Annotated in this window: 54 protein-coding genes and 5 pseudogenes (2 of these 59 cut by a window edge); 33 read left to right on the top strand and 26 right to left on the bottom strand. The window is 63.5% G+C overall.

Going from position 1 to position 56,306, the window contains the following annotated elements; genetic code table 11:
* The 3 genes in view from ACG873_RS04735 to ACG873_RS04745 are tightly spaced (at most 33 nt apart) and all read right to left on the bottom strand, a layout consistent with a single transcriptional unit that may run on beyond the window.
* A protein-coding gene (locus ACG873_RS04735) for an ATP-grasp domain-containing protein (RefSeq protein ID WP_394890679.1) crosses the window boundary here: on the bottom strand, nt 1-1,032 show its 5' portion. 99 nt of this gene lie to the left of the window's left edge; only the first 1,032 of its 1,131 coding nucleotides appear in the window; the start codon lies at nt 1,030-1,032; its stop codon lies off the left edge, out of view.
* Nucleotides 1,010-1,906, bottom strand: coding sequence for an NAD(P)-dependent methylenetetrahydromethanopterin dehydrogenase (locus ACG873_RS04740; RefSeq protein ID WP_394890680.1), 897 nt, complete (start codon nt 1,904-1,906; stop codon nt 1,010-1,012). Before ACG873_RS04740 ends, ACG873_RS04735 begins: the two co-directional genes overlap by 23 nt.
* Before the next feature lie 33 nt (nt 1,907-1,939).
* On the bottom strand, nt 1,940-2,908 hold the full coding sequence (locus ACG873_RS04745) for a beta-ribofuranosylaminobenzene 5'-phosphate synthase family protein (protein ID WP_394890681.1): 969 nt from the start codon (nt 2,906-2,908) through the stop codon (nt 1,940-1,942).
* Nucleotides 2,909-3,056: 148 nt separating this feature from the next.
* Here ACG873_RS04745 and ACG873_RS04750 point away from each other — a divergent pair, with 148 nt between their 5' ends.
* Entirely contained in the window at nt 3,057-3,437 is a 381-nt protein-coding gene (locus tag ACG873_RS04750) for a 4a-hydroxytetrahydrobiopterin dehydratase (RefSeq protein ID WP_394890682.1), read from the top strand.
* 13 nt (nt 3,438-3,450) lie between these two features.
* Here the strand turns inward: ACG873_RS04750 and ACG873_RS04755 are convergent.
* Nucleotides 3,451-4,208 (bottom strand): IS5 family transposase gene (locus tag ACG873_RS04755; protein ID WP_394886139.1). Its coding sequence is split into 2 segments (ribosomal slippage): nt 3,451-3,849 and nt 3,852-4,208, totalling 756 coding nucleotides; the frame shifts between segments, so codons are not numbered across the junction.
* 461 nt (nt 4,209-4,669) lie between these two features.
* A complete protein-coding gene (locus tag ACG873_RS04760) occupies nt 4,670-5,719 on the bottom strand; it encodes a LysR family transcriptional regulator (RefSeq protein WP_394890683.1) in 1,050 nt (349 codons plus the stop codon).
* 1,001 nt (nt 5,720-6,720) lie between these two features.
* On the opposite strand from ACG873_RS04760, the gene ACG873_RS04765 reads away from it, so the two are divergent.
* The 6 genes from ACG873_RS04765 to ACG873_RS04790 all read left to right on the top strand — a co-directional run bounded on the left by ACG873_RS04765 (nt 6,721) and on the right by ACG873_RS04790 (nt 15,195).
* Nucleotides 6,721-9,726 carry a calcium-binding protein gene (locus ACG873_RS04765; protein ID WP_394890684.1) on the top strand — a complete coding sequence of 1,002 codons (3,006 nt, stop codon included), beginning with the start codon at nt 6,721-6,723 and terminating at the stop codon, nt 9,724-9,726.
* A 417-nt stretch (nt 9,727-10,143) separates the two neighbouring features.
* Entirely contained in the window at nt 10,144-11,235 is a 1,092-nt protein-coding gene (locus tag ACG873_RS04770; protein ID WP_394890685.1) for a tungsten formylmethanofuran dehydrogenase, read from the top strand.
* Nucleotides 11,229-12,860, top strand: coding sequence for a formylmethanofuran dehydrogenase subunit A (locus ACG873_RS04775; RefSeq protein ID WP_394890686.1), 1,632 nt, complete (start codon nt 11,229-11,231; stop codon nt 12,858-12,860). Before ACG873_RS04770 ends, ACG873_RS04775 begins: the two co-directional genes overlap by 7 nt.
* The gene (fhcD, locus tag ACG873_RS04780; RefSeq protein WP_394890687.1) at nt 12,848-13,756 is read left to right on the top strand and encodes a formylmethanofuran--tetrahydromethanopterin N-formyltransferase; all 909 of its coding nucleotides are present in this window, start codon (nt 12,848-12,850) and stop codon (nt 13,754-13,756) included. The genes ACG873_RS04775 and fhcD overlap by 13 nt, the downstream gene beginning before the upstream one ends.
* Nucleotides 13,757-13,761: 5 nt before the next feature.
* Nucleotides 13,762-14,562, top strand: a complete 801-nt coding sequence (locus ACG873_RS04785; protein WP_394893348.1) for a formylmethanofuran dehydrogenase subunit C — start codon at nt 13,762-13,764, stop codon at nt 14,560-14,562.
* A 138-nt stretch (nt 14,563-14,700) separates the two neighbouring features.
* Nucleotides 14,701-15,195, top strand: a complete 495-nt coding sequence (locus ACG873_RS04790; RefSeq protein WP_394890688.1) for a hypothetical protein — start codon at nt 14,701-14,703, stop codon at nt 15,193-15,195.
* A 42-nt stretch (nt 15,196-15,237) separates the two neighbouring features.
* Here the strand turns inward: ACG873_RS04790 and ACG873_RS04795 are convergent, their stop codons facing one another.
* Entirely contained in the window at nt 15,238-15,813 is a 576-nt protein-coding gene (locus ACG873_RS04795; RefSeq protein ID WP_394890689.1) for a DUF1349 domain-containing protein, read from the bottom strand.
* Between the two features lie 147 nt (nt 15,814-15,960).
* On the opposite strand from ACG873_RS04795, the gene ACG873_RS04800 reads away from it, so the two are divergent.
* The 4 genes and pseudogenes from ACG873_RS04800 to ACG873_RS04815 all read left to right on the top strand — a co-directional run bounded on the left by ACG873_RS04800 (nt 15,961) and on the right by ACG873_RS04815 (nt 20,703).
* Nucleotides 15,961-17,289: an NAD(P)H-dependent oxidoreductase gene (locus ACG873_RS04800; protein ID WP_394890690.1), complete on the top strand. Its 1,329-nt coding sequence runs from the start codon at nt 15,961-15,963 to the stop codon at nt 17,287-17,289.
* Nucleotides 17,290-17,291: 2 nt separating this feature from the next.
* Nucleotides 17,292-18,328, top strand: a pseudogene (locus ACG873_RS04805) (thiamine pyrophosphate-dependent dehydrogenase E1 component subunit alpha).
* Complete coding sequence (locus tag ACG873_RS04810; RefSeq protein WP_394890691.1) at nt 18,329-19,327, top strand: alpha-ketoacid dehydrogenase subunit beta; 999 nt, start codon at nt 18,329-18,331, stop codon at nt 19,325-19,327.
* Nucleotides 19,328-19,329: 2 nt separating this feature from the next.
* Nucleotides 19,330-20,703, top strand: a complete 1,374-nt coding sequence (locus ACG873_RS04815; protein WP_394890692.1) for a pyruvate dehydrogenase complex dihydrolipoamide acetyltransferase — start codon at nt 19,330-19,332, stop codon at nt 20,701-20,703.
* A 218-nt stretch (nt 20,704-20,921) separates the two neighbouring features.
* On the opposite strand, the gene ACG873_RS04820 is transcribed toward ACG873_RS04815, so the two are convergent.
* Nucleotides 20,922-21,617 carry an HAD family hydrolase gene (locus ACG873_RS04820; RefSeq protein ID WP_394890693.1) on the bottom strand — a complete coding sequence of 232 codons (696 nt, stop codon included), beginning with the start codon at nt 21,615-21,617 and terminating at the stop codon, nt 20,922-20,924.
* Between the two features lie 96 nt (nt 21,618-21,713).
* Nucleotides 21,714-22,355 (bottom strand): hypothetical protein, encoded by a 642-nt coding sequence (locus ACG873_RS04825; protein WP_394890694.1) that lies wholly within the window; start codon nt 22,353-22,355, stop codon nt 21,714-21,716.
* Nucleotides 22,356-22,547: 192 nt separating this feature from the next.
* Between ACG873_RS04825 and ACG873_RS04830 the strand changes: the two genes are divergently transcribed.
* From ACG873_RS04830 to ptsP, 5 genes are all read left to right on the top strand, one after another.
* Nucleotides 22,548-22,985 (top strand): transcriptional regulator GutM, encoded by a 438-nt coding sequence (locus ACG873_RS04830; RefSeq protein WP_394890695.1) that lies wholly within the window; start codon nt 22,548-22,550, stop codon nt 22,983-22,985.
* Between the two features lie 56 nt (nt 22,986-23,041).
* Nucleotides 23,042-23,800, top strand: coding sequence for a PTS glucitol/sorbitol transporter subunit IIC (locus ACG873_RS04835; RefSeq protein WP_394890696.1), 759 nt, complete (start codon nt 23,042-23,044; stop codon nt 23,798-23,800).
* Nucleotides 23,801-23,821: 21 nt separating this feature from the next.
* On the top strand, nt 23,822-24,835 hold the full coding sequence (locus ACG873_RS04840; RefSeq protein ID WP_394893349.1) for a PTS glucitol/sorbitol transporter subunit IIB: 1,014 nt from the start codon (nt 23,822-23,824) through the stop codon (nt 24,833-24,835).
* A 76-nt stretch (nt 24,836-24,911) separates the two neighbouring features.
* Nucleotides 24,912-25,292 (top strand): PTS glucitol/sorbitol transporter subunit IIA, encoded by a 381-nt coding sequence (locus tag ACG873_RS04845; protein WP_394890697.1) that lies wholly within the window; start codon nt 24,912-24,914, stop codon nt 25,290-25,292.
* A 55-nt stretch (nt 25,293-25,347) separates the two neighbouring features.
* Entirely contained in the window at nt 25,348-27,339 is a 1,992-nt protein-coding gene (ptsP, locus tag ACG873_RS04850) for a phosphoenolpyruvate--protein phosphotransferase (RefSeq protein ID WP_394890698.1), read from the top strand.
* Here ptsP and ACG873_RS04855 read toward each other — a convergent pair.
* The gene (locus ACG873_RS04855) at nt 27,336-28,127 is read right to left on the bottom strand and encodes a hypothetical protein (protein ID WP_394890699.1); all 792 of its coding nucleotides are present in this window, start codon (nt 28,125-28,127) and stop codon (nt 27,336-27,338) included. The genes ptsP and ACG873_RS04855 overlap by 4 nt on opposite strands.
* A 143-nt stretch (nt 28,128-28,270) precedes the next feature.
* On the opposite strand from ACG873_RS04855, the gene ACG873_RS04860 reads away from it, so the two are divergent.
* The gene (locus ACG873_RS04860) at nt 28,271-29,302 is read left to right on the top strand and encodes a sugar-binding transcriptional regulator (RefSeq protein WP_394890700.1); all 1,032 of its coding nucleotides are present in this window, start codon (nt 28,271-28,273) and stop codon (nt 29,300-29,302) included.
* Between the two features lie 6 nt (nt 29,303-29,308).
* Here ACG873_RS04860 and ACG873_RS04865 read toward each other — a convergent pair whose 3' ends face one another.
* The gene (locus tag ACG873_RS04865) at nt 29,309-30,211 is read right to left on the bottom strand and encodes a LysR substrate-binding domain-containing protein (protein WP_394890701.1); all 903 of its coding nucleotides are present in this window, start codon (nt 30,209-30,211) and stop codon (nt 29,309-29,311) included.
* Nucleotides 30,212-30,310: 99 nt separating this feature from the next.
* Between ACG873_RS04865 and ACG873_RS04870 the strand changes: the two genes are divergently transcribed.
* From ACG873_RS04870 to sbmA, 3 genes are all read left to right on the top strand, one after another.
* Nucleotides 30,311-30,517 (top strand): hypothetical protein, encoded by a 207-nt coding sequence (locus ACG873_RS04870; RefSeq protein WP_394890702.1) that lies wholly within the window; start codon nt 30,311-30,313, stop codon nt 30,515-30,517.
* A gap of 118 nt (nt 30,518-30,635) precedes the next feature.
* Nucleotides 30,636-31,802, top strand: coding sequence for a YbfB/YjiJ family MFS transporter (locus ACG873_RS04875; RefSeq protein WP_394890703.1), 1,167 nt, complete (start codon nt 30,636-30,638; stop codon nt 31,800-31,802).
* 121 nt (nt 31,803-31,923) lie between these two features.
* Entirely contained in the window at nt 31,924-33,198 is a 1,275-nt protein-coding gene (gene sbmA, locus ACG873_RS04880; protein WP_394893350.1) for a peptide antibiotic transporter SbmA, read from the top strand.
* A gap of 13 nt (nt 33,199-33,211) precedes the next feature.
* Here the strand turns inward: sbmA and ACG873_RS04885 are convergent, their stop codons facing one another.
* A complete protein-coding gene (locus tag ACG873_RS04885) occupies nt 33,212-34,210 on the bottom strand; it encodes a polysaccharide deacetylase (protein ID WP_394890704.1) in 999 nt (332 codons plus the stop codon).
* A 143-nt stretch (nt 34,211-34,353) separates the two neighbouring features.
* Here ACG873_RS04885 and ACG873_RS04890 point away from each other — a divergent pair, with 143 nt between their 5' ends.
* The 9 genes from ACG873_RS04890 to ACG873_RS04930 all read left to right on the top strand — a co-directional run bounded on the left by ACG873_RS04890 (nt 34,354) and on the right by ACG873_RS04930 (nt 41,313).
* Nucleotides 34,354-34,923 (top strand): NnrU family protein, encoded by a 570-nt coding sequence (locus ACG873_RS04890; protein WP_394890705.1) that lies wholly within the window; start codon nt 34,354-34,356, stop codon nt 34,921-34,923.
* Between the two features lie 117 nt (nt 34,924-35,040).
* Nucleotides 35,041-35,706 (top strand): tetratricopeptide repeat protein, encoded by a 666-nt coding sequence (locus ACG873_RS04895; RefSeq protein ID WP_394890706.1) that lies wholly within the window; start codon nt 35,041-35,043, stop codon nt 35,704-35,706.
* A 6-nt stretch (nt 35,707-35,712) separates the two neighbouring features.
* The gene (gene der / locus ACG873_RS04900; RefSeq protein WP_394890707.1) at nt 35,713-37,146 is read left to right on the top strand and encodes a ribosome biogenesis GTPase Der; all 1,434 of its coding nucleotides are present in this window, start codon (nt 35,713-35,715) and stop codon (nt 37,144-37,146) included.
* 112 nt (nt 37,147-37,258) lie between these two features.
* Nucleotides 37,259-38,449, top strand: a complete 1,191-nt coding sequence (locus tag ACG873_RS04905; RefSeq protein WP_394890708.1) for a cell wall hydrolase — start codon at nt 37,259-37,261, stop codon at nt 38,447-38,449.
* A 232-nt stretch (nt 38,450-38,681) separates the two neighbouring features.
* Complete coding sequence (locus ACG873_RS04910; protein ID WP_394893352.1) at nt 38,682-39,092, top strand: AtpZ/AtpI family protein; 411 nt, start codon at nt 38,682-38,684, stop codon at nt 39,090-39,092.
* Nucleotides 39,093-39,132: 40 nt separating this feature from the next.
* Nucleotides 39,133-39,882, top strand: coding sequence for a F0F1 ATP synthase subunit A (locus ACG873_RS04915; RefSeq protein ID WP_394890709.1), 750 nt, complete (start codon nt 39,133-39,135; stop codon nt 39,880-39,882).
* A gap of 74 nt (nt 39,883-39,956) precedes the next feature.
* Entirely contained in the window at nt 39,957-40,181 is a 225-nt protein-coding gene (locus tag ACG873_RS04920; protein WP_165025109.1) for a F0F1 ATP synthase subunit C, read from the top strand.
* 67 nt (nt 40,182-40,248) lie between these two features.
* Nucleotides 40,249-40,824 (top strand): F0F1 ATP synthase subunit B, encoded by a 576-nt coding sequence (locus ACG873_RS04925; protein ID WP_394890710.1) that lies wholly within the window; start codon nt 40,249-40,251, stop codon nt 40,822-40,824.
* Nucleotides 40,825-40,833: 9 nt separating this feature from the next.
* On the top strand, nt 40,834-41,313 hold the full coding sequence (locus tag ACG873_RS04930; RefSeq protein ID WP_394890711.1) for a F0F1 ATP synthase subunit B: 480 nt from the start codon (nt 40,834-40,836) through the stop codon (nt 41,311-41,313).
* Nucleotides 41,314-41,363: 50 nt separating this feature from the next.
* Here the strand turns inward: ACG873_RS04930 and ACG873_RS04935 are convergent, their stop codons facing one another.
* Complete coding sequence (locus ACG873_RS04935) at nt 41,364-42,062, bottom strand: ribonuclease HII (protein WP_394890712.1); 699 nt, start codon at nt 42,060-42,062, stop codon at nt 41,364-41,366.
* Nucleotides 42,063-42,203: 141 nt separating this feature from the next.
* Nucleotides 42,204-43,358: a PA0069 family radical SAM protein gene (locus ACG873_RS04940; protein WP_394890713.1), complete on the bottom strand. Its 1,155-nt coding sequence runs from the start codon at nt 43,356-43,358 to the stop codon at nt 42,204-42,206.
* 149 nt (nt 43,359-43,507) lie between these two features.
* On the opposite strand from ACG873_RS04940, the gene ACG873_RS04945 reads away from it, so the two are divergent.
* Nucleotides 43,508-43,948, top strand: coding sequence for a VOC family protein (locus tag ACG873_RS04945; RefSeq protein WP_394890714.1), 441 nt, complete (start codon nt 43,508-43,510; stop codon nt 43,946-43,948).
* A gap of 190 nt (nt 43,949-44,138) precedes the next feature.
* On the opposite strand, the pseudogene ACG873_RS04950 reads toward ACG873_RS04945, so the two are convergent.
* Nucleotides 44,139-45,073 (bottom strand): annotated as a pseudogene (locus tag ACG873_RS04950) (glycosyltransferase).
* 382 nt (nt 45,074-45,455) lie between these two features.
* Between ACG873_RS04950 and ACG873_RS04955 the strand changes: the two are divergent.
* Nucleotides 45,456-45,962, top strand: a complete 507-nt coding sequence (locus ACG873_RS04955; protein WP_394893354.1) for a glycosyltransferase — start codon at nt 45,456-45,458, stop codon at nt 45,960-45,962.
* Between the two features lie 561 nt (nt 45,963-46,523).
* On the opposite strand, the pseudogene ACG873_RS04960 reads toward ACG873_RS04955, so the two are convergent.
* The 10 genes and pseudogenes from ACG873_RS04960 to ACG873_RS05005 form a co-directional block, all read right to left on the bottom strand.
* Nucleotides 46,524-46,619 (bottom strand): annotated as a pseudogene (locus ACG873_RS04960) (molybdenum cofactor biosynthesis protein B); the annotation flags it as partial.
* A 23-nt stretch (nt 46,620-46,642) separates the two neighbouring features.
* Nucleotides 46,643-47,524, bottom strand: a complete 882-nt coding sequence (locus tag ACG873_RS04965) for a hypothetical protein (RefSeq protein ID WP_394890715.1) — start codon at nt 47,522-47,524, stop codon at nt 46,643-46,645.
* A 49-nt stretch (nt 47,525-47,573) separates the two neighbouring features.
* A complete protein-coding gene (gene moaB, locus ACG873_RS04970; protein ID WP_394890716.1) occupies nt 47,574-48,119 on the bottom strand; it encodes a molybdenum cofactor biosynthesis protein B in 546 nt (181 codons plus the stop codon).
* Nucleotides 48,116-48,595: a hypothetical protein gene (locus ACG873_RS04975; protein ID WP_394893356.1), complete on the bottom strand. Its 480-nt coding sequence runs from the start codon at nt 48,593-48,595 to the stop codon at nt 48,116-48,118. Before ACG873_RS04975 ends, moaB begins: the two co-directional genes overlap by 4 nt.
* Nucleotides 48,587-49,201: pseudogene (locus ACG873_RS04980) on the bottom strand (4-(cytidine 5'-diphospho)-2-C-methyl-D-erythritol kinase); the annotation flags it as partial. The pseudogene ACG873_RS04980 and the gene ACG873_RS04975, both read right to left, overlap by 9 nt.
* Before the next feature lies 1 nt (nt 49,202).
* Complete coding sequence (locus ACG873_RS04985) at nt 49,203-49,388, bottom strand: hypothetical protein (protein ID WP_394890717.1); 186 nt, start codon at nt 49,386-49,388, stop codon at nt 49,203-49,205.
* Nucleotides 49,389-49,446: 58 nt separating this feature from the next.
* Entirely contained in the window at nt 49,447-50,316 is an 870-nt protein-coding gene (locus ACG873_RS04990) for a S49 family peptidase (RefSeq protein ID WP_394890718.1), read from the bottom strand.
* Between the two features lie 134 nt (nt 50,317-50,450).
* A complete protein-coding gene (locus tag ACG873_RS04995; protein ID WP_394890719.1) occupies nt 50,451-51,218 on the bottom strand; it encodes a tRNA1(Val) (adenine(37)-N6)-methyltransferase in 768 nt (255 codons plus the stop codon).
* 6 nt (nt 51,219-51,224) lie between these two features.
* Nucleotides 51,225-51,449, bottom strand: a complete 225-nt coding sequence (locus ACG873_RS05000) for a DUF2007 domain-containing protein (RefSeq protein WP_394890720.1) — start codon at nt 51,447-51,449, stop codon at nt 51,225-51,227.
* Nucleotides 51,450-51,498: 49 nt separating this feature from the next.
* Nucleotides 51,499-51,786 (bottom strand): DUF6958 family protein, encoded by a 288-nt coding sequence (locus ACG873_RS05005; protein ID WP_394890721.1) that lies wholly within the window; start codon nt 51,784-51,786, stop codon nt 51,499-51,501.
* Nucleotides 51,787-51,940: 154 nt separating this feature from the next.
* On the opposite strand from ACG873_RS05005, the pseudogene ACG873_RS05010 reads away from it, so the two are divergent.
* A pseudogene (locus tag ACG873_RS05010) lies at nt 51,941-52,958 on the top strand (polyprenyl synthetase family protein).
* 41 nt (nt 52,959-52,999) lie between these two features.
* Here ACG873_RS05010 and ACG873_RS05015 read toward each other — a convergent pair.
* Both ACG873_RS05015 and ACG873_RS05020 read right to left on the bottom strand, forming a co-directional pair.
* On the bottom strand, nt 53,000-53,848 hold the full coding sequence (locus tag ACG873_RS05015; RefSeq protein WP_394890722.1) for a sterol desaturase family protein: 849 nt from the start codon (nt 53,846-53,848) through the stop codon (nt 53,000-53,002).
* Nucleotides 53,849-53,943: 95 nt separating this feature from the next.
* Nucleotides 53,944-54,924, bottom strand: coding sequence for a helix-turn-helix domain-containing protein (locus ACG873_RS05020; protein ID WP_394890723.1), 981 nt, complete (start codon nt 54,922-54,924; stop codon nt 53,944-53,946).
* Between the two features lie 285 nt (nt 54,925-55,209).
* Here ACG873_RS05020 and ACG873_RS05025 point away from each other — a divergent pair, with 285 nt between their 5' ends.
* Nucleotides 55,210-56,306, top strand: the 5' portion of a protein-coding gene (locus ACG873_RS05025; RefSeq protein ID WP_394890724.1) for a tetratricopeptide repeat protein. It continues 901 nt past the right edge of the window; the window shows 1,097 of its 1,998 coding nt (coding positions 1-1,097); it begins with the start codon at nt 55,210-55,212; its stop codon lies off the right edge, out of view.

A 56,306-nucleotide genomic window follows, 5' to 3' on the forward strand; every position in this document is an offset into this window, starting at 1 on the left:
GCAGACGGGATCACCGGCAATCAGTATCGTGCCGGGCGATTGATGGTCGGCTGTCCAGTCGGGCCATTCGATCGCCGGGAATTGCGGAACCGGCGCCGCCGCATAAGTGATCATCGAGGCCATGGAGTCGGCAAAGCGCGGCAGGCGATAAGCCTCGCCTCTCGCCGCGCGCAGATGCGCTTCCATTAAGGGCGCTTCGGCGCAGTCGAAAATGTCGAGCGTGGCGCCTGGTCTCGGATTGATCTCGACGAGCCTATAGCCGTCGGCGCCATGGATGAAGTCGGCGCTGCAAAGCCCCACCAGGCCGGCGCGGCGCGTCAGGCCGGAAAGCCAGCCGCCTATCATTTCCGCCTGGGCGCGGTCGAAGCGTCGCAGGCGCACGGCCCCGCCGTAGCGGTAGGGCGCAGCCGGGGCGGGAGAGACCCATTGCCGGCTGAAGCCGACGATACGTGCGGACTTGCCGTCACCAATGAACAGGGCCGAGACGCTGCGGCCGGAAACGAAGCGCTGGAAATAGCGCCCGGCAGGCGGCGTTCCCCCGGTTGCCCGCTCTATGTGCACGCCGCCCGCGCCGCCCACAGTCTTGATCACCCAGCTTTCTGGGTCGGGGGGCGGCTCCCATTGGAACGCGGGGTGCGGTATGCCAAGTTCGGCGCAATCGCACGCCAGCATTTGTGGATCCTTGACGCGGCGTATCGCCCGCGCGCCGTTGCCTGCTAACGGGAAAATGCTCGCGACCTCGTCGACGAGGTCCGTCTGCCGTTCGAAACCCGAGCCCAGGACGACGGGGACCGACCGGTCGTTTCCGGCCAGGCGGTGGAGCGTCTCAATGATGCGCGCGCCATCTATGCCGCTCTGCAGGTCGCCCGGCAGCTTCATCGCGCGCTCGGCCAGCGCGACCGTATCGGTATCGCAGAAAAAATCCGCGACCAGCGGCCGATAGCCGGCTCGCCGCGCCGAGGCAGCCAGCGCGCGGCCCGAGATCGCCGCGATCAGGAGAAGGCCGGCGTTATTTGGCGAACTGGCGTGCAAGGGTAAACGCGTCCTGGAAATCGAATGTGACCGTCTTGTCCGCCTCGATCATCTTCTTGAAGAGACCGTACTCGACCTTGTATTTGACGTTGCCGATGGCGAGCGGGCCAATGCCGACGGCCGCTGTCGCATCGATCGGATCGCCATTGGCGTTGACCGCCAGCCCTTCTATGCCGGCCGGCGGAACCGCATTCACGTCGGCGCCGACGAGCAGCCTGCCGGCACCCTGCAGATGGGCCTTCGAGATGACTTGGACCCCTGCCTTCGCGGCGCTCAGAACAACCTCGCTGGCCTGAACGATGGCCGTCTTGCCGGCGTCCGTCGAACCGTCCGCGGGGGTGACGCCTACCCCGAAGCGGTCCCTGATCTCGGCGGCGATCTTCTCCACCCGTTCGAGGCCGTCATGGCCGACGATCGTGACCTCGGCGCCTTCCCTGGCCGCGATGACGGCGGTGCAGAAGCCGACCACGCCGGTCGCGCCGAAGATAGCGACCGCCGTGCCTTTCAGGCCGCGCCCGGAGTGCTGTTCGAGCGCCTTCTCGACCTTGGCCACCATTGCCGCGGCGGTCGTGAACGACCCTGCCGGATCGGCGAAAACCGACACCTGGAAGGGCGGCACCATCGCCTTCTTCGCCGCGTCGAACATATCTAGCGCCAGCGACACGTCCTTGCCGCCAATGAATATCCCCGTATCCACGCCGGCGTCGGGCGGGCGGGAAAAGATGGCGTCCTGCACCAGTCCGGTGACATCGCCGAGGCTCACGTCGACGTAGGGAATGACCGCGTCGAAGCCCGCGTCGAGAGCCATGTTCACGTCGAAGGGGCTCATCTGCCGCAGCGGCGTCAGCATATGCAGGATGTGTTTGCGGGCCATCTTTCGCCTTTTCTTCTCGAGTGCCTTCGCCGTTCAGCTGCCCACGAGGTCGAGCGTGGTCGAATTGATCCTGGCGCCGGAGTTCCTGCCCCGCACGATCCTGATCTCCACGCCGTCCCCGACCGATTTTCCGCCCGCGCCGACGATCCGGCGCGCTTCGTCTTCCGACGCCGCGAAGGCAAAACCCGTCGGCCCCCACGAACTCTGGCCTATCCCGACCGCGCCGGCTTCGGCCAGCCGCCGTGCCACGGCCTCGACGCGCTTCGAGGTGAAGACGCCGCCCTGGGCCGGCGCGAAATGGCTGCCGATGAGCATCTGGATCGTCGTGACGGCTGCGCCGAAAGCGGGCAGGTCGCGCTCGATGAGGGCGGGCATCAGCCCCATCAGCACCTGCCGGCAGATCTCGCCCGCGCCTGCCGCGGGAAACTGGGGCAGGGCGCGGAAGGCTTCGAGTTCATCCTTGCCATGGAGCCCTTCCACGGCCTCGTCGAGGATGAGCAGCACGCGCCATTCGTCGGGAAAGGGAAGCCGCGCCACGACCGGCGGAGACTTGCCGCTGCTGTTCTTTCCTGCGTCCACGATCACGCCGCCGCTCTCGAAACTGGCGATGCCGATGCCCGACCGCGCGCCGCGCGCAAGCAGGATGGCATCGCCGGCGATATCGAGCGGCAGCCGGTGCAGCGTGCGCAGCGCCGCCGCCACCGCCAGCGCGATCTGGGTTCCCGATCCGAGGCCGGCATGGGAAGGAATGGCCTGTTCCACCACCACGCGATGGCTGGACCTGATGCCGAGATGCCGGCAGAGCACCGACAGGTGCTTTTCGGCGCGCGCGGCCTCGCCGCCCTCGACCGAGGTTTCGGCGGCCCGCGACAGGGTCACGACCGTCTCCGGCTCGCTCAGCGGCAGGCCGACGCTGCCGAAGCGGCGTCCGACATCGCCATTCAGATCGAGGAAGCCAAGATGCAGGCGGGCGGGCACTCTTATGGTAACGGAATTCGACATCTGCCCCCGGATGGGTGCATCATTACATGCATCGCGAAGTTTAGGTGCCCGCGGTCATGATAGCCGTTTTCGGCGAGGGGGCAAGCATGGCGGGCCCTCTACTTTGGTGCCGGGGCCCCTGCCTTTTAAACAGCACACGGAGATCGAGATGAGCGAGATAGTCAAGGAAAAGGTCTATTCGGAAGCCGAAATCGCTGAGCGGCTCGAGAAGGAGCTGCCGAAATGGCGTTATGAGAACGGCTGGATCCGGCGAAAATACAAGACCCACAGCTGGAAATCGACGCTGATGGTCATCAACACGGTCGGCCACCTCGCGGAAGCCGCGTGGCACCATCCAGACATCACCGCTTCCTATGCCTGGGTCGAGGTTCGCCTTATGAACCACGCGGCCAAAGGCGTCACCGACAAGGATTTCGAACTGGCGAAGAAGATCGAGGACGTCGTCCAGTGGCAGCCGGCGAGCGAAGGCGGCGCGCTGGAAGGCACGCCCCAGACAGACCAGCGGTTCGCCTACGTCAAATACGACTAGGTTGAGGACTCATTCAGATCCAGGCTGAAATGATTGCAGCGAGAGCGAGGGCTGAGAGGTAGTTCTGTGCATGGCGATCGTATCGTGTTGCGATGCGGCGCCAGTTTTTCAGCTTACAGAACATGCGCTCGATAAGGTTTCGTCGGCGATATGCCTTGTGATCGAGCGGATAGGGCGTGCGCCGTGCGGCGGTTGATGGAATGATTGCCTTGATCCTGGCCCGTTTCAGCCAATTGCGCAGACTGTCGGCATCATAGGCTTTGTCGGCCAGTAGCCTTTTGGGCTTGGCCACCATGCCGATCAAGGGAATGGCCATGGTGATGTCGGCGATGTTGCCCGGCGTCAGCGCGAAGGCGACCGGTCGGCCGCGATCATCGGCCAAAGCATGGATTTTGCTCGTTCTTCCACCACGCGAGCGGCCAATCGCTTCCGAGAATTCCCCCTTTTTGAGCCTGCCGCAGAGCGATGCGCCTTGACGTGGCTGCTATCGATGGACAGCTCATCCGGAACGGGCCCGGCAGCCGCCATCTTCTCGAAGATACGCTGCCAGATACGGCGCTGCGACCACCTGTTGTAGCGATTGTAGATTGTGGTTGGCGGACCATAAGCCGTAGGCACGTCGCGCCAGCGGCAGCCGGTCTTGAGAACATGCAGGATGCCCGAAATCACCCTGCGGTCATCAACCCGAGGTTTCCCCGCTTTGCCGCGAGGAAGATGCGGTTCCATCGCCCTCCACGCCTCATCCGACAACCAAAATAAGCTCTTCGACATCAGTCCTGCCTCCAGCGACTCATTGAAGGCGAAGAATACCAATGGAAATCAGTCGATTGTATGAGTTCTCAACCTAGGCTCAGGATCGCGAGAATAGGGTCTTAACGGTGATGAATCACCGGATGGCGCCCCAAGAGCGGTCATCGCCGGACCGTGACTCAGACGTCGCGTTTGGGGCCGACAGCGGACAGGCAGCTTCTGGCTCCAGAACGAAGATTGCAGACATTCAACCTGCTGGAATCGAGTCGTGATCTGACCCGGACCGGACGTTCTTATCGCTAATTGGCATCTCGGAAGCGGACGTTCAGGCGAACCGGCGTCCATGACCAAACGCGATCTTCACAATTGGGTGCCAAGCGATAGGCGGTTGGTCATCGCTGCTGCGGTCAGGAACTCTGACTCGTGCCTTGGATGCTGCCGCTTCACGGGCCAATTACCATACACTTTACGGATGAGCCTTTTTAAGTGCCATACGAGACACGGAAGCCATCCAACGGGCTGGCTTCGACACCTGCGACTCCCTGTCCGGTACTAATTGGGCAACCGACGGAAAGCGTAGGGCTAGTCCGTATACGCATCTTCGCCTCGAATTCGTCCCGAACCCGCACGATCTGCCGGCGCAGCCACTGGTGGGCGAGATCACCATTATGGCGGGCGTGCCAGAATACGTTGATGTTCGTTGCTGGGAGCGCTACCGGCGAATCATAGATTTTCAGTCCGAGATGGGTCGCCATTAAATCCGCAAACTGGCGCGGAACAGTGGCGAGATGAAGAGAATTGGCGGTTGCAATGGCAACGCCGAGCGTATGCGGCAGGATCAGCGCGACATGGCGTTTGCGTCCCACCTTGGTGAGCGCTGAATCCACTGCACAGTTCAGCGTGCCGCTGGACGATCTCACCACGTGATGAAGCTGGCAAAACATATCCAGGGGAATCACCTCGCGCGGGGCAATGCCTGCCGCCGCGATTCCAGGGTGCTTGGCTGAAGCCACGACAACATAGGGCGCCGACAGCAGATGCATGCTGGAGACCCATTCGGGGACGTTGAGTTCGGTTTCCAGGACGACGTCAACGGCATCTTCCTGGAGCAGCCTCTCGGCGTTTCCCCAGGCGTTGTCGACGAGTTGAAGCGAAATACCCGGCGCTTCCTCCGCGAAGCGGCTGGAAAGGGCGGGCATCATCATTAACGAGAACACATCCGAACCCAGAAGCGTGAAGCGTCGCTGGATGGTCGTGGGATCGAACTGCTTTCGGTTGCGCAAGGCGAACTCAATCTTGCCCAGCGCCTCACGAGTGGATGAACCGAGTTCGAGCGCGCGAGGAGTGGGTATCATGTCGTTGCCGCGGCGGACAAAGAGCTGATCGTCGAGAATTTCGCGCAGCCGTTTGAGCGCTGCGCTGACCGCAGGCTGGCTAAGCCCGATCTGGTCGCCGGCGCGGGTCACACTGCGCTCACGCATCAGCGCGTCGAACACCCTCAAGAGATTGAGGTCGAAACCATTGAAGTTCATGTGTCTGTTTGCCCCCAGCAAACGGTAGAACTGCTTCCGAGCAGGACTAAGGTCTCGTAAGCCTATGGAACTGAGATGAGATTCAAAAAAATTTAGAAACAACGCTACAACATCAGCAATCTCCCCTGATTGCAAATTATTCAACCATGCATGGAAATGTGAAAATTGATATCGATGCAGCTACTGCACGGAAATCCCTGGCGGGTCTAGGCATTGCTCCCGATTCTTGCTCGCAATTATTACATGGGTACAGTCTGCGGCAGTTCAAGAGGTTTTTTAATTATGGTGCTTTTTCTAACTGGCGCCCCGGCCCGTATGTCTTGAACTCCATTTGCCTCGTGAATACGACCTATACAAACATTGAATTTCATGAACGTCGTTCTGGCCTCTAGATCGGTCGTACAGTCGACCTTCTGAAAGGGTTTGAAAAAATGCGAAACATCGAAAGCGATGCCGTGATTTTCTGATTACCCGGCGTTTGTATCCGTTTAATGCCGCGGATAGCCGAGCGTCAGCGATCTGCCTGTCTCCTTCCCGGCATGTTGGGAGGCACATAATAGGCTTCGCGCGAACCAGAGTCAGAATGCCCTAAGCGATCGAACTGTATTTGTTCCGTGGATGGAACCCATACGAATATTGAATTTCACAAGTTTCGCATCACTTCCTAAATGGCGTTCCCGTTGCGGGTTCGGGTGGAGAATCGAAGAAATACGAAACATCACGAAAGCGGCGACATCGTTCGTGATTGGCTGCCACCGGATCGTACGATGTTGCAGACGAGAATGGGTGGGTGCAACTGAATGACGTATCAGGCTGAAGGCTAAGAACCGTTCAGCCTTTCCAAAGACGGGCCCGCCTGCGGCAGGGTCAGTCGTCCCTTCACCGAGAAGGCTGTTACCGCGCCCACAGCAGGGCCGGGCCAGCACGAAACGACATAACCAGGCCGCCTCACAGGAGTGAGGCGGGCACGAGATTTTGCGTAATCACGGAGGTAACGAAAGATGGCAAATATACCAGGAACGGACGCGGCCGACACGCTATTCGGGACCGTCGGTGCGGATGTTATTACCGGCGGTTTGAGCGATGACTTCATTCTGGCGTCTTCGGGGAACGACACTGCGTCGGGTGGATTCCAGAACGATTTCATCTCCGGGGATGACGGCGCCGACGTGCTGAACGGCAATTCCGGCAGCGACAATATCGATGGCGGCGCGGGCGCCGACACGATCAATGCTGGTACCGGTGACGATAGGATCAATGTCTTCGACCTAACGAACGGCAACGGCGATATCGTCGATGGTGGTCTCGGCTTCGATACGCTGATGGTCAACTATGGAGACCAGGCGGCGGCGGTCATATTCACCGCAAAGGATCCGATTGCGCAATCGACTGTCGTGGGGGGCATCAAAGTCATCAATGTCGAGCAATACCAGATAACGGGCAGCAACTTCGGCGACAGCCTTACCGGCGGCCGCTGGAACGACATGCTGGACGGTGGAGCCGGCAACGATGCCGTTAATGGCGGCATCGGTAACGACTTCCTCGCTGGCGGCGACGGCAACGACATCGCGAACGGCGGCAATGGTAGCGATTTTGTCACGGGCGGGCTGGGCGACGACACGCTCAAGGGTGGTTACGGCAGTGACACAATCATGGGCGACGTCGGAAACGACAAGATCTACGGCGAGTATGGCAACGATTTCCTGATGGCCGGCGCCGGCAACGACACAGTCTCGGGTGGAGAGGGCAACGACTACCTGCAAGGTGAGGCAGGCGACGACAGCATCGACAGCGGCAACGGCGATGACAGCCTTTACGGCAATGCCGGCATCGACACCATCAAGGCCGGGGCCGGCAACGACATCGTCAATGTGGTGATTGGCGAGGGCAAGGACACGATCGACGGCGGCCTCGGCGCAGACGTGCTCGTGGTCAACAAACTGGTGGGCACCTTCACTGCGAAGGCCTCTACCGTCTCCAACGCCCTCTCGGATGGTTCCACCTTCATCGGAATCGAAGCCTACTGGCTCGACAGCGGGCAGGGCTCGATCAGCGTCGACAAATGGACCGGGTGGGACGGCAATGACCGGATGACGAGCTGGGGCGGCAACGACACGCTGTCGGGTGGCAAGGGTGACGATATCCTTGATGCCGGCAATGGCGTCGACACGGTGAACGGCGGCGACGGCAATGACGCGATCTCCGTGGGCAATGGGGGCAAGGATACCATTACTGCCGGTGCGGGTGTCGATTCAGTCTCGATCATGCGCAACGACGCCACCGCCGCCGTGACCTTCTCGATCACCGGGAACACCGGCAAGCTCAGCGACGGCACCACCGTCACCGACGCCGAGCACTACACGATCCATTCCGGAGCGGGCAACGACGTGCTCACCGCCGGCACCGCCTTATCGGTCAAGTTCTACGGCAATGGGGGCTCTGACAGGCTGACCGGCGGTTTAGGCAACGACACGCTCGACGGCGGCGCGGGCAACGACGTGCTTGTCGGCGGCGACGGCAACGACGCGATCACCGACAATGCCGGCGGCAACACAATCAACGCCGGCAACGGCAACGACGCCGTGAACCTTGAGATCACGGCGGGTACGGCCGCCAACTCGATCCAGCTGGGCACAGGAAATGATGCCGTCAGGATCAACTATTCTGGAGGCAGCACGGCCGGGACATTCACGGTCGACGGCGGTACGGGCACGGACATCGCTTCGGTCAGCCGATCGCAAACCACCAAAAACCTGACCTTTGTCCTCTCGCCCAATGCGGTGCTGACCAATGGCGACGTGACGCTGAAGAACGTGGAGGCGGTCCAGATGTGGTCCGGTTCGGGCGCCGACAACCTCACAGGCGGGGCGCTCAGCGACCTGTTCCATGGCGGGTCCGGCAACGATACGCTGAAAGGTCTTGCCGGCAATGATGCTCTATACGGCGGCGCAGGGGTCGACCTGCTCGAAGGCGGAGACGGAAACGACATACTCCAGGCGACCTACAGCACCCAGTTCGACACCCATGCGGACAAGCTCTATGGCGGCGCCGGAGACGACCAGTTGCGCATCAATCATGGCGATTTCGCCGATGGGGGTACCGGCAGCGACCGCGTTTATGTCGATCTTTCCAATCAGGTCACCGGTGTGAGCTTCACCTTCACGAACGGCACGGTTGCGGTCAATTCGGTCACCAAGTTCACGGCCGCGGAAAGCCTCGAATTCTACGGAACGAGCGGTAACGATACCGTAACGGCGGGTACTCTGAACGACGTGCTGGTAGGCAATGCCGGCAGCGATACGCTGCGTGGCGGCGGCGGCAACGACAGCCTGTACGACGGCGCAGGCAACGATAAGCTCTACGGCGATGCGGGCAACGACACGCTGGTTCGCACCGTCGAGGCCGGCGTCGACATCATCGACGGCGGTGCCGGCATCGACACGCTGATGTTCAACTTCGACTCCGAAAGGTCCGTCATTCTCGATCTGGCCAACAACGCCAACAATGCCGGCATGGCCAAAGGCCTGACGGTGACGGGCATCGAGATCGTCTACGGCAGTGACCTGGACGACGACATCCGCGGCACGGCCGCCAATGAGACTTTCTTCGGCGGCGACGGCGACGACTACCTGTTCGGCGGCGCTGGGAACGATGTGCTGGAAGGCGGAGCAGCCGGCGATCTGCTGAAGGGCGGCGCAGGCAGCGACCAGTTTGTCTTCCATGCCGACGGTTTCGGCACCGGTGACCAAATCGTGGACTTCACGCGCGGACAGGACAAGCTCGTCATCGACCGCTCGGATTTCGGTATGGCGGCAGCTGGCAACCCCGGACTTGTGGCGGGTGCCGACCCGTTGGCTTCGGGAACCGGCCCGCAGTTCCTGTTTGAAACGGACAATGGTCGGCTCTGGTACGATCGCGATGGGACCGGCAACAACTATGACGCCGAACTCATCGTTACGCTGGCCGGTAACAATGCGCTCGCGCTCAGCGACTTCCTGTTCGTGTGAGATCGTCGATGCCCCGCCGACATATCGGCGGGGCATTCCAGCGAATTGAAAACTGTGTGGTTTCTCCGTCGATCGTTACGGACCGTAGCTACCGACCAGACCGACGCCGTTGAGCCCAACCCGAAGGTTGACGCGATCACCGGGACCAATGATCCCGGCTTCTTGCTGATATCGGCAATGGGTCGACACCCGCCAGCGCCCTCAACGGCCGACAGGAGGCGCAAACCAGCCGTTCACGGCCCGGTAGAAGGCATTCGCATCGGGCTCGAAGCGGCCGCGATGCGCTGCAGGACCAATGGCCTGGACGCTATTCCCCGGATGGCGGCTGAAAACATTCACCAATCCCGCAACAGCGGGGGTTCCCGCCCCGTCCGCTTTCGTCTAGGATCGGGCCGGCACCAGAAAGTAGCGTAGTGAATGGCGGTTGCGTGGATCGGCAACCGGGAAACGCTGGTGGAGCGCGCGTGCGAACAGGCCGCGATGCTTTTGCAGTCGAGCAGGTGCCCGGTTTTCAGCTTCGACACGGATATACACGGGACGCGCGCGGCGATCGCGCTCGCCGAACGGGTAGGCGCGGCGTATGACCATGTCGACGGCGCAGCGCTTGCCCGCGAGACGGCGCTCTTCACCGACAAGGGGGCCATGACCGTTTCGCCGGGCGAGGTGCGCCGGCGGGCCGATCTCGTGGCGATCGTCGGAGAATTGCCCGCCGCCCACCACGGCTTCGTGGCGGAACTGGCCGACAGCATCCCCGACCTCTCGGCGAAGAATGCGCGCGAGTTCTTCCTGATCGGCCCGGAAGGGACGGAGGCGCCGTCGTTCCTGGGCAGCCGGAAGGCGCCGATGCTCTCCTGCGAGGGCGCGGGGGTCGGCGCTGCGCTGGCTGCGCTCCGGGCGCAATGCGCCGGACGCCGGGTGTCGAAACCGGTGTCGAATTTCGACGCCTTCAAGACGGCGCTTGCCGACGCCAGGTTCCCGGTATTCCTGTTTTCGGGCCATGGCGCCGACGGCCTTGCCCTGGAGATACTGCAGGGGCTCATCGCGGATATCAACCGCAAGTCGCGCGCGTCGGCCCTGCATTTGCCGGCGAGCGAGAGCGGCTGGGGCGGAGCGCTCGCATCCACCTGGATGACGGGCTTTCCGCCGCGAACCGGCTTTGCCCGAGGCTTTCCCGAATTCGACCCATGGCGCTTCGACGTGGCGCGGGCAATCGCGGCCGGCGAGGCGGATCTGCATCTCTGGATATCGGCCAAGGCGGCAGGCGGACCCGGGAAGACCGACGGCGTCGCCGTGATAGCCCTCACAAAAACGGCCATGCCGATCGCGGATGCCGACGTCACCATCGCCATCGGCGAAGCCGGCGTCGATCACGATGCAGTCGTCTATTCCGGGCGCACCGGAAGCCTGGCTGCGGTCGAGGCGGGCGAGGCGTCGGACCTGCCGTCCGCGGCGGCGGTCATCCGCCAGATCGCCGATCATTTCCCGGCCGAGGCGGCGTTGCCATGCTGACGAAAATCTCAGGCGGCGAAATCATCGATCCGGTCAACGGCCGCCTCGGCAAGGGCGACCTCTGGATCAGGGACGAGACGATCGTCGAGCCGCCGGCGGGCGGCAATGCCGACCGCACCATCGATGCCTCAGGCTGTATGGTCATGGCCGGCGCGATCGACATCCACTCCCATATTGGCGGCGGCAATGTGAACACGGCGCGGCTGCTCCTGCCCGAACAGCACGCCGCGCATGTGGCGCGGCCGGCTATGACGCCGCTCTCCAATGCCGGCTGGTCGACCTTCGAAACCGGCTGCCGCTACGCCAAAATGGGCTTCACCACCGTGGTCGAACCGGCCATGTCGCCCGGGGCCGCGCTGCATACGCACCTCGAACTCGCCGACATCCCGATCATCGACAAGGCGACGCTGGCCATTCTCGGCAACGACGACTTTCTCCTGTCCATGATCCGCGACGACGCCTCCGAACAGATGATCGAGGACTATGTTGCCTGGACGGTCGGCTCGACGCGCGCGCTCGGCGTGAAGGTCATCAATGCCGGCGCCGCGGCCGCCTTCAAGGAGAATGTGCGCACCTTCGCGCTCGACGAAGTGGTGCCCTCGTACGGCGTCAGTTCGCGCAAGATCGTGAAGACGCTGCAGGCTGCGGTGGATCGCCTCGGCATTCCGCACCCGCTGCACGTCCATTGCAACAATCTCGGCGCGCCTGGCGCGGCCGACACCGCAGCGGCTACTATCGCTGCGGCGGAGGGCGTGCCGCTGCATCTCGCCCATCTCCAGTTCTACGGCTACGGCACCGAAGGAAAGCGCAAATTCTCATCCGCCGCGGCCCGTCTGGCGGAACTGGTGAATGGCGCGCCGGAGGTCACCATCGACATCGGCCAGGTCATGTTCGGCCAGACGGTCACAATTTCCTCCGACGTGATGCGGCAGTTTTCGGCGCGCGGCAGCGCCAGCCCGAAGAAGACGGTCATCCATGATGGCGACGGCAATGGCGGCGGCATCGTGCCTTACCGCTACAGCAAGGATTTTTATGGCACGATGCAATGGGCGGTCGGGCTCGAGCTTTTCCTGCTGATCAAGGACCCGTGGCGCGTATTCTTCACGACGGACCACCCCAATGGCGCGCCGTTCACCGCCTATCCGGCGCTCTTCGAACTGCTGATGAGCCGCGATGCGCGCGATAAAATGGCCTCAGGCGTTTCCGGGCGGGCGATGGCGCTCTCGACCCTGTCCTCCATCGCCCGCGAATACACGTTCGAGGAGATCGCCATCATGACGCGCGCTGCGCCGGCCAAATTGCTTGGGCTGAAGGATCGCGGCCATCTCGGGCCGGGCGCACTGGCCGATATCGCTATCTACCGAAAGGGCAAGGACATCGCCAAGATGTTCGGCGCCGCGGCGTTCGTCTTCAAGAACGGCGACCTGGTCGTCAAGGACGGCGAGATCGGCCACTACCGCTGGGGCAAGGCACTCCGTCTCAACCCGCCGCCGGACAAGGCTATGGTGCGTCGGCTGCGCGAGTATCACGAACGGCGCTACGGCCTGTCGCTCGACTGGTTCACATTCCCCGATGCCGCGATCGCGCGCGAGCAGCCATTCGGCGAGGTTTCATGCCGGGCCTGACAGTCAACGGAGTGGCGATCGACGACACCTTCGCGGAAGCTTTCGGCATGCGCGCGACCGCGCTCGTCATCACCGGACCGAACCGGAAGTGGGCGCGGCAGGCCGCGATCACCATGACCGGCTTCGCCACGTCGGTGATCGCCTGCGGTTGCGAGGCGGCGATCGACATCGAATTGCCGGAATCGGAAACGCCGGACGGACGGCCCGGCTGCCGCGTGATGCTTTTCGCGATGAGTACCGACGAATTGCAGAAACAATTGCTGAACCGCGTCGGCCAATGCGTGCTGACCTCGCCCGGCAGCGCCTGCTTCGCCGGGTTGAAAGGCAGCGCCGACCTCAAGCTCGGTTCGGCGCTACGCTATTTCGGCGACGGCTGGCAGATTTCCAAGAAGCTCGGCGGCCGGCATTACTGGCGAATCCCGGTCATGGACGGCGAATTCCTCTGCGAGGCCACCACCGGATTGACCAAGGAGGCCGTCGGTGGCGGCAATTTCTTCGTCATGGCGGAGACCAGCGGCAAAGCGCTTGCCGCTGCCGAAGCCGCGGTCGCTGCGATTGGCGAGGTGCCCGGCGCCATCGTGCCGTTTCCCGGTGGCATAGCCCGATCGGGCTCCAAGATCGGCGGCAAGTACAAGGGCATGGTCGCCTCGGCGAACGAAGCCTATGCCCCGACCCTGCGCGGTGTCGTCGCCGGTGCGCTGGGGCCGAACATCAACGCAGTCCTCGAAATTGTCATCGATGGCGAAACCAATGACGCAGTGGCGGCCGCCATGAAAGCCGGCATCAAGGCGGCGACGGATCTCGGGCCGGAGAAGGGCGCGGTCCGCATAGGAGCGGGCAATTACGGCGGCAAGCTCGGTAAGTTCATCTATTCGCTGAAGGACATGCTCCCGTGACGGCGATGACCTTCACCCTTGTTGCCAATCCTCCCGAGCGGCTCGACCTGTCGCCGCTGACCCCAGAAAAGCTCGCCGGAATAGGCCGGCGCGACATCGAAAAAATCCGGCTCGGCATGTCGAAGCGGGCGTCGACGGTTGCCGACATATTCCGTGTCTCGGGCGACGACGTGCAAAACATCGTATTCGACGGTGGTTCCGGCCGTTTCGACCGTGTGGCGGCGGAACTGACGGGCGGCTCGGTGCGCGTCGCGGGCGATGCAGGCTCCCAGGCGGGCCGCAACATGCGCGGTGGGCATCTGGTGATCGAAGGCAGCGCGGGGCCGCATGCCGGATCGGGCATGCGCTGCGGAAGGCTGGAGATCATGGGCGACGCCGGAGACTGCCTTGGCGGACCGCTGGCGGGCGAACTCGCCGGCATGAATGGGGGCATGCTGATCGTCAGGGGCAGGGCCGGCGCCTTTGCCGCCGATCGCATGCGGCGCGGTCTCATCGCAGTCCTCAGAGGCTCGGGCGACCATGCCGGCAGCCGCATGATCGCCGGCAGCCTGGTGATTGCCGGCGAGACTGGGGCGATGCCCGGCTATCTGATGCGCCGCGGCTCGATATTTCTCGACCGCGAGCCCGAAAACCTGTCTCCCAGCTTCGTCGAATGCGGCGCACCGGAAAATGCGTTCGCCGCCCTTCTCGACCGTCATCTTATTGCGGAGGGAATTCTCAAGCTACCTCTGCTCGGAAAGGCCCCTCGCAGATATGGCGGCGACAACGCTGTCCTCGGGATGGGCGAAATTCTCTTCCCGTACTGACGGAACGCCGAAAACTCAAATGTCGGCTGGTTCTGTACTGCCTTCTGCTAAACACACCGGAATTAAGTACGGAGTTGTTTGGCTATTTACTTATTTGGCCAAAGTTGCGATACTTTGTTGGTTGCGCGGGAGGGGGAAATGAACATAGGTGGCGGCCAGGCAGATTGGGTGTTTATCGTTGGCGGCTTCGCGCTCGCCGCCCTTGCACTGGTTATGATCTTCAAGAAATTTGATGTGACATCGGGCCACGCGATCGTTCTGGCGGTCGCTTTGGGCGTGGCCTGTCTTCCATACGTGGCCAATTTCGAATGGACGAAGGAGGGCTTCAAATTCACGACAAAGACAGAGACGTCGCAATTGGCTACCGAAGTGGCCAACTTGACGAAACAAGACACCGCAACCCGTGAACAATTGTCAAAAATTGGCGAGGCGCTTCAGGCAGCGACAGAGCGTCTTGTGGCGCTTGAAGCGTCACGCCCCAGCGATGCACCACCGCCACCGGATTCTGGGCGATTCGATCCTGCCTTTTTTGAAGATTTGATTGGAAAGAATCAAATGGTGATAAAGGACAACGATTTGCGCCTTCGCGACTTGCAGCAATTCCAGCGCCAGCTCGAACTTCCAACGCAATAGGCGGACAACAGCGCTGCGGTCCGGCAATGCGCCGCTAACCTCTCATTCGGCGTGGAGATCGCGCGGAATGGGCGGCCCAACCGCCAGGTCGCGAAAGTTCGCGTGAAAACCTTCCCGCTGCGGCGAGCATGCCATGACGCCGATCTCGGCGTCGTCGGCCTGGAACGGGCATAGCCTCGCCATCTGCCAAGCGGCACCGCTGACCGAAAGCTGCACCCGGACCGCATCGCCATGGCGCGTCAGCCGCACGGCGATCTCGTCGGTAGGCGTGGCGTCGGGCAGGGGAATCACTGACCAGTCGGACACGCCGTTCGTCACGACGACGCTGAAATGCATCATCCCGTCGGTGTATTCTATGCCGGCCTTGATCCAATGCCTTTCGTCGGCGCGCAGGTAAAGCCCGGCCTGATCGTACAGTGCCTGATAGTCGCCGGTGACGATAGCAGCGACCGTGAAGTCGCCTGACACCGGGCGAATAAAGGCGTGTCCATTGTCGCGGATGAAGCCGTAGAAAGTCTCTCGCCAGAAATCCGTTTCGGCGTCGGTGCGCAGCTCAAGCGCCTTCGCATCGCCGCTCCAGACTGACGGTTCGTTGAGCCAGTAAAACGCTTCGTGCATGGCGGAGTTCCTGTCGCTAATGTCGACTGCATAGCGGCGCGTTCGCGCGCCGTCCACATCGGGGCGTTTTGGACATTGGTATTGACAGAAATACATATGTTCAGTAACCCTCGCATCACCTAGCCGGATATCAGGAGGAGTGTCGGGATGGCTTCCAATGTTGCGTTGACGGGGCTTGCTCGCGATCTCGAGACGCGAGGCAAGTCGGGCAAGCCGATCCGCATCGGGCTGATCGGCTCGGGCGAGATGGGCACCGATATCGTCACCCGCGTGGCGCACATGTCCGGTATCGAGATCGGCGCCATCTCCGAACTGAACATTCCGGCGGCCAGCAAGGCGGTCGACATCGCCTTCCGCGAGGCAGGGCATTCGCGTGAGGTGTCCAATGCGTCGGCGATGACCGCCGCCATGGAAGCCGGCAAGATCGCGGTCACCAACGACGCCGACCTGATCATCAAAAACGACCTCATCGACGTGGTGATCGACGCGACCGGCGTTCCGGCCGTCGGGGCCGAGATCGGCTTGCGCGCCATGGAGCACGGCAAGCATCTGGTGATGATGAATGTCGAGGCAGACGTCACCATCGGCGCTTACCTGAAGAGCGAGGCGGACCGGCTTGGCGTCACCTATTCGCTAGGGGCCGGCGACGAGCCGTCTTCTTGCATGGAGTTGATCGAGTTCGTATCGGCGATGGGCCATCCGATCGTCGCGGCCGGCAAGGGCAAGAACAACCCGCTCAACATCGACGCCACGCCTCCGGACTATGAGGAGGAGGCGGAACGCCGCCACATGAATGTGCGCATGCTGGTCGAGTTCGTCGACGGCTCGAAGACCATGGTCGAGATGGCGGCGATCGCCAATGCGACCGGGCTGGTGCCGGACAAGGGCGGCATGCACGGCCCGTCGGCCACGCTGGGCGAGCTTTCCAAGGTGCTGGTGCCGGAGAAGGACGGCGGCCTGCTCTCCCGCGTCGGCGTTGTCGATTACACGATCGGCAAGGGCGTTGCGCCCGGCGTGTTCGTGGTAGCCGACATGTCGCATCCTAGAATTTCGGAGCGCATGGAGGATCTGAAGATGGGCAAGGGCCCGTACTTCACCTTCCATCGGCCCTATCACCTGACCTCGCTGGAAGTGCCGCTGACCTGCGCCCGCGTCGTGCTCTACGGCAAGGCCGACATGGTGCCGCTGGCAAAGCCGGTGGCCGAGGTCTGCGCCGTCGCCAAGAAGGACATGCAGCCCGGCGAAAAGCTCGATGCGATCGGCGAATATTGCTACCGCGCCTGGATCATGACCGCGCCGGACGCGCATGCGGCGAAGGCGGTTCCCTGTGGCCTGCTGCAGGGCGGTTCTGTGACCGCACCGATAAAGAAGGGCCAGCTTCTCACTTACGCCAATGCCGCGCCGACGCCGGGATCAAAGATCGCCGAGTTGCGGGCGCGCCAGGATAAACTCGTCTACGGCGGCGTGGAGGCCTGACTATGGCTGCTCCGAAACGGGCGCAGCCGGAAGCGGCCGAGCGCGCCAATCTGCCTTTCATCTACCGCGAATACAGCCCCGAGCAGCTGCGCCAGGTGCTGCACAAGATGTACCTCATCCGCCGCTTCGAGGAGGGCGCGGAGGAGTGCTACACGCGCGGTCTGATCCACGGCACCATGCACCTGTCGATCGGGCAGGAAGCCAGCGCCATGGGCGTCTGCATGCCGCTCGCCGAACATGATCAGATCACGTCCACCCACCGCGGCCATGGCCACTGCATCGCCAAGGGCGCCGAGGTGAAGAAGATGTTCGCCGAGTTCTTCGGCAAGACGACCGGCTATTGCAAGGGGCGCGGCGGCTCGATGCACATAGCCGACGTTGCCAAGGGCAATCTCGGCGCCAACGGCATTGTCGCCGGCGGAATTCCGATCGCGGTCGGGGCCGCCCTTTCGGCAAAGATGATGAAGACCGGCAAAGTCGTGGTCTCGTTCTTCGGCGACGGCGCCAACAATGAGGGCGCTTTCCACGAGGCGCTGAACATGGCCTCGATCTGGAAGCTGCCGGTGATTTTCGTCTGCGAGAACAATGGCTACGGCATGTCGACCTCGACCGAGCGGTCGACGGCGGTGAAGAACATCGCTGAGCGGGCGGCGGCCTATTCGATGCCGGGCGTGATCGTCAACGGCAACATATTTTCTGAGGTCGCGGAAGCCTCGCATCGCGCAGTGGAGCGGGCGCGGGCGGGCGAGGGGCCGACGCTGATCCAGAATCCAAGACCTACCGCCATCGCGGCCACTCCAAGAGCGACCGCAACCGCTACCGCACAAAGGAGGAGATCGAGGACTGGATTTCCAACCGCGATCCCATCACGCTGTTCGAGAACGAGCTGCAGGAATTCGACATCATCGACCGTAATGGCGTCGAGGCCATCCGCGAGGCGGTGCGGCAAGAGATCGCCGAGGGCATCCAGTTCGCCAAGGACAGCCCGTCGCCGGACATACGCGACGTTGAGAATTTCGTCTACACGGAGCCGGCGTAAATGGACGCGATGGTCCGCGAACTGAGCTACGCCCAGGCGATCCAGGAGGCCATGGCGCTGGCCATGGAGGCCGACGAGCGCGTGTTCCTGATGGGCGAGGACATCGGTGTTTATGGCGGCGCGTTTCAGGTGACCGGCGATCTGGTCGAGCGCTTCGGCGCTGAGCGGGTGATGGATACACCTATCTCCGAGCTAGGCGGCGCAGGCGTCGCGGTCGGCGCGGCCATAACCGGCATGCGGCCGATCTTCGAATTCCAGTTCTCCGATTTCGCCACGCTCGCCATGGAGCAGATCGTCAACCAGGCGGCGAAGATGCGCTTCATGCTGGGCGGCGAGGTCTCCGTGCCGCTGGTGATGCGCTTTCCCGCCGGTTCCGGCACGGGCGCGGCGGCCCAGCACAGCCAGAGCCTGGAGGCCTGGCTCGGCCATGTGCCCGGCCTGAAGGTGATCCAGCCGGCGACGCCGCACGACGCCAAGGGCATGCTGCTGGCTGCGATCGAAGACCCCGACCCGGTGATGATCTTCGAGCACAAGCTGCTCTACAAGATGAAGGGCCCGGTGCCGGAAGGGCACTACACCGTGCCGATCGGCAAGGCCGAGATCCGCCGCGAAGGCCGCGACCTGACCGTCGTCGCAACCTCGATCATGGTGCACAAGGCCTTGGAAGCCGCCGAGGCGCTGGAAGCGGAAGGCATCGATGTCGAGGTGGTCGATCTCAGGACCATCCGGCCGATGGACAAGCAGACGATCATCGCTAGCGTCAAGAAGACGTCGCGGCTGCTCTGCGTCTACGAGGCGGTCAAGACCTTGGGCATCGGGGCCGAGGTCAGCGCGATGATCGCTGAGAGCGAAGCCTTCGACTATCTCGATGCGCCGATCGTGCGGCTGGGCGGCGCGGAAACCCCGATTCCCTACAATCCAGAGCTCGAAAAGGCGACAGTACCGCAGGTTCCCGACATCATCGCCGCTGCGCGCTTCTTGGTCAAAGGGACGCGCTGAAAATGCCGGTCGAGGTCATCCTGCCCAAGGTCGACATGGACATGGCGACCGGCCAGATATCGCGCTGGTTCGTCGAGGAAGGTGCGGCGGTCAGGAAGGGCGACGTGCTCTTCGAGATCGAGACCGACAAGGCGGCGATGGAAATCGACGCGCCCGCCAGCGGCACGATCCGCGATATCACCGGCAGGGAAGGGGTGGATATCCCGGTCGGCGAGGCGGTGGCCTGGATTTACGAGGCGGGGGAAAGCGTCGGCGCGGCTGAGGTCGGTGAAACAGTTCCCGTGGCCGAGGCGACGAAAGCGGAGGCTCCCACCTCCCCCTTGTGGGGAGGTCGCGCCGAAGACGCGGGGGAGGGTAATGGCTCCGCACGTGTAGAAGGCACCCCCACCCCGCTGCGCGCCGACCCTCCTCACAAGGGGGAGGGTAAAGCTCGCGCCTCGCCGCTCGCCCGCCGAATCGCCAAGGACGCAGGCATCGAAGTTTCAGCGGTGACTGGCTCCGGCCCGCATGGGCGCGTGGTGAAGGCCGATGTCGAAGCCGCGATCGCCGGCGGTACGGCCAAGGCTGCGCCTGCGGAGAAGGCGGCTCCGGGCGCAGCGCCCGCTGCTGCTCCGGCAGCCAAGCCCATGTCCGACGAGCAGGTGCTGAAACTCTTCGCCGAGGGCTCCTACGAACTCGTCCCGCACGACAATATGCGCAAAACCATCGCCCGGCGGCTGGTCGAGGCGAAGTCGACCATCCCGCATTTTTATCTCACCCTCGACTGCGAGCTTGATGCGCTCCTGGCGCTCAGAGCGCAGTTGAACGCCGCCGCCGCCATGAGAAAGACCGACAAGGGCGAGGTCCCGGCCTACAAGCTCTCGGTCAACGATCTGATCATCAAAGCGATGGCGCTGGCGCTGCGCGACGTGCCGACCGCCAACGTCTCCTGGACCGAGACGGCCATGGTCCAGCACAGGCATGCCGATGTCGGCGTGGCGGTGTCGATCCCCGGCGGGCTGATCACGCCAATCATCCGCAAGGCCGACGAAAAGACGCTGTCGGTCATCTCCAACGAGATGAAGGACATGGCCGCACGGGCGCGGAACAAAAAGCTGAAGCCGGAGGAATACCAGGGCGGCACGACGGCCGTCTCCAATCTCGGCATGTTCGGCATCAAGGATTTTTCGGCGGTCATCAACCCGCCGCACGCGACGATCCTGGCGGTCGGCGCGGGCGAGGAGCGGGCTGTCGTCAAAAATGGCGAGGTGAAGATCGCGACGATGATGTCGGTGACGCTGTCAACCGACCACCGCGCGGTGGACGGCGCGCTCGGAGCCGAGTTGCTGGTCGCCTTCAAGCGCCATGTCGAGAATCCGATGGGGATGCTGGTTTAGCGCCAGCGCCAAACCCTCCCCTTGCGGGGAGGGGTGGTCGCGCAGCGACCGGGTGGGGGTGGTGATGCCGGGTTCGTGGGGTGAAGGAGAGTGGTGGATGTTGGGGACTCGTGCGGTGCTTTGAATGACAACCACCGCGCCTGGCGGAACCACCCCCACCCCTAGCCCCTCCCCGCAAGGGGAGGGGAACTTGGGCAGCGCAGGGAAACCGAGAAACCCTACTCTGCAGCCGCGGCGCTTTCCTTGAGGAAACCAAGCTTGGCAAGCTGCAGCCCGATTTCGTTCCAGTCGGCGCAGATAGCCGCCGCGCCGCAAGCCGTCAGGCGTGCGCCGTGTTCGGGATAGGTGTGGCCGCCGCCGGTATAGCCGATGGCGGTCATGCCGGCTGCGACCGCGCCCTCGATGCCGAACGGCGAATCCTCGATCACCACGCAGTCTGCCGGGTCTGCGCCCATTTTTTCGGCGGCGTGGAGAAAAATGTCAGGCGCGGGCTTGCCGCGCCTGACCATTGAGGAACTGTAGATGGAACCGCCGAAAAACTGCGCCAGCCCGGTCACACCAAGGCTGTGATTTATGCGCTCGACCGACGACGACGACGCGACGCAGCGTTCGAGACCAAGCGGATCCAGGAACGGCACGATGCCGTTGGTCGGCTTCAGCTCTTTGGTGAACAGGATCTTGGTCTCGGCCCAGATGTCGCCGTCCGCGTGCTCCGGAAACTGATGGCCAGTCAGTTCCCTGATCCTGACAATGATGTCGGACTGCTTCATGCCGACGCATTGCGCGATGATGTTGACGCCGACGCCGCTCATGCCGTGCTTTTCATAGACGCGCTCATAGGCGCGCGCGGCCAGCGGTTCGCTGTCGACCAGAACGCCGTCACAGTCGAAAATGATCAGCTTCGATCGCGCCACGCGCTTCTCCCCGACAACTCAAAAATCGCGCACATCGCTATCCACAAAAAAACCAGATGTTCAATAGACGGGATTGCTGCCCTGCCAATAGAGGGCTCAAAGCTGTGGGAGGGCTCTGCTGCGGCGCGATGCACCCAGAGCCTGCTGCATGGCCTGCCTGGCCTGCGCGCGGTCGGGCGCGATCCAGTTCGGCTCGGCGCCGAGAAAGCGGTCCAGGAAGGCGACGGCATAAGCAGGCATCTCGGTGACATTCTCGCGATACGACCACCAGGTGCGCAGATCGTCGGCGCATTTGTCGATCGTCGGCATGCGGCCGAATTCCTGCTCGTAGATGGCCGCGATCGCCGACACGCAATAGTTTGTGTAGAGAAAACCCTCCGGCCAGAATCGCACGATTTCCAGCGCCTCGGGGTTGGCGGCATCCTCGTTCAGGCTGTCCAGGCCGGAAATCAGCCGAGCCGGTTCCTGCCGAATCAGTTCGCGCAGAACCAGGCCGGCGGCGAATACGATGAAATCGGCCCGATCCACCCGCGCGAAGCGTTTTTGCGCTTCCATGATCTCGACCCAGTCGAGAAACGCCCGCGTCAGCTTCGTCTCGTCGATCTCGAAGCGCAGGCCATAGGTCGCCGAGACTTCCCGGGCGCTGGCGCGGAACGTCGCCCTGAACCAGCGCAACTGCCGCAGCCGATGCCGAAGGTCGGGCATCAGGGCCAATTCGTCCTTGAACCGCAAATCCATTGTTCCGGGCATCCTTTTCCAGCAGAATCTAGCACGCCTGACTGATAAACCAAATCAGTCCGCTGCTTTGTGACGGGCTCAATACGTCGCGATGTCATACATATTGACATCGCAGGAAACAAATGTTCTCTAATTGAAGCCGTCTCGCGTCACGTTAGCGCGGCTCGGCAAATCCTCGGGAGGAGGAGAAATATGGCGATCTGGCAATGGGGATTGCTGCTGCTCGTGGTAGTCTGGGCGCTTCAGTCGCTCGGCGTCTGGGTCCAGATGCGGCACTACTCCGGGGTCTTCAAAGGCATCACCGAAAAATACAGTGACGGCTTCGTCGGCGCCGGCAACCATCGCGGTCGCTTCGGCAAGGGCACAATCGTGCTGATCGTGGCGACGCCCGATCTGATCGTGCGCCGCTTCCTGGCGATGAGCGGGCGCTCCGTGTTCGCAAAATTCAAGAGACATGAAGAATTCGAGGGCGTCGCCCTCGATAAGCTCCGGTCCGATCCCGCGGTTTTGGGTGAGGGGGAACCCGGTGTGGCCGAGGCCGTGAAACGGGCGATCGAGCAGATCGACCGCGCGCGATCGGAGCCGGTCAAAGAGCCGGGCCTATCCGGCTTGAACGCTGCACGCGCATAGAGGACTGCCGCGAGCCGGGGGGATAAAGCCGGCAAGGGCTGAATAGAGGAGGAGAAATGTCCATAGTTTCGATGTTGGCGCAGCATGCCGACATGGCCGTCCAGAACCTGCATGTCGCGGGCTCGATGGTTTCGGATGCTGCATTGCACGGCAAGCTCGCCGTCGGGTACGGCGCGAACGATCTTGTCGTTCTCGCCCAGGCCGACGGCGGCATAAGCGTCGAAGAATTCCGGCAGAAGCTGGAAAACGTCCAGCAGGAGGAACAACTCGGCTGGCTTACCGCCATCGGCAAATACTTCATCGGCATCTTCCAGAAGGGCGGCGAGGTTTTCGCCGGCTTCGTCACCGGCATCATCCCGACGCTCGTCGTGCTGATGACGGCGTTCTACGCCATCACAGAACTGGTCGGCGAAGAGCGCGTGCACGGGCTTGCCCGCGGCGCGGGCAGGATCGCGCTGACCCGCTATACGCTGCTGCCGCTGTTGGCAGTGTTCTTCCTGACCAATCCGATGGCCTACACCTTCGGATCTTTCCTCGAGGAAAAGCATAAGCCGGCCTTCTACGACGCGGCGGTGTCCTACGTTCACCCGCCGCTCGGCCTGTTCCCGCACATCAATCCGGGCGAATATTTCGTCTGGGGCGGCGTGCTGGTCGCGCTCCTGGAACTGGAGCGCAGCGGCGCGGTGCCTTCGGGCTACCACATCAACGTCGCCATCTGGTACGCTATCGTCGGCCTCATCGTCATACTGCTCAAGGGCATGCTGACCGAACGCATCACAGCCATCATGGCGCGCCGCCAGGGCGTCGAGCTGTAGTCGGGGGAGGACGATATGGACGTGACCAAGACATACAAGGCGGTAAAGATTTCCAGGGGCTCCGGCGGATGGGGCGGTCCGCTCGTCATCCAGCCGACGGAACAGCGCAACAAGGTGGTGTCGGTGACCGGCGGAGGAATCCATCCGGTGGCGAAGCTGATCGCCGACATGACCGGAGCGGAAGCCGTCGACGGCTTCAAGGCGCCGCCGATTGAAAGCGAGATGGCGGTTGTTGTTGTCGATTGCGGCGGAACCGCGCGCTGCGGCGTCTATCCGCGCAAGCGCATCCCGACCGTCAACCTGACGCCGGTCGGACAGGCAGGTCCGCTGGCCCAATTCATTACCGAGGACATTTACGTCTCGGGGGTGAAGCCGGCCAATGTCTCGATGGCCGACGGGTCTGAGCCGGTCACTGCCGCAGGCGCAGCCACCGGCACCGGCCCGAGCCCGACGGATTCACCAGCGGTCAGAGTGGCCGATACGGCTCCCCAGAGCGAAGGCGGGCTTGTCGGGCTGATCAGCTCGATCGGTCGCGTGATGGGGCGTGTCGTCGGCATCTTCTTCAATGCCGGCCGGCGCACCATCGACCAGGTGATCCGCAACGTGCTGCCGTTCATGGCCTTCGTGACCATGCTCATCGGCTTGATCCTCTATACGGGCATCGGCGACGTGCTGGCCCAGCCGATGGGGCCGCTGGCCAACAACATCGTCGGCCTGCTGATCATCTCGGCGATCTGCGGCCTGCCGTTCCTTTCGCCCATTCTGGGGCCGGGAGCGGTCATCGCGCAGGTCATCGGCGTGGCCATCATCGGCCCGCAGATAGCCAACGGCACGATCTCGCCCGCAATGGCCCTGCCGGCGCTGTTTGCCTACAACACGCAGGTAGGCTGCGACTTCGTTCCGGTCGGTCTGGCGCTTGGCGAGGCCAAGCCCAAGACGATCGAGATCGGCGTTCCGGCGGTCCTCATCAGCCGTCAGATCATGGGGCCGGTATCCGTGCTGATCGCATGGGTGTTCAGCCTCTTCGTGCTCTAGAACCTGCCCAAATTCTGCTCCGGCGACCTGCAAAAGGCTAGCCGGAGCAGGCATCGATAAGGAAAAGAAGGCGATCATGACAGTTCTTTTGCGGACACGGATCACGGAGATCGGGCCCGAGGTCGCGGACCTTGCCGAAGCCGGCGTGGTCATCCTGTTTGCGGACGGCTCGCCGGCGGAGCTCGCGGAAGTCTCCGTGCTCCACAAGACGGAGCAGGGACCGAGCGACGGCGCGCCGAAAGCTGGCGCATCGATCGCCATCGGCCCGCTGTCGGCAACGATCACCGCTGTCGGCCCGACGGCCTGGAGCAAGGTGCGCGAGATCGGCCACGTGGTGATCTCGTTCAACGGCGCGGCCGAGGCCGAGCGGCCGGGCGAAATCTGCGCCTCGAAGGTCGATCATGAATCGCTGGTGGCGGCCCTGAAAACCGACGCGATCATCACGATCGGCGCCTGACCTGATTTGCGCTGCCGCTTGCGGCGGTGGCGCTCCCGAATACAGAGTATGCGCCATGGAACGCTCGACCATCGTCAGAGTGCATGAAGGATTGCACGCCCGCCCGGCCACGCGGTTCGTCAAGCTCGCCAAGAGCTTCGAATCCGATGTCGAAATCGTCAAGGACGGCAAGGCGGCGAGCGCCAAGAGTTCGGTGAAGCTGATGCTGCTCGGCGTCAAGGAGGACCAGGAGGTCACTGTCCGGGCCACCGGCGCCGACGCGATCGAAGCGGTCGAGGCGCTGATCGGCTATCTGGAAAACCCACTGTCCGGCCTCGACGAGGACGCGGCTGCGGCGATCGCCCCGAACCCGGCCGGCGCGGAGTCAGTCCCGGCCGCGCCCGTTGCCGCTCCAGAACCAGCAGCGGCGGCGGATGGAGCGCTGCGCGGCATCGCCGCGAGCGAGGGCGTCGCCATCGGCCCGGCCTTCGCGCATTTCCCGCCTGAAATCCGGGCCGAAGGCCGCGAGCTTTCAGCCGGCGAAATTCCCGCCGAGATCGAGCGGTTGAAGGCGGCGATTGCCGCTGTCCAGCGGCGCATGGACAAGGCGCTGGCCGAGAACAGCCTGTCGGCCGGCGACCGCGGCATCATCGCCGCGCTGAAGGACATCGCCGCCGATGAGACGCTGACCGGCGAGACCGAAGCGCTGGTCGTCAGGGGCGTCGATGCGGTCTCCGCCGTGATCAGCGCAACCTCGAAGATCGCATCGGAATTCGGCGGGGTAGACGATCACTATCTGAACGCGCGAGCCGACGACGTGCACGCCGTTGGCCGGCAGATCTGCCTCGCATTGCTAGGCCAGGACGATGTCAGCCTCGAAAACATCCCGCAGGGCGCGATCCTGATCGCCGACGACATCGGCGCCTGGGACCTGGCGCGCGCGCCGCTGAAGCGCATCGGCGGCGTGGTCTGCGGCCATGGCGGCGCGACTTCGCATATCGCCATCATCGCAAGGTCGCACGGCATACCCGCCGTGCTCGGCCTCGGCGAGCGGATCAATACGCTGCGCGAGGCGAAGGCCATCGCGCTCGACGGCGATGCCGGCTTCGTCGCCGCCGATCCGGACGAAACGGTGCGCGCAGATTTCGCCCGGCGCGTGGGCCAGGCCGCGGCCGAGCGCGACGCGCTGACGGCGTTCAGGGATTTCACGCCAAAACTCGCGGACGGCACCGTCATCGAGGTCGCCGCCAATATCGGCTCGCTGGAGGAGATCGACGCGGCCCTGGAGGCGGGCGCGATGGGCGTCGGCCTGTTCCGCACCGAACTCCTGTTCATGCGCCACATGCACCTGCCCTCGGAAGACATGCAGGCCGAGACCTACTCGGCGTTGGCGCGCGCCTTCGCACCGCATCCGGTGATCGTGCGCACGCTCGACATCGGCGGCGACAAGCCGATCGCGGGAATAGAATTTCCGGAGGAGGAGAACCCCTTCCTCGGCTGGCGCGGCATCAGGATGTGCCTCGACCGGCCCGACATCTTCAAGCGCCAGCTGCGCGCGCTGCTGCGGGCGGCGGTTCATGGCAACGTCAAGGTCATGCTGCCGATGGTGTCGGACATAGACGAGGTGCGGCGGACAAAAACGCTGATCGAGGAATGCGCGGCCGAACTCGATGCTGAGGGCGCGCCTCACGCGATGTTCCCGCTCGGCGTGATGATCGAGACGCCTGCCGCCGTTCTCATAGCCCCTGCACTGGCGCGCGAGGTGGCGTTCTTCTCGATCGGCACCAACGACCTGACGCAATATGTCATGGCCGCAGACCGGCTCAACCCGACCGTGGCGAAGCTGAACGACGTGACCAATCCGGCGGTCATGTCGGCGATTGAGATGACCGCACGGGCCGGCGTCGAAGCGGGCATCATGGTAGGCATGTGCGGCGAGGCCGCCGGCCGCCCAGATCTCATTCCAGCCTTCCTCCGCATGGGATTGACGGAACTGAGCATGAGCCCCGCCTCTGTCCCGCGCGCCAAAAAGCGGATCGCCGAACTGGAAACTGGCGCCGGAGGCTAAGGCAGATGAGCGAGCAGCACGGCGAACACCGCCGTCAATTCGCCGAGCCGGTCCGCCTTGCCATAAGCCTGAACGATGCGGTCGTGACGCACATCCGCCGCCAGCGTCGTGATCTCCAGCATGTCGGCCGCCGGCAGATCGTCGGCGCCGATGGTCGCAAGTCCACAGGCCAGCGCAAGCGGCGCCAGGAAACGGATTTCGAGATCAAGGTTCCGGCCGCCCTGCGCGCTTTTGGAGAAGCGGATCGGACGCTGCTCGACGAGTTCGATCAGCAGCGCCGCAGAGAGCGCCGCGGCTACCGCTACACGCTCGTCCGGCTCCGCAGCGATATCCAGTTCGGCGATGAGATCCCCATGCAGCCTGCGCATCGCCGCATGCGCGGCGGCGAGGCTCGCTTCATAAATGCGCGGCGCGCCGGTGGTCTTTCTGGCAGCAATCGCCTTGGCGAGATAATACATGTCGCGCCGGAACGCCCGCTCGCCGTCCAGCGAGGGACCGCGGCCATTGCTGCGGAAATAGTGTTCGAAGCTCCTGACCGTCGCGGCGTCGGTATTTGCCGGGCGCTCATGCGGCACCAGCGCTTCGGCCAGCGACATGGCGTCGTCGACGACGCTGGCGGCATGTCCCAGCAGCTCCTCGAAACCCTTAGCTGGCGAGGACGAGGGAGCGCGGCGTTCCACAGCGGCATTCCGCGCGTGGTCGTGACGGCTCTGGCGGATAACGTGGCGCACGTCCCGCAGCCGGTCCTTGAGGTTGACGCGGACATCTTCGGAAATCTGTCTGAGCATTTCAGGTCGCCTCGGCACTTCTCCCAGCGACGGGCGCTTCGCCCATCGCCATGCACAAGAATTGTTTCTACAGATTGGTAGATCAATAGGCGATACTGCGCCAGCACGCAGAATCAATAGAGCCGAACGAGTGGGGGACGGAATTGGCGAAGCGACGGTCGAATGGCGGAACCGGAGGCGCGGCGGGCGAAGCCGGCATTGCCGAGCAACAGGTAAGCGAGAGCAAGACCGACCGTCTCAGGATCCGCGCGGCCTGGATGTATTTCATCGAGCAGATGACGCAGAACGAGATCGCCGAGGTGCTCGGGGTCGGCCGCGTCACCATCGTGCGCATGCTTGCAGAGGCGCGCGCGCGCAACGAAGTCAAGATCGCCATCGAAAGCGAGTTGAGCGAACTCGTCAAGCTCGAGCGCGCGCTGGAAAGGACCTTCGGCATCCGGCAGGCTTTCGTGGCGCCGCTGTCGACGTCCGAGGCCGACCCGATCCCGGCGATTGCCGCCAAGACGGGCGCTTATCTTTCGGAGGCTATGAAGTCGGGCATGCGTGTCGGCGTCGGCTGGGGCCGCACCCTTTTCAGTTCGCTGTCATTCATCACGCCAAAGTCCCTGTCCGACTTTAAGGTGATCTCGCTTCTCGGCGGCGTCGGCGTGGCGCGACAGATCAATCCAGCCGAGTTCGCTTGGCGCTTTGCGCAGACCTTCCAGGGCGAGGGCTACCTCATTCCCGCGCCGGCTGTCGTCGACAGCGTCGAGACAAAAATCGCCCTCATCGAGCGCTGCGGCCTGCAGGATATCTTCCGCATGACCGACGATCTCGACGCCGTTCTGCTGAGCATCGGCGGCATCAGGTCGGCGACGACGTTCTACCGCGGCGGTTACCTCAAGGAGGCCCAGAGGGAGGAACTGATCGCGCGCGGTTCGGTCGGCGATCTGCTCTTCCACCCGTTCGACATAAACGGCCAAATCGTCGACCATCCGATCAACGGCGTGGTCATGTCGGTGGACGTCGAGCGGCTGCGCCGCGCGCCGCTCCGCATTTTGACCTCCGGCGGCTCGGAAAAAATCGAGGCCCTGCTCGGCGCCATGAACCTGATCGCGCCGACTGTGCTGATCACCGACGAGGAAAGCGCGCGGCGTGTGCTGGAAATGCATGCCGCGCGGGAAGGGCGGCAGTAGTGCGCATCACCGCTGCGAACCGAACCCCGCCATGGTCGCCTTCACTTCGCGGGTGATCCAGCGCCTGAATTCGGCGGCCTTGGCGCTTTGCCGGCTGGATGCGCGCGTAACCAGATAGTAGCCGAGGCCGCTGGCGACCGTGACGCCGAACGGTGCGACGAGACGGCCGTCGGCCAACGCATCCGCAGCCAGCAACTGCCAGGCAAGCATGACGCCCTGGCCGCCAATCACTGCCTCAAGGCAAAGCACCGGGTCGGTGAAGGTTGCGCCCGGAAGCGGCGTCACCGGCTCGACCCCGGCCGCCGCGAACCAGCGGTCCCAACTGAGCATGGTGTTTTCGTCCTGGATGACGGAGACTTTGGCGAGATCGGCCGGCGAGCGCAGCCGCTTCGCGAGTTCAGGCGAGCAGACCGGGAAAATCTCCAGCGGAAGCAGGAGTTCGGCGCGCACGCGCGGCCAGTTGCCTTCGCCCATGCGGATGGCGAGTTCAACATCGGAATGCTCGAGGTCGACGAGACGGGTCGAGGCGTCGATCCGCAGCAGGATTTCGGGATGGAGCGCGAAGAAGCGGCTGAGCCTCGGCACCATCCAGCGCGACGCGAAGGCCGGCGGCACCGACACCACCAGCGTGTTGGTCGCCTGCTCGTCGGCCATCGCCACCGCCTGCGCGAGCTCGTGGAAGCCGACCGAGAGCCGCGCCGTGAACAGTGCGCCGAATGCTGTAGGCGTCAGCCCGCTGGCGGTCCGCTCGAACAGTTTCTTGCCGAGCTGCAATTCGATCCGGCCGATCTGCTGGCTGACGGCGCTGGGCGAAACGCCGAGTTCCTCTGCGGCTTTCGCGAGCGAACCGCAGCGGGCCGCCGCTTCTGCGGCGCGCAGGCCGTTCAAATGCACCGAATTGAGATTCATTGATTTAGATTTTCTAATGTCGCGCTCGGCATTTCTGGATTGAAAATTGCCGGATTCGGCAGATCATACAGCCATTGAACCAGATGAGGCGAGAAAAACATGAAGATTTTCTCAATCGGAACCAGGGTGTTTGGCCAAGTGCTTAGAACGCCGCGCGAAACCTCCGCCAGTGAAGAAAGCTGGATGCTCGACCCGCTGTCGCACCCGGACGTCGAGGCGATGACGGAGCGCGAACTGGCCGACCTGCCGTTCAACCGCGGCTATTGCGGCGCGTCGGAATGCACCGGCGAACGGCGCTGCGGCTGAGTTTGCGGCGCCACAACGGGCAACCGAAGCGCCGTAGGGCGCTTGGGCGTTGCCCCTGGTCCAACGGGAAAGCGGACGCCGCTATTGTATGCTCGCCGGGCGGCAATATTGTCGCGCCATGATTTCGAACCCCGCGCCTCCGCTCCGTTTCGCCATCGCCGGCATGATCGCGATGGCGGTCGCCATGGGCTTCGGGCGTTTCGTCTATACGCCGATCCTGCCCGGCATGATGGACGAACTCGGCCTTTCGTCGGCCGATGCCGGGCTGATCGCCTCGGCCAATTATCTCGGCTACCTGATCGGCGCCATCGTCGCGGCGGGTGGCTGGGCGCATGGCGGCGAACGGGCGCTGATGCTCGGCGCGCTGGCGGCAAGCGCGCTGCTCTCGGTGCTGATGGGGCTTAGCGACAGCCTGCCGGTCTTCCTGCTGGTGCGTTTCCTGGCGGGACTGGCCAGCGCCTTCGTCATGGTGTTCCTGACCAGCATCGTCTTCAGCCATCTGGCGGCGGCGAAGCGCGGCGACTTGCAGGCCATGCATTTCGGCGGCGTCGGCGTCGGCATTGCGGTCTCGTCGGCGATGATGGCTGTGCTGCTTGCCGCCGGTGCGCACTGGCCCGCCGGATGGCTGTGGTCGGGCGTCATTTCGGTCGCCGGCTTCGCCGTGGTCGCCCTGCTCATCAATCGCGGCCCGCTGGCTATTGGCTCCGCGCGGCGCGAGCCACGGCTGCCGAGAAGCGGCGCGCTCGCCAGGATCATCCTCGCTTATGGCCTGTTCGGCTTCGGCTACATCGTCACCGCCACCTTCCTGGTGGCGATCGTGCGCCAGGGCGACACCGGCCGGCAGTTCGAGGCGCTGGTCTGGCTGGCGACGGGGCTGGCCGGAATTCCGTCCGTCTGGCTCTGGAGCCGGGTTGCCGCGTACGCCGGACTCGCGACGACGTTTGCCGTCGGCTGCATCGTCGAGGCGGTGGGCGTGACGGCGAGCGTAGCGATCGGCGGCTTCGCCGGCCCCCTGATCGGCGGTGTTCTGCTCGGCAGCACCTTCATCGCCATCACCGCGCTCGGCCTGCAGATCGGACGGCTGCTTGCGCCGGAAGCGCCGCGCCGGGTGCTGGCGCTGATGACCGCCTCGTTTGGCGTAGGCCAGATCCTGGGGCCGATCGCGGCGGGCTGGATTGCCGAGTGGACGGGGGATTTCGTCACGGCCTCGATCGGCGCGGCGATCGCGCTGCTCTTTGCCGGCGCAACAGCATGGTCTGCGGGGCCGTCGCCAAAATCGCCATGATTGCCGTTTCTATCGGCGGCCGGCATGGACTTCGGGGCATTTTCTTTCGCTGCGAAATGTGACTTCATGCCGGAACCGCAACGCCGCAGACTGCGCGCCGCCCGACAAGGAATCCGCCGAAGTGTTCGTATCCTTTTTCCCGCAGCCGAAGCTGTTTTTCGCGTCGGCCGCCGTCTGGAGTCTGGCGGCCGTATTGTTCTGGTTTTTGGGCGGTGAGCAACTCGGAGCGGTCTTTGGTCTGCCGCCGGTCGATCCGAGCGCTCCGCCAATTATCGACCCTTCGGTGTTCCTGTCGCCACCTTACGCTTGGTTCTTTATCTATTTTTTTGCCACCATCGGGCTCTTTTATCTCTTCTGGGCCTGGTATTCGCCGCACCCTTGGCAGAATTGGGCGATCCTCGGCTCCGGCCTGATCCTGTTCACCACCAATTTTTCGGTGCAGATCAGCGTCGTGCTCAACGAATGGCGCGGCACCTTTTATGATCTGATTCAACAGGCGTTGACGACTGCGGGATCTGTGGACCAGCCCGCGCTTTATATCGGTGTTGGTCAATTCCTTTCGCTGGCCTCGGTCCACATCACCGTTGTGGCCCTCAACCTCTTTTTTGTGCGCCATTATGTATTCCGCTGGCGCACGGCGATGAACGATTATTTCACGGCCTACTGGCCGCAACTGCGCCACATCGAAGGCGCTTCGCAGCGTGTGCAGGATGACACGATGCGCTTCTCTTCGACCATGCAGGGCCTCGGCGTCAGTTTGGTCGATTCGGTGATGACCCTGATCGCCTTCCTGCCGCTGCTGGCGGTGTTGTCGGCACACGTCGGAACACTGCCGATCGTCGGGGCGATTCCTTATCCGCTGGTGGTTGCGGCAATCACGTGGTCGCTGTTCGGAACCGTTCTTCTGATGATTGTCGGGGTTAAGCTGCCTGGGCTGGAATTCCTCAACCAGCGTGTCGAGGCGGCCTTCCGTAAGGAGCTTGTCTATGGTGAGGACGATGCCGAGCGAGCTCAGCCGCCAACATTGGCGGAGCTGTTCGGCAATGTCCGGAAGAACTACTTCCGTCTGTACGCTCACTATCTCTATTTTGACGTCGTGCGGTATCTGTACCTTCAGGCGGACAACATTTTCGCAATCCTGATTCTGGTGCCGACGATAGCGGTCGGCAAGATCACCTTCGGCATCTTTCAGCAGATTGTCTCGGCGTTCACCCAGGTCGCGAGTTCGTTCCAGTATCTCGTCAATTCGTGGCCGACCATCGTGGAACTGATCTCGATCTACAAGCGCCTTCGCGCCTTCGAGGCGACGCTGCAGGGGGCGCCGCTGCCGGAGATCGACAGGCACTACCTGGAGCGCGAGGCAAAGCTCGGGGAGGAATCAGCGTCCGCCAAATAGCTGGCGGGGAGCGTCAGCCGCCCACGCCGGGCTCAGCCTTGATCGCATTGGCCGGGTTCTTTGCCAGCCAGGCCTCATAGCTGAAGCACTCGACGTCCTGCTTCACGCAGAACTCTTCGGCAAAGCGCTCCAGCGCGCGCCAATAGGCGCCGCCATTCATCAGCGTGAAGTGGAAGCCGATCTGCAGCGGAATGCGCTCGCCGGCATATTGCGCCTCGAATGCCGCCCGGAATGCTTCAAGCGAGCGCGTCTCGAACTCCGCAGCCTCGCCGGCGCGTTCCAGGCCGCCGGAATGGCGTACGAAAAGATTGTAGTCCATGGCGATCACCCGCCGCGAAGCCGGCCCTTCGCTGATCTGCGGCAGGGCGAAGCGGGTCACACCGCCGGCTGTTTCCGGCTCCGCCGGCCCGCGGGAGATTGCGCTGGCGTCGTAGTCAAATTTCGCCTCGGCCAAGGCTGCATACAGGATCTTACTCGTCGACAGATAGGGCGCGCGAAAGCCGGAGATTTCGCTCTCAGCGAATTTGCGCCAGTTTGTTGGCTCGCCGGCAATGCCGTTGATTGCATAGGCGTCGCGCAGGATCGTCGAGAAAGACGCGAATTCGGCGAGCCAGTCGGCCTTGCTCCAGTTTTTGCCATCGAAATGGCCGCAGCCATGGCTGGCGATCTCATGGCCCTCCGACCGCGCCAGCCTGATCTGTGCAAGCCGTGCCGCCACCTCCTCCTTCGACTGGGCAAAGCCGACATTGGATTTGCCAGCGCCCTTGCCGGGCGCGCCGTATTCGCGGCGCGTTTCCTTCGACAGCAGGAAGACGCAGGACAGGAAATAGGTGAAGCGCGCGCCGGTCCTCGCCGCCAGCGTTCGGCTGCGCTGCCATTGCACCAGGTCGTGCGCCCCGTCGAAGGAGATGATGACGTGCTGGATTGGCCGGGCGCCCGAATAAGCGACACCTGAAACCGAGGCGGAAAGAAGAGCGAAAGCGGCGACACAAACGTGGAACGCAACAGACATTAGCATCAATTCTGAAAAGGCATGAAACGGATCAGCAAACGGCTAGGACCGGAATGTGGCCGAGGTTGGATGGCCCGAAGCCACGCCATAGGCAAGTGCGGAGCGGCGCGTTAGGATGCGACGTTTCGTCGGGGAGGGCCGCGATGGTTCCGCTCATTCTCGGGCTGATCGTCTTCCTGGGTATCCATTCGGTTCGCATCGTCGCGCCCGAATGGCGCAATCGTCAGTTGAAGACATTGGGCGAGGGGCCTTGGAAAGGCATCTATTCGCTGGTTTCGCTGGCCGGGCTGGTTCTCCTCATCTGGGGCTACGGCAGGGCCTGGGAGGTGGCGCCAATACTCTATGAGCCGCCGGTCTGGATGAAGCACACCGCCGCGCTGCTGATGCTCGTCTCCTTCGTCTCGCTGATGGTGTTCATCTTTCCAGCCGGACGCCTGAAGCCAATGCTCAAGCATCCGTTCCTGCTTGCCGTGCAAATCTGGGCTGTCGCGCATCTGCTCGCCAATGGCGATCTGGCGTCGGTGATCCTGTTCGGCGCTTTCCTCGCCTGGGCCGTGATTGACCGCATCGCGGTGGAGCAGCGGAGAGAGGTGACGGCGCTGCCCGGGCCAGTCAAGTGGGACGCCCTCGCGGTGGTGTCTGGCGCCGCGCTCTATATCCTGTTCATCTGGAGGCTGCATCTGTGGCTGATTGGCGTGCCGCCGCTCGCCTGAAACCCATCCCGGACGAAGCCAGGCCGATTTTCCGCCTCGCCCCCTTCCATGCCGGCGAAATATCGCTAAAACGCAGGCTCAACGCGCCCCTTCGGGCAAGATATGGTATAAAAACGCATGTCGGACGACAGCTTCATCCGCGAAGTAAACGAGGAACTCCGCCAGGACCAGGCGAGGGCGCTGTGGGACCGTTTTGGCCCGGCGGCGATTGTGCTCGCGGTCGCGGTCGTCCTCGGCACGGCCGCCTATGTCGGCTACGACTACTGGGTGGAGACCAAGGCCAACCGCTCGGGAGACCAGTTCTCGCAGGCATTGAGCCTCGCCAATTCCGGCAAGCCCGACGAGGCTTTGGCCGCGCTCAAGGCGCTGGAGGCGGAAGGATATGGCGCTTATCCGCTGCTCGCCCGGATGCGCGCCGCGACCGTGCTTGCCGAAAAGGGCGATTTCGCCGGAGCGGTGAAGGAATTCGATGCGGTCGCTGCCGACACCTCCATACCGGAGGCGATCCGCGATATCGCGCGGCTCAGGGCAGCGCTTCTTCTGGTCGACAACGGATCCTACGCCGACGTCTCGGCAAGGGTCGAGGCGCTGACCGCCGACACCAACACGCTGCGCCACGCCGCTCGCGAGGCGCTCGGGCTGTCGGCCTGGAAAGAGGGCAAGTCGGCCGACGCGCTGAAGCTGTTCGAACAGGTCGCATCCGACGACGCGGCACCCCGCAACACGCGCGAGCGAGCGACGCTCATGTCCGAACTGATCCGCGGTTCGGGCAGTGCGTCGTGACGCCAGATGAGCTTCAAAGTAGCCATTCTCGGCCGGCCTAACGTCGGCAAATCGACGCTTTTCAATCGGCTCGTCGGCAAAAAGCTGGCTCTCGTCGACGACACGCCGGGCGTCACGCGCGACCGCCGTGTCCATCCGGCCAAGCTCTACGATCTCCATTTCGACGTGATCGACACGGCCGGCTTCGAGACGGCCGCCGCCGCGACGCTGCAGGGCCGCATGCGCGCGCAGACCGAGATCGCCATCCGCGAGGCCGACCTGATTTTCTTCATGGTCGATTCCAAGTCCGGCTTGATGCCCGACGACAAGGCCTTCGCCGATATCGTCCGCCGCTCCGGCAAGCCGGTGGTGCTGGTCGCCAACAAGGCCGAGGCACGCGGCGCACAGGGCGGCATGCTCGAAGCCTGGGAAGTCGGGCTCGGCGAACCAATCCCGATTTCGGCCGAACACGGGCAGGGCATGCCCGATCTGCGCGATGCGGTGATCGCAGCGCTCGGGGAAGAGCGCGCCTTCGGCGAAGAGGATACGGCCAACGAGATCGCGGAAAGCGAAGCGCTGATCGGCGAGGACATCACCGATCCCGACGCGGAAGACATCCCTGCCTATGACGAAACCAAGCCGATGCGGATCGCCGTCGTCGGCCGCCCGAACGCGGGCAAGTCGACGCTCATCAACGCGCTGGTCGAGGAAGAGCGACTGCTCACCGGCCCGGAGGCCGGCATCACCCGCGATTCAATCTCTGTCGATTGGGAGTGGCGCGGACGCCGCATAAAGCTGTTCGACACGGCCGGCATGCGCCGCAAGGCGAGAATACAGGAAAAGCTGGAAAAGATGTCGGTGTCGGACGGTCTGCGCGCCATCCGCTTTGCCGAGATCGTCATCATCGTCTTCGATGCGACGATCCCGTTCGAGAAGCAGGATCTGCAGATCGTAGACCTGATCGCTCGCGAGGGCCGTGCGCCGGTGATCGCGTTCAACAAGTGGGACTTGATCGAACACCCGCAGGAGATGCTTGCCGAATTGCGCGAGAAGACGGCGCGCCTTTTGCCGCAGGTGCGCGGCATCCGCGCGGTGACGCTGTCAGCTGAAACCGGCCGCGGCCTCGACCGGCTGATGGAAGCCGTACTCGGCACTCACAGAGTCTGGAACAGCCGCGTCTCTACCGGAAAGCTCAATCGCTGGCTGGAGGGAATACTGGCGCACCATCCGCCGCCCGCCGTCGCCGGTCGCCGGCTCAAGATAAAATACATCACGCAGGCCAAGACCCGCCCGCCGGGTTTCGTGCTTTCGACCTCGCGTCCGGACGCTATGCCGCAGTCTTATATACGCTATCTCGTCAACAGCCTGCGCGAGGCCTTCGACCTGCCGGGCGTGCCGATCCGCATGGTGTTGCGGGCTTCCGAGAACCCGTTCGCGGGCAAATCCAGAAAACGCGATTAAGCTCTGCCGACCGACCGCCACACTACCGCCGCAAGCGCACCGTTAACGCTCCATCAAGGTTAATGCATCATCGTCCCTCCAGTGGGTCTTGTTGCGTTCTGGAGAGTATTCTGTGCATCGACGTCTCGTGATGCAGCGGCTGGCTGCGGCCATCCAAAGCAAGCGCTCATTTCTGCCTCCCTTCATCATTGGACTTGGCATCTGGATCGGCTTTCCGACTCCGGCGGCGTTCCAGGACATGAGAAGCCTGGTGTCGGGTGCAGAGGCCTCCAATGCCTCCAATGCGCGCTGGGGCGCCTTCGTCGAAAAATCCGTGGCGGGTTCGGTTCATGCCGCCGAAATGCCTTTCGCCGACGCAAATCTGCCGGTCGGCTCGATTTCAGGCGGCGGCGTGGCCATCCCGGGCGTTGGCGACGTGTCGTTCCGCACTAAGAACGGCGCGGTCGGCGAGACGCCGGATGAAGACCGCATCAGCCGCGGCGACAAGAAAGGCCGCATCGTCAACGTCGCCCCGGTAGCCCCGCCAAAGGCGTTCAATGCCGGCTCGGTTCTCGATCGCACATCCTTCCTGCTGCGGCCGACGGCCGGCAAGGGCCCCGCAATGACGTTCGTCAAGCCCGACATCAAGGGCAAGGAAATCAAGATCGCCACGGCCTTCTATGTCAGGCAAGACAGCAAGCGGTCCCCCGGCGTGCCGGCGTTGCTCGCCGCGCTGGTCAACAACGATAAAGCCGACATTCTGGCGACCGCCTACGCGCCGCCGGAGCCGGACTACGCCAAGGCATCGCCCTTCGCCAGCCTGCTGCAGGACGAAGACGAAGGCCGCTTTATCCCGCCGGTCGCCGAGGGCGACCACCACTGGATGAGCCAGCCTCTGCCGGCTTCGGTGTTTTCCAAGGCGGAGCAGAAATGCCTGGCGGCCGGCATCTATTTCGAGTCGCGCGGCGAAAGCCTGAAGGGGCAGGCAGCGGTGGCGCAGGTCATCCTGAACCGCGTACGCAATCCCGCCTATCCCAGCACCATTTGCGGCGTGGTCTACCAGAACGACCACATGAAGAACCGATGCCAGTTCTCCTTCGCCTGCGACGGCAGGAAGGACAAGATCACCAACCGCTCCGTCTATCGGATGGCCGAGGAGGTCGCGATGGCCGTGACGGCCGGCAAGATATTCATTCCGGAGGTCGGCTCGTCGACGCACTATTACGCCGACTACGTCAATCCGCGGTGGGCCCGCACGATGGAGAAAATGAAGAAGATCGGACTGCATATCTTCTACCGCACCTATGGCGGCGGCTGGAACTGAGCGGCTCCCGCCCGATCCGGGGCCAGCCTGGTTTCGCCAGGATTCGCAAGCGGCGCGACCCGCCATCTGCGGGGCAGTATGTCGCACTTTTGCAAATTGTTGATTTTACTTGATAAAATAGGCCTGCTCGTTCCCCCTTGCGTGGCTTGACGGGGGCGGGGGCGCTAACTATGTTGCCCGCGACTTTGAAGCGGATGGATGGTTGCCTTCCATCCCGGGCATGGGGGTTGCGGTGGCCGACAAGAACGGGCCAGACGAAACCGGAAAGACCGGGCCCGGAGAGCAAGGCAGACCCGAAATCCGCGACGACGACCTCGAGCGCCGCCGGCAAAAACTTGAAGCATCGCTTGCGACAAGACGACCGGACCAGCGCGAAGGGGAAGCAGGAGCCAGATCGAGCAGCACGGCCGGGTATGGCCAGGCCCTCAAGCTGTCCAGCGAGTTCATCGCCGGGATTGCGGTGGGCGCGGGGCTCGGCTGGGTGATCGACCGGATGGCGGGGACCTCGCCGTTGGGGCTGATCGTTTTCCTGCTGCTTGGCTTCGGCGCTGGCGTTCTCAATGTCATGCGTTCTGCGGGCGTCGTTGCCGACCAGGGTTCGAGAGCGTCCGATAAGGGCGCCGGCGGACCCGACAAGAAATGAACTTGCGCCCGCGGGCGCGCCTTTGCCGAGGGGGGCCGAAGTGGCCAACGATCCGATCCATCAGTTTCAAATCGCGAAATGGATTCCGATCGAGATCGGCGGGCTCGATTTCTCGTTCACCAATTCCTCGGCCTTCATGGTCGCGACCGTCGCGGCCGCTGGCGCATTCCTGTTCCTGACCACGTCTAGCCGCGGCCTCATTCCCACGCGCCTGCAGTCGATCTCGGAAATGTCCTACGAATTCGTAGCCTCGATGCTGCGCGACGCTGCCGGGTCGCACGGGATGAAGTTCTTCCCCTTCGTGTTCTCCCTGTTCATGTTCGTGCTGGTCGCCAACCTGCTTGGGCTTTTCCCGTACTTCTTCACCGTCACCAGCCACATCATCGTAACCTTCGCGCTGGCGCTGCTGGTGATCGGCACGGTCGTGGTCTACGGCTTTATGAAGCACGGTTTCGGATTCCTGAAGCTGTTCGTGCCGCAAGGCGTGCCAGGCATACTGGTGCCGCTGGTGGTGCTGATCGAGGTGATCTCGTTCCTGTCGCGGCCGATCAGCCTGTCGGTGCGTCTGTTCGCCAACATGCTGGCGGGCCATATCACGCTTAAGGTGTTCGCCGGCTTCGTCACTTCGCTGAGCGCGCTGGGCTTCCTCGGCGTCGCCGGCTCGATTCTGCCGCTCATGATGACCGTCGCCATCACCGGCCTCGAGGTCCTGGTGGCCTTCCTGCAGGCTTACGTTTTCGCGGTGCTCACGTCGATGTACATCAACGACGCCATCCATCCGGGGCACTGACACAATTTTCGCCGGCGGATTTCCCGCCATCCAGACGATTTCTACCGAACTCAAGATCCACAAGGAGTTGGACAATGGAAGCAGAAGCAGCAAAGGCAATCGGCGCGGGCATCGCCTGCCTCGGCATGGGTGGCGCGGGCATCGGCCTGGGCACGATTTTCGGCAACTACCTGGCGGGCGCGCTGCGCAACCCGTCGGCTGCCGACGGCCAGTTCGGCCGCCTGATCTTCGGCTTTGCGGTGACCGAAGCTCTGGGCATCTTCTCGCTCCTCGTCGCCCTGCTGCTGCTCTTCACGTAAGAGCGGGCCACCGGCCTAAAATGCCTCCGGCCGCGCCGTGCGGCCGGGTGACCGACAGGGGACCGAAATGTTTGTGACACCGGGATACGCGCAGGAAACAACTGCTCCCGCGTTGGACGAAACCCATACGGTGGAAGACGCCGCCCATGGCGGCGGTGCGTTCCCGCCGTTCGACCCGTCGACATTCCCCTCGCAGCTTCTGTGGCTGGCGATCACGTTCGGCCTCTTCTACCTTTTCCTGAAGAGGGTGGTGCTGCCGCGCGTCGGCGGCATCCTCGAGGTGCGGCGCGACCGCATCGCGCAGGATCTCGACCAGGCAGCCCGCATGAAAAGCGAGGCGGACGCCGCGGTCGCGGCCTATGAGCAGGAACTGGCCGAGGCGCGCGCCAAATCCAACGCCATCGCCCAGCAGGCGAGGGACAAGGCCAAGGCCGACGCCGACGCCGAGCGCAAGACGGTCGAGGCGGCGCTTGAAAAGAAGCTCGGCGAAGCGGAAGCCCGCATAGCCGCGATCAAATCGTCGGCGATGAAGGAAGTCGGCTCGATCGCCGAGCAGACGGCCTCCACGATCGTGCAGGAACTGGTCGGCGCCAAGGTCGACAAGGCCGATGTCGCCGCCGCCGTGGCTGCGGCGCGGAAATAGGAGAGGGCCATGGACGCAACATTCTGGGCCCTCGTCGCCCTCGTCATTTTCATCGGCATCGCCTTCTACATGAAGGTGCCCGGCATGCTCGGCAAATCGCTCGACAACCGGGCCGAACGCATCCGCAACGAACTCGACGAAGCCCGCCGCCTGCGCGAAGAAGCCCAGCAATTGCTGGCCGAATACCAGCGCAAGCGCAAGGAAGCCGAGAAGGAGGCAGCCGACATACTGGATGCCGCCAAGCGCGAGGCCAGCCAACTGGTGTCGGAAGCGCAGAAGAAATCCGAGGACTACGTCACCCGCCGCACCGCGCTCGCCGAGCAGAAGATCGGCCAGGCCGAACGCGACGCGGTTCAGGAGGTGCGCGCCAGCGCCGTCGATATCGCGGTAGAGGCTGCACGCGTGCTTTTGGCCCGCAAGGTCGATTCGGCCACCGGCGCAAAGCTCTTCGATACGTCGCTGCGGGACATGAAGTCGAAGCTCAACTGAGCTTTCAGCCCGCCATTCATTGAAAAAGCCGCCGTATCCCGGCGGCATTTTTATGCGTCTTCGATCAGGCTTTCGTTGATTTCGGCCGGGCCTTCTTCGATGAGGCGGAACGGCGCGAAGCTGGCGCGGTGCAGCCGCGGCACGGCGCCGTGAATGTCGATCGCGGCGCGGTGGCGCTCCGTCGCGTAGCCCATGTGGCTTTCGAAGCCGTAGTGGATGTGCGTCTGCGCGCAGCCGGCCATCATGCGGTCGCGCATGACCTTGGCGACGATCGACGCCGCCGCGATTGACTGCGAACGCTGGTCGCCCTTGATCAGCGCCCGGCAGCTGCATGGCAGGCCGGGCGGTATGTCTCGGCCGTCAGCGAGCGCATGGCGCGGCTGTATCGACAGGCCGATCAGAGCGCGGCGCATGGCCTCCAGGCTGGCCCTCAATATGTTAATGCGGTCGATGCCGTCGGCGCTGACCGACGCCATGGAGACGCCGAGAGCGGTCGCCAGGATGTCGGCGAACAGTTCCTCGCGCCGGGCCGCCGTAAGCCGCTTGGAATCATCCAGCCCGTCTGGAATTTTAGCAGGATTGAGGATCACCGCTGCCGCGACCACCGGTCCGGCGAGCGGTCCCCGTCCGGCCTCGTCGAGGCCGGCGACTGGCCACAGGCCTTCCTTCCTTGCCTTCTTTTCGAAGGAGAAGTCGGGCCGCTCGATGATCTCGAAGAGGAGCGGAGAATCGGAACGCGATTGAGCCATGGTGCGGCAATGCTCGCATCGGTTCCGATTCTCCGCAAGGCCTTCCCGGCCATTGGGGTGGGGCGGGGAAGGCGCCGTCGGGCTGTCGGGGAAGAGCCGGACGGATTCTTTCGCAACGCACGCAGGTGCGGCGCGGCAACTTCAGAGCAGCATGAGCTGCTCGTGGCGTTTTTCGGCTGCGACGAAAAGATCCGTTCGCAGCGGCCTCTTCTCGACGTTGAGACCGAGCCGGCGCGCCGCGATCTCGAAGCGGCGCCCGATCTGCCAGGCATAGGGACCGCTGCCCTTCATGCGCTTGCCCCATTCCGAATCGTAATCCTTGCCGTCGCGCATCGAGCGCACCAGCGACATGACGTGCCGGTAGCGGTCGGGATAATGGCGCAGCAGCCAGTCCTTGAAGATCGGGCTGACCTCGAGCGGCAGCCTGAGGATGACATAGCCCGCTTCGCGCGCTCCGGCGTTGCGCGCCGAGTCCAGGATGCGCTCTATCTCAGGATCGGTCAGGCCGGGGATGATCGGGGCGACCATGACGGATGTTGGGATGCCGGCGTCGCTGAGCTGGCGGACGGCCTCGAGCCGCCTCGTCGGCGTCGCCGCGCGCGGCTCCATCGTACGGGCCAGCATGCGGTCGAGCGTCGTTACCGACAGCGCCACCTTGGCGAGACCTTTTTCGGCCATGCGCGACAATATGTCGATGTCGCGCATCACCAGCGCCGATTTGGTGACGATGCCGACCGGATGGTTGCGCGCCTCCAGCACCTCCAGCACCTCGCGCATGATGCGATACTGCTTCTCGATCGGCTGGTACGGGTCGGTGTTGGTGCCGATGGCGATGGTGCGGGCCTGGTAGCCCTCCTTCGACAATTCCTTGTCGAGCAGTTTGGCCGCGTCGGGCTTGGCGAACAGCTTGGATTCGAAGTCGAGCCCCGGCGACATGCCCATGAAGCTGTGGGTAGGGCGCGCGAAGCAATAGACGCAGCCATGCTCGCAGCCGCGGTAGGGATTGATCGAGCGGTCGAAGGAAATGTCCGGCGACTGGTTGCGCGTGATTATGGTGCGCGGCTTCTCGACCTGAACCTCGGTCTTGAAGGGCGGCAGCTCGTCGAGCGACTCCCAGCCGTCGTCGAAGACATGGCGGGTGAGGGGCTCGAAACGGCCGCTCGGGTTGATGCCGGCGGCGCGGCCGCGGTTACGGTCCGGCCGGACCCGAACGCCGCTCTGCTCGATCATCGCATTTGCCATCTCGGCCCGTCCGGCTCCGAAGGCCGCGATGTCGGCGCGCACGATCTGTTCCATCTTCGCCCTTTCCCAAGGCATTTCCGCCGGTCTGCGAGATCGCTCTGCTCATGAAACTATTCCTATTTGCCCGATGAGAACAAATCAAGAACTTTTTGCCGATTTGCGTCGCGGTGATAGGCTTGCATACCTGCTCGAGGGTCAGGTTGATGTCGGGAAATGAGCCAGAAAAGCCGCGGGGCAGGCCGCCATTTGCCCTGGAGGGGATCGATCACATCCTGTTGCTGGTCGACGGGATGGAAGCCGCGTGCACATTTTATCAGGAGGTCATCGGTTGCACATTCGAGGAAAGCCTGCCGGAATTCGGCATGGCGCAGTTGCGAGCCGGGAACGCGCTGGTCAATCTGGTCGACATTTCGGCGCCGGAGGGTTCGTGGGCGGTGCCTAGCGTCGCGGGCGGACGCAACATGGACCATTTCTGCATCGCGATCGGCCGGCATGACGAAGCGGCGCAGCGAAGCCATCTTGCGGCCCACGGAGTCGAGATCATCGAGGAGTCGTTCCACGCCGGTGCGCGCGGCGAGAGCCTCTCGATCTATGTGCACGATCCATCGGGCAATGTCATCGAGCTCAAGGGACCGCCGGGCTGAAGCCTTCCTTCCCGTTGAAGCGGATCAGGGTGGGTCGCTGCGGCCGAGATTTTTAGCACTTGGCTCGCAAAGACAGCTTCGCCCGACTCGCCAAGACGCTGAAATCGCTTTCTTTCCTGAGGAAGATAGTTTGCGCTGGCGCTTCCGCCAATCGCCAACGCTTGATCGAGGCACTGCGCCAATATCAGCCTCACGTGGCGCGTCTGCGCCGTAGCTCCGGCACTCCATACTGGCGGATCTCGCGGACGCCGATGAGGCCGGAGAGCACGCCGACATGCATGATGCCTCTCAGCACGCTGCGGTTGCGGCGAACCGGCGAGACTGCCGTCAGCGCAGCCGACGCGAAACAAAAGGCCGCCTTCGCCGAAGCGAGGCCGAGTTGCCTGACCCGGGCTTTTCCTGCTGCGTTGCTGCGCAGCAATGTCCGTGCGTCTGCCCGACCCGGTAACGGCGGCGGCCGAGCCAGCCAAACGTCGCGCGCGCGGATGGCACCGGTTCATCCGCCCAGGCCTCGCTGGCGTAGGCGATGAGGCCGCCGGCCCTGTGCACATGATCGAAGAACTCCGTATCCTCGCCGCCGGTCTGGCCGCGCGCCAGGCTGAAGCGCCGCCCCGAAATGCTCCTTGCATCCGTCCGCAGAAGAACGTTGCAGGTATAACCCGTGCGGATCTCGCCCCCGACCCAGACCGGAAAGGTGGAGTGAAAATCGCCCCGCCGCATCCATTCGGGCGCCTCGGGCCGGTACTGCGCCCTGACCGGCCCGAGCACAGCGTCGGCGCCGGTCGCCTCCGCCGTTTCCACCAGTTTGACGAGCCACTGGCTGGAAGCCGTCTCGTCGTCGTCGATGAAGGCAACGAAGCCGGCCTTGCTGGCGTCGAGGCAGGCGTTGCGCGCGATCGAGATATTGCGCGCCGGGCAATGGATGTAGCGGACCGGAAAAGGCAACTGCCGCGCGAGCGCCGCGACGAGCGGCTTCGCCGTCGGCTGGTCGTCATTGTCGGCGACGATCACGCCGACCTTGCAGCCGGCGGGCATGTCCATGCCGGCGAGCGAGCGCAGCGTTTGCGCGATCTCGGCCCGGCGAAACGTGCAGATACAGATGTCGATTTTGGTGGCTTCCGGCATGACGCTCTCCTTTTGCATTGCAAAAGAAATGCATCATCCGTGCCAGTCGGGCCGTACTTCGGCTAAGCGATTGACATGAAAATCCTAATCGTTTTCCGGTGCTTGCCCGAGTTCGGGCATTTTGTTGTGCGATGCACAATTACCGGGCGAACTGCCGCGAGACGGGCATTAGAGCGCGTTCGGCTTATTGGAAAACTGCCCCTCGCCCTTACCCTCTCCCGTGATCATCCAAGTTTAGGATGGGGAGAGGAAGGCGTCAGCGCAGGAACTTCGCCCTTCTTCCCGTCCTGAGCTTGTCGAAGGATCACCGGAGAAAGTGCCGCCCTTCGATCGGCTCAAGGCGGATGCTGGCATTTCGCCCGGCTTTCGGTTACGCGGAACGATGCTTTCGGTGCTGATCGAAACTCACAACAACGAAGAAGCGCTGGCGCGGACGCTGGCGTCGCTGATCGGCGCCGCCGTCGAGGGCGTGGTGCGCGAGGTGATCGTCTGCGACCGCGGCTCGACCGACCACACCCACAGGATAGCCGACCAAGCGGGCTGCCAATATCTGGCCGAGGGCGGCATCGCCGCCGGCGTGCGGCAGGCCAAGGGCGATTGGCTGCTTCTCATTGAACCCGGCGCGCGGCTGGTCGAGGGCTGGACCGAGGAGGTGCTGGAGCATGCTAGCCGCACGACCGGCCCGGCGCGGTTTTCACGCGCCCGCGCCGACCGGTCACCTTTCCTGGCGCGGGTGTTTTCGGCGCGCCGCGCGCTGGCTGAAGGGCTGGTGATCAGCAGGAAGCAGGCGGCGGCGTTGTGCAAATCGGCCGCCAGCGCCGAAGCCTTGGCGCGTGGGCTGGCGACGAAGCGGTTGGCGGCGGAAATCCGCATCTCGCCACCTGCGTGAGGAGCAAACTTCATCATCGCCACGCCCCGTTGCCGGTCTGGCCATTGTCAAAGAACACTCCTCGTTGGCGAGGAGGTAGTCGGGAAGCGGGGCGCATGGCCTTGCCTACCGAAATTGAATACGTGGCGCAGCTTCCGCGCCGCCCCGCCGGTGTCTGTCGCCACGGTCGACCGGTCACGCGCCCCGCTCCATGTTCTTTCCATGGACAATGACGCGCGGATGATCCGCCTTCCGTTCACGAAGCATTGGCGCTTCGCTCGGAATGCCGGCCCGTCGGACGCCCTCAGGCCCGTGGGAACCGAATCCACGGGGAGAGGTCACCGCCGCCCTACCGATCCCCGGTCCGGAACCGGTTCCCGCAAGGGCGATGCCGGGGATTATGCGGGAGGGGCAGGATGTGTGAACAAATCCGGTGCGAAGAATCTCCTCGCAGGCTGTTATGCCATTGATCCGCAATGCGGATTTCTTTGGTCGAGCCGAAATGGAGGTGGATTCTATCCACTTTTTTCGACAGGGCAGGTAGCGTCCGTTTGGAAAGCCGCCCAGCCAGCATCTACACTCCCCCCGCTTCAGATGCTCGTCCAGCCTCGGCATGATCTCCACGAAGTTGCAGGGCATGTGGCGGTAGTCGAGCTGGTCCCGGATAATGGCGTCCCAAAGCGCCACCCGTTGCCCGCAGCCTATTCCATTGCCGCTTTGAGCACCGCAGGCAGGAAATTTTCGTGGTCACAGCCGGTCGCAAAATAGACCTTGGGGGCCATGAGCATGTTGAGGCGCAACAGACCATAGGGAAATATCGGCAGTTCTCTCATGTCCATCCAGCCACATTCCCAGTGCGCAATCCGCCGCTCCGCGTCAGCGGTAACATCATAAGCTTCCGCTTGTTGAAGGGCAGCCGGATAAGGGGAGCGCTTGGACCCGCCGAATCCGCTGCCGGGCAATGAGATCCGCACGGCATGCGCGGGGGCATGTTCGAGCTTTGTCGTAGCAACGCAAAGCTCTGCGCCATCGAGCTTGTAAAGCTTCAGGTTTGTGGAGGAGGGTGCGGCGTAGCAGCGTTCTACCGGAACCAAGCTGTAGACCTGAACGGCGTCCTTGTCGACGCCCGTTTGATCGGGCGGCAGAAAGGCGAACGGGATATTCCACGTCCTCAACAGTCTCTTGCATTGATCCGAGCAGTAGGGCGAATAGTATCCGCCGAGTAAAACGATTTCCGGTCGGTTGGCCGGTTTGAGAATGTCGCGGCTTGGCGCGGTTGCCTGATATGTGGCGATATCCCGTTTGACGAGATAGTATCGCGCCGCCTCTTGGCCCACGGAGGCGATGAGCGCCATAACTGCCGAGCCTGCAACGAAGTTCATGCCAACGAAGCGAATTGCACACAGAAACACAAACGGCACCAAGACTACAAAGGCCAGTCTCAAATCTTTACCATCCCACAAGCCAATGAAGACCAATGGCAACGTCAGGTAAAGTAGGAAATAGGTGACGACCGCTCCGGCGAGAAACTTGGTGTAGTTGAAGGCACGTACTCCATATCGATGCGGCGTGGCATAGAACATATTCGCCAATAGTTAAGAAACTGAGAGGATAAGAAGACGCTTATTTGGGTTACTTCTCCCGCCTCAGATGCTCGTCCAGCCGCGGCATGATCTCCACGAAATTGCAGGGCATGTGGCGGTAGTCGAACTGCGGTTTCAGGATGCCGTCCCAGGCGTCCTTGCAGGCGCCGGGCGAGCCGGGCAGCACGAAGACGAAGGTGGCGTTGACGACACCGCCGGTCGCTCGGCTCTGGACGGTCGAGGTGCCGATCTTGTCGTAGGAAATGCGATGAAAGACCTCCGAAAAGCCGTCCATGCGCTTTTCGAAGATCGGCTCCAATGCGTCGGGCGTCACGTCGCGGCCGGTGAAGCCGGTGCCGCCGGTGGTGATGACCACGTCGATCTTTTCATCCCGTGACCAGGCGAGCACGGTGGCGCGGATCTTTTCCCGGTCGTCGGTGACGATTGCGCGGTCGGCAAGGACATGGCCGGCCTCGGTGATGCGGTCGGCGAGCGTCTGGCCGGATTTGTCGTCCGCCAGCGTGCGCGTGTCGGAGACGGTAAGCACCGCGATGCGGACCGGGATGAAGGGGCGGGTTTCGTCAAGCCGCGTCATCGGCAGGATCCTTTGAGGCAATGCTTTCGGTGGCGACCACCCACCATCCGGGCTGGCGCGCCTGGATTTGCGCGGCTGCGCGGTCGGCCTCGCCCGTCGTTTCGAAAAAGGCCGAAGCAGGTGGCTCCGGAGCCTGACATGCGGGCGAAGCCTGCTCCGGCGGCCGTCAGGGTGTCGATTGCCTGCGTGATGGCGGGCGCTATGGAGACGGCCGGGGCTTGCAGGTCGTTGCGGGTAGAGGTGAGCCAGCGGCAAATGTCGCTAAATGCAAGTTGCCCCTCTCCCTTGGTGGCAGATTGCCCCTCACCCTTACCCTCTCCCCGTGAAGGACGGGGAGAGGGGGTCGCCAGCGCTGAGCGCAGTTCTGTTCTGCCGGTGGAGAAGGAGGAAGCGGCGGCGTTGATGCCCCCCTCTCCCCGTCCTTCACGGGGAGAGGGTAAGGGTGAGGGGCGATTGTTGAGAGGCAGCGGAGGCAATCCTGCATTTTCCCGCGATGTGAGCGTGCGAAATACCTCGGGCGTCGAAACCGCCACACCAGGATTGACCAGCACCATCGATAGTGCCGGGAAGCCTGCTGCCGGCTCGATCTGCTCGCCGATTCCGCGCGCTATGAGTGGGCTGCTGCAGAGGCACATAGGCACGTCGGCGCCAAGTTGCTGGCCGATTTCAGTGAGCTGTTCTGGGCTAAGCCCGAAGCTGCATAGCTTGTTCAGCGCCGCCAGCGTCGCCGCCGCGTCGCTCGACCCGCCGCCTATGCCGGAAGCGATAGGCAGGTGCTTCGTGAGATGTATCGATACCGGGTGTGGTCGTCGGACGGAATGAAGGTTGGCCAGACTGCGCAGCGCATCCCTCGCGCGCAGCACCAGATTGCCGCCGTCGAGCGGGATCTCGGCGCCGAACGGGCCGCTGGCGGAAAAGGAATCCTCGGACGCCGCAGTCACCGTCACCCGGTCGCCATGCCTGGTGAAAACCGCCAGGCTTTCGATCAGGTGAAAGCCGTCCGGCCGGTGGCCGGTGACATGCAGGGCGAGATTGATCTTGGCCGGCGCGTGCTCGGCCAGTGATGCTGCGCTTAAGTCCACGTCAGTCCTTGGCGAGGCGGTACTCGCCCGTTTCCGGGTCGCGGATCAGCGTGCCGTTCGCGCCGCTCGCCGCCTGTTTTTCCTCGCGCCGCACCTTGGCGGTGACGCGCTCAGCCTCGCGGACGAAGGAGCGGTAGCCGAAATAGGCGATCAGGCCGACCAGGGCGAAAAAGATAAGTTGCGGCATTTTTCTCCTCCCTCGTTACCGGGGCTGGCGACCTACAATAGCCGCCTTTCCGGCATTCTCAAAGGCCGAAGCGGCCCCAAAGCGCGCGCTCGTCGGCGGCCTCCACCAGGCCGGCTGCGGCGGCCCCCGCAATATCGGGCGCGGAAAAGCCGCCGAACGATCCGAACAGGCCGAGCTTGCGGCCGAACAAGCCGCGCGGCGGCGTGATCAGCTTGAGCTGCGCCTTCGCCCCGTAGCGGTCTTTCAGCACGGTGCGCATGTCGCCCAGCGCATCGACCAGTCCGAGCGAAAGTCCCTTCTTGCCGGTCCAGAACAGGCCGGTGAAGAGGTCCGGGTCGTCCTTCAGCTTGCCGCCGCGGCGCTCCTTGACCATGTCGATGAAGGTCTCGTGCACTTCGAGCTGCAGCGCCTTAAGCCGCTCGACGTCGTCCTTCTTTTCCGGCTTGAACGGGTCGAGCAGCGCCTTGTTCTGCCCGGCGGTGTAGACGCGGCGCTCGACGCCGATCTTCTTCATCATCTCGGTGAAACCGAAGGAGGCCGAAACCACGCCGATCGAGCCGACGATCGAGGAGGGGTCGGCGAAGATCTCGTCACCGGCCACCGCGATCATGTAGCCGCCGGAGGCGGCGACATCCTCGACGAAGACCAGCACGTCCTTGTTCTTCTCGGCCGCGAGATCGCGGATGCGCTTGTAGATGAGGCGCGATTGCACCGGCGAGCCGCCGGGCGAGTTGATGGAGAGGGCGACGGCCGGCGCGTCGGGGAAGGAAAACGCCTTTTCCAGAACGCCCGCAGTGGAAGCGAGCGACAGCGTCGGCCGGAACTGTCCGCCGCCGGCCATGATGGTGCCGTGCAGGCGCACCACCGGGATGGTCACCGCATCCGGCCGCAACGACTTCGGAAGCAGGCGGCTCAAAAAACGTCTCACGGGCAGGGATCTCCGATCATGTCTGGCTTCGCATGTAGGAATTCGCCGAAAAACCGCAATCCCGTCTGCGCGGGTCTTTTAAGTGTTAGCCGCATGATCGTGTCTAAAAAGTCTGCAACTTTTTAGGATCATGCTCAGTCGCCGAAAAGCGACGCCTGGCCGGCATTGATCGCCTCGGCGCGCTCGGAAAAGCCGCCGCCCGAGCCTTCGTGCAGGATAAGCGGCGGCATCAGCGACAGCTCGCCGCGCGCGCCGCGTGTCGCACGAAGCACGGCGCGGATCGCCGGCGCATCCGAACGGGCGTGCACCGGAACGATCTGCGCCTTGCCGAAACGTCCGGCGAGTGCGGCGAGGATCGGCCCGAGCGACACCGGTCGGGCGATGATCGCGACCCCGCCGCGCGGCCTGACGATTGCCGCGGCGGTGCGGAGCCAGGCTTCGAACAGCCCGTCCGCCATGACATGCGCCTGCCGCTTGAGGTCGTCGGGCGTGGCGCGGTCGATTTCCGCATTGAAGGGCGGGTTCATGATGGCGAAATCGAAGGAATTGTCGGCCAAGCCGGCGGCCGTGCGCGCCTTACCGGTCAGCGCGACGTCGGCTTCCAGCACCATGACGCGGCCACCAAGCCGCGTATTTTCGGGAAGGTCGAGGCTTCGCCGGGCATGGCCGGCCATGATCGGGGAGTTCTCGACGAGAACGATGTCCGCCTCCGGGCAGCGCGAGGCGACGGCGAGGCCGGCGGCCCCTGCGCCAGCGCCGAGATCGGCGAGCCTGCCGGCAAAGCCGGATGGCACGGCGGCAGCGAGCGCCAGCGCGTCCATACCGGCGCGGTGGCCGCCGCGCGCCGGCTGAACGAGGAAAAAACTGCCGCGATGGAAGGCGTCGATCGTCTGGCCGGGCACGGAAGGTCAGCCTTCGCGCATCTCGTTGCCGATGCCTGCGTCGGTGAGCAGGCGGCGCGCTGCCACGGCGTCGTCCGCCCCGATCATCACCCGCCGCGGCAGGATGCCGATCGAACCGTCGAGCACGCTCATGTTCTGGTCGGCGACAAAGCACGCAATGCCGGCGTCGCGCAGCAGCGATTCGACGAAGGAGATGATGACGGCGTCGTTGGTGTGCATGAGTTCGATCATGCGCGGAAGTTCGCAGGTCGCCGCCGCGATGTAAACCGGAGGGGCGGCGTCACGCTCTGTGCAGGCGAAGCGGCTTTGTCTTTTCGCGCTCGATGACGCCTTTCGCTTCGAGGTCGAGCTGGACCGCTTTCATCCACCAACCCGCCTTGGCGCCGCCCGGATAAAGCTCCTCGGGCAGGTGGGCCGGCACCGCGCTCTGAACCTCGCCGACGGTCAGCCCCGGCGCTTTTGCCGGAAGCACCGTCAGGATCGCTTGCTTCATCGTCTCGTACATGGCGGCGTCGACGCGCTCGACCTTGCCCGGATGGTTCACGTTTTCGATTTCGATCTTCGTCATGGCCGAGGCTCCCTGTTGGGCGTTCTCATCTGCTCAAGGACGCACCGCTTTAGCCGTTTCCGACAACCCGCCCAAATTTCTGCGCCAATTCGCCACTTGCCGGACACACCGTCGCCGCCTAAATCAGACCCGGTTCCAAGACGGGAGGCTGGCCGTGGGTGTCGTTCTCAATCTCGAAAACGGGAAGCGCGGATCCGCGTCGATCAAGGAACTGATCGGCCTCACGGTGGCCGACATGGGCCGGGTCAACGAGCTGATCCTGTCCAAGGCCGGCTCCGACGTCGAGATGATCCCCGAAATCGCCAACCATCTGATCTCGTCAGGCGGCAAGCGCCTGCGCCCTATGGTGACGCTCGCCGCCGCCCAGATGTTCGGCTATTCCGGCGACGGCCACGTCAAGCTCGCGACTTCGGTCGAGTTCATGCACACGGCGACGCTGCTGCACGACGATGTCGTCGACGAAAGCGGCATGCGGCGCGGCAAGAAGACGGCGCGCATGATCTGGGGCAACCAGGCGAGCGTGCTGGTCGGCGACTTCCTGCTCGGCCAGGCGTTCCGCATGATGGTCGATGTCGGTTCGCTCGACGCGCTGGACATCCTGTCCACCGCAGCCTCGATCATCGCCGAGGGCGAGGTGATGCAGCTTGCCGCCGCCAAAAACCTGGAAACCACCGAGGACGAGCACTTTGCCGTGATCAAGGCAAAGACCGCAGCGCTGTTTTCGGCGGCTGCCGAGGTCGGGCCGGTGATCGCCGGCGCCTCGCGCACCGACCGCGCGGCGCTGCGCTCCTACGGCATGAATCTCGGCCTCGCCTTTCAGCTGATCGACGACGCGCTCGACTATGGCGGCAATTCCAAGGAACTCGGCAAGAATGTCGGCGACGATTTCCGCGAAGGCAAGGTGACCCTGCCGGTGATCCTCGCCTACCGCCGCGGCACGGCGGCTGAGCGCGAATTCTGGAAGCGGTCCATCGAGGCCGACGCGGCGGACGACGCGGCGCTGGAAAAGGCGATCGGCCTGATGACGCGCCACGGCGCTATCGCCGACACGATCGGCCGCGCCCGCCATTTCGGCGAGATTGCCCGCGACGCGCTCGCCCCTGCTCGACGCCACGCCGCAGAAGGCGGCGCTGGTCGATGTAATCGATTTCTGCATCAGCCGCGTCGGCTGAGGCCGCCTGATAATTCACTCAGGCAGCCCCACGCCTTCAGACTAGACGGCAGCCTTCCGGCTCCTGCGGTCCGCGGCGGATCTGACTTCGTCGCCTGTCAAGCTCCGGCCAACTGCACGGGCGAATTCGCCATAGTAGTTTGGATCCTCGGTGCCCATCACGCGATCCCAGAAGGTGAAATAGAGTCCGAAATTCGTCCGCGCGCGGGCGTGATGGAGGTCGTGATGAGTGACGGTGGTCAGCCAGTCGAACCGCGGTCGTCCGTCGGCTCTCGCCGGAAAAACCTCGTAGCCACAGTGGCCGATCGCGTTGCGCAGCATCATGTGGCCCGTGAAGAGAAAGGCGGCGAGGATGCTGGTCGGCATTATCATCAAGGCAAGCGGAAGATAGATCGCATTGACGAGGGCCTCGCTCGCGTCGAAGGCATAGGACGTCCATGGCGACGGATTGTACGAGCGGTGGTGCAGACGGTGGAACCAGCGGAAGAACCGTGGCCGGTGCATGATCCTGTGGGTCCAATAGAACCAGGCATCGTGGGCGACGATCAGGACAACAACGTTGAGCACGAAGTACGGCCAGCCGCGTGCCGCCGGATACTCGTAGACTGTCAGCAGGCCAAGCCGCACCGAGACGGCGATCGCCAGTCCGATCAGCGAGAAGATCAGCACGGTCCTGAGCGAGGCAAGGATCTCGCGTCCCATCTGGCGCCAGGTCGGCTTCTCCACTCGGATTTTGCGCTTCGCCAGCCAGCTGGCCAGCAGTGTGTTGACGACGAGGAATGTTCCGCCGGCGCCGATTAGATAGCGGTAGAGATCGCTCTGGAGGATAAACGGATAGATGCCGGCGGCGAAACGCGCCAGCGTAGCGTAGTCGATGCAAGCGTCGAACATCTCGGGTTCCTTCCGTGGATTGCGGAAGGAGCCTGCAGCACTGACGCAAGGCGGTCTGCGCGCTTCCCGAAACGAGGATTGAATTCCGGTTCCGATCAATTTTTTCCGGAATTGATCATCTGCGAAAGCGTCTGCGAGCGATATTCGGACGGCGTCGTTCCAGTCAATTCGCGGAAGGCGCGATTGAAGGGCGCCAGCGATGCGTAGCCGACGCCGAATGCGATCGACACGATCTGTTCGCGCGACCTCACCGGGTCGGCAAGCCGCCGCTTGGCTTCCTCGACGCGGTGAGCGTTCAGGAAGGCGGCGAAATTCCGGTAGCCTAGACCCTTGCCGATCAATCGGCGGAGGCGGTGCTCGGGAATGGCGATTTTGCTTGCAAGTGCGCCGAGCGACATCTCGGGTTCGAAGCACGCACCGTTGCCTACCGCCGACTTCAGCCGCTCAAGTTCGATCAATTCGGCAGGCGTCAGGAGGTCGGATCTCGGCTGCGGAGCCTCTGCGGTCAAGGCGAAGAGTTCAGGCTTGGTCGCCGTCAGCCACAGGGCGAACAGGAACGACAGCGCAAAAAGCGTGAGCGCGTGGAGCGGACCGAGCCAAACGGGAAGCGTGCCATAGAGGGCATATGTCTCGACGGCGGCGATTGTGATGCCCACCAGGGGAAGGGTCAGCGCGATGGCGAGACGGAAGCGCCGTCTTGCGTCGACGAGATCGTCCCTGAAATCCAGGACCGCCAGAGAGAAGACATGGATAAGGAGCAGAATTACGGTCGCCTGGTGCAGCAGGGCGCCGGCAACATGATAGGTTCCGCCTCCCTGCCGCAGCCCATGGAAGGCCAACAGCAGCACGAGCGGGGCAAAATAGAAATGCCGCCACTCGAAGGAATCGCGAAACAGCGCGATCCCGAACCACCAAAAGAATACCGGGGTGAGAACCGCCAGAATGACGAGCGCCTCGCCCGGATCGCCCTGGCGGGGATCCGATACAAGGGCGTAGGATGCTATGCTGAGGCAAAACAGCGCCCCGGCGACCGTGACAAACCGCGACGGCCGGAACCGTGCGAATTGCACCATCATGAGCATGCTCAGCGCTGCGGCAGCAGCGCGCAACATAAGTTCGGCGGTGTCCAAGGGTTCTGATAGCATCACGGTCCAGTAAAACCTCTTTATCGCCGCTGGCAACGAGACCGGTGATGATTTCCATGTGCGACGGCTTTGGGATACTCTGGCGTTGCCAAAAAGCCCCGTGACCGGATTGTGAAGTGCCGCAGCATTGAATGGTGACCCTAAAAAGGCCATGCTCTTGCGCTTCACCATGAAGCAAGAGGGCTGCCAGGAGGCGGCGTGGCGGGAAGGATAGTGATGCGGCAACGACGTTTGAACTGGCTTGCGGGTGTCTCTGCACTGGCGGGATTGATGATTGCAGGGCTGCCGGCAGAGGCCAAGCAGGCGGCTGAACCCGTTGAAATCAGCTCGTTTACCGGTGCTTATCTGGCTGCCCGCGTGGCCGAGGTCGACAACGACCTGGACAGCGCGATTGCCTATTACAAACAGGCTTTGGCGTTCGATCCCGACAACCAGCAGCTCCAGCAGAGCCTGATGCTGTCGCTGATCGCGCAGGGGCGATTCGACGAATCGCTGCCCTATGCGGAAAAGCTGAAGGCTGTTCCAGACATCGAACGGTTCTCGCGCGTGGCGCTCGCCGTCGACGCGTTCAGGAAGAAGGATTACACGGCCGCCGAGACCTGGCTGAAGCTGGCGGTCGAATCCGATCTAGACCGGCTGATCACCGCCGTCATGACGGCGTGGGCGAAATCCGGCGCCGGCGACAGCGCCGGAGCGCTCGCCGACCTCGACAAGGTCGAGGGCCCGGAATGGTATGCCCTGTTCAAGACTTATCATCGCGCCCTGATCGCCGATGCCGCCGGCATGAAAGACGAGGCTGGGAAGGCCTACGAGGCCGCGTTCGACAACATTTCGGCCGGCAGCGCCGCCCCTGAAACCTGGATCCGCGTGGCGGAAGCCTATGCCGGCTTCCTTGCCGCCCGCGGCGACAAGGACAAGGCGCTGGCCGTGCTCGACAAGGCCGAGGAGAATTCCACCGGCCGGCTGCCGCTGATGGCCCTGCGCGAAAAGATCACCAAGGGCGAAAAGCTTTCGCGGCTGGTCGCCCATCCTGCCGACGGCGCAAGCGAAATCCTGCTCAATCTCGGCGCCGCGCTCAATCGCGGCGGCGGCGAGCCTTTCGTGCGGCTCTATCTGCAATATGCGCTGGCGCTCAAGCCAGACAGCGACATCGTGCTCCTGCAACTGGCGGCAGTGGCCGAACAGCAGGAGCAGGCCGAGGAGGCGATCGCGCTTTATGGCCGCATCCCCGCCGATTCGCCGATCAAGCGCGCGGCCGAACTGCAGCTTGGCCTCAACCTGGCCGACCTGGAGCGGCACGACGAGGCGATCGT

This window comes from Allomesorhizobium aridi (assembly GCF_043769475.1).
In the GTDB taxonomy this organism is placed as follows: Bacteria; Pseudomonadota; Alphaproteobacteria; order Rhizobiales; family Rhizobiaceae; genus Allomesorhizobium.

Coding starts and splice junctions, on each gene's coding strand:
- ACG873_RS04740 (WP_394890680.1), bottom strand. CDS start 1,906: ATGGCCCGCAAACACATCCTGCATATGCTGACGCCGCTGCGGCAGATG.
- ACG873_RS04745 (WP_394890681.1), bottom strand. CDS start 2,908: ATGTCGAATTCCGTTACCATAAGAGTGCCCGCCCGCCTGCATCTTGGC.
- ACG873_RS04750 (WP_394890682.1), top strand. CDS start 3,057: ATGAGCGAGATAGTCAAGGAAAAGGTCTATTCGGAAGCCGAAATCGCT.
- ACG873_RS04760 (WP_394890683.1), bottom strand. CDS start 5,719: ATGAACTTCAATGGTTTCGACCTCAATCTCTTGAGGGTGTTCGACGCG.
- ACG873_RS04765 (WP_394890684.1), top strand. CDS start 6,721: ATGGCAAATATACCAGGAACGGACGCGGCCGACACGCTATTCGGGACC.
- ACG873_RS04770 (WP_394890685.1), top strand. CDS start 10,144: ATGGCGGTTGCGTGGATCGGCAACCGGGAAACGCTGGTGGAGCGCGCG.
- ACG873_RS04775 (WP_394890686.1), top strand. CDS start 11,229: ATGCTGACGAAAATCTCAGGCGGCGAAATCATCGATCCGGTCAACGGC.
- fhcD (WP_394890687.1), top strand. CDS start 12,848: ATGCCGGGCCTGACAGTCAACGGAGTGGCGATCGACGACACCTTCGCG.
- ACG873_RS04785 (WP_394893348.1), top strand. CDS start 13,762: ATGACCTTCACCCTTGTTGCCAATCCTCCCGAGCGGCTCGACCTGTCG.
- ACG873_RS04790 (WP_394890688.1), top strand. CDS start 14,701: ATGAACATAGGTGGCGGCCAGGCAGATTGGGTGTTTATCGTTGGCGGC.
- ACG873_RS04795 (WP_394890689.1), bottom strand. CDS start 15,813: ATGCACGAAGCGTTTTACTGGCTCAACGAACCGTCAGTCTGGAGCGGC.
- ACG873_RS04800 (WP_394890690.1), top strand. CDS start 15,961: ATGGCTTCCAATGTTGCGTTGACGGGGCTTGCTCGCGATCTCGAGACG.
- ACG873_RS04810 (WP_394890691.1), top strand. CDS start 18,329: ATGGACGCGATGGTCCGCGAACTGAGCTACGCCCAGGCGATCCAGGAG.
- ACG873_RS04815 (WP_394890692.1), top strand. CDS start 19,330: ATGCCGGTCGAGGTCATCCTGCCCAAGGTCGACATGGACATGGCGACC.
- ACG873_RS04825 (WP_394890694.1), bottom strand. CDS start 22,355: ATGGATTTGCGGTTCAAGGACGAATTGGCCCTGATGCCCGACCTTCGG.
- ACG873_RS04830 (WP_394890695.1), top strand. CDS start 22,548: ATGGCGATCTGGCAATGGGGATTGCTGCTGCTCGTGGTAGTCTGGGCG.
- ACG873_RS04835 (WP_394890696.1), top strand. CDS start 23,042: ATGTCCATAGTTTCGATGTTGGCGCAGCATGCCGACATGGCCGTCCAG.
- ACG873_RS04845 (WP_394890697.1), top strand. CDS start 24,912: ATGACAGTTCTTTTGCGGACACGGATCACGGAGATCGGGCCCGAGGTC.
- ptsP (WP_394890698.1), top strand. CDS start 25,348: ATGGAACGCTCGACCATCGTCAGAGTGCATGAAGGATTGCACGCCCGC.
- ACG873_RS04855 (WP_394890699.1), bottom strand. CDS start 28,127: ATGCTCAGACAGATTTCCGAAGATGTCCGCGTCAACCTCAAGGACCGG.
- ACG873_RS04865 (WP_394890701.1), bottom strand. CDS start 30,211: ATGAATCTCAATTCGGTGCATTTGAACGGCCTGCGCGCCGCAGAAGCG.
- ACG873_RS04870 (WP_394890702.1), top strand. CDS start 30,311: ATGAAGATTTTCTCAATCGGAACCAGGGTGTTTGGCCAAGTGCTTAGA.
- ACG873_RS04875 (WP_394890703.1), top strand. CDS start 30,636: ATGATTTCGAACCCCGCGCCTCCGCTCCGTTTCGCCATCGCCGGCATG.
- ACG873_RS04885 (WP_394890704.1), bottom strand. CDS start 34,210: ATGTCTGTTGCGTTCCACGTTTGTGTCGCCGCTTTCGCTCTTCTTTCC.
- ACG873_RS04890 (WP_394890705.1), top strand. CDS start 34,354: ATGGTTCCGCTCATTCTCGGGCTGATCGTCTTCCTGGGTATCCATTCG.
- ACG873_RS04895 (WP_394890706.1), top strand. CDS start 35,041: ATGTCGGACGACAGCTTCATCCGCGAAGTAAACGAGGAACTCCGCCAG.
- der (WP_394890707.1), top strand. CDS start 35,713: ATGAGCTTCAAAGTAGCCATTCTCGGCCGGCCTAACGTCGGCAAATCG.
- ACG873_RS04920 (WP_165025109.1), top strand. CDS start 39,957: ATGGAAGCAGAAGCAGCAAAGGCAATCGGCGCGGGCATCGCCTGCCTC.
- ACG873_RS04925 (WP_394890710.1), top strand. CDS start 40,249: ATGTTTGTGACACCGGGATACGCGCAGGAAACAACTGCTCCCGCGTTG.
- ACG873_RS04930 (WP_394890711.1), top strand. CDS start 40,834: ATGGACGCAACATTCTGGGCCCTCGTCGCCCTCGTCATTTTCATCGGC.
- ACG873_RS04935 (WP_394890712.1), bottom strand. CDS start 42,062: ATGGCTCAATCGCGTTCCGATTCTCCGCTCCTCTTCGAGATCATCGAG.
- ACG873_RS04940 (WP_394890713.1), bottom strand. CDS start 43,358: ATGGAACAGATCGTGCGCGCCGACATCGCGGCCTTCGGAGCCGGACGG.
- ACG873_RS04945 (WP_394890714.1), top strand. CDS start 43,508: ATGTCGGGAAATGAGCCAGAAAAGCCGCGGGGCAGGCCGCCATTTGCC.
- ACG873_RS04955 (WP_394893354.1), top strand. CDS start 45,456: ATGCTTTCGGTGCTGATCGAAACTCACAACAACGAAGAAGCGCTGGCG.
- ACG873_RS04965 (WP_394890715.1), bottom strand. CDS start 47,524: ATGTTCTATGCCACGCCGCATCGATATGGAGTACGTGCCTTCAACTAC.
- moaB (WP_394890716.1), bottom strand. CDS start 48,119: ATGACGCGGCTTGACGAAACCCGCCCCTTCATCCCGGTCCGCATCGCG.
- ACG873_RS04985 (WP_394890717.1), bottom strand. CDS start 49,388: ATGCCGCAACTTATCTTTTTCGCCCTGGTCGGCCTGATCGCCTATTTC.
- ACG873_RS05000 (WP_394890720.1), bottom strand. CDS start 51,449: ATGATCGAACTCATGCACACCAACGACGCCGTCATCATCTCCTTCGTC.
- ACG873_RS05005 (WP_394890721.1), bottom strand. CDS start 51,786: ATGACGAAGATCGAAATCGAAAACGTGAACCATCCGGGCAAGGTCGAG.
- ACG873_RS05015 (WP_394890722.1), bottom strand. CDS start 53,848: ATGTTCGACGCTTGCATCGACTACGCTACGCTGGCGCGTTTCGCCGCC.
- ACG873_RS05020 (WP_394890723.1), bottom strand. CDS start 54,924: ATGATGGTGCAATTCGCACGGTTCCGGCCGTCGCGGTTTGTCACGGTC.